The organism is Stutzerimonas stutzeri (assembly GCF_000935215.1).
Classification (GTDB): domain Bacteria; phylum Pseudomonadota; class Gammaproteobacteria; order Pseudomonadales; family Pseudomonadaceae; genus Stutzerimonas.
The window spans coordinates 1-55,980 of sequence record NZ_JXXD01000068.1 but is presented as its reverse complement, the minus strand read 5'-3'; the positions used below and the strand labels follow the sequence as shown (position 1 = coordinate 55,980).

At 60.9% G+C, this 55,980-nt stretch carries 49 protein-coding genes, 3 tRNA genes and 2 pseudogenes; 14 read left to right on the top strand and 40 right to left on the bottom strand.

Going from position 1 to position 55,980, the window contains the following annotated elements:
• Positions 1 to 42 precede the first annotated feature (42 nt).
• Positions 43 to 150 (bottom strand): annotated as a pseudogene (locus tag LO50_RS24640) (DNA-binding response regulator); the annotation flags it as partial.
• Between the two features lie 207 nt (positions 151 to 357).
• On the opposite strand from LO50_RS24640, the gene LO50_RS08870 reads away from it, so the two are divergent.
• The gene (locus LO50_RS08870; protein WP_014820262.1) at positions 358 to 1,074 is read left to right on the top strand and encodes a membrane protein; all 717 of its coding nucleotides are present in this window, start codon (positions 358 to 360) and stop codon (positions 1,072 to 1,074) included.
• 6 nt (positions 1,075 to 1,080) lie between these two features.
• Here LO50_RS08870 and LO50_RS08865 read toward each other — a convergent pair whose 3' ends face one another.
• From LO50_RS08865 to exaC, 14 genes are all read right to left on the bottom strand, one after another.
• A complete protein-coding gene (locus tag LO50_RS08865) occupies positions 1,081 to 4,218 on the bottom strand; it encodes an efflux RND transporter permease subunit (RefSeq protein ID WP_044314749.1) in 3,138 nt (1,045 codons plus the stop codon).
• On the bottom strand, positions 4,215 to 5,708 hold the full coding sequence (locus LO50_RS08860; protein ID WP_044314748.1) for an efflux RND transporter periplasmic adaptor subunit: 1,494 nt from the start codon (positions 5,706 to 5,708) through the stop codon (positions 4,215 to 4,217). Before LO50_RS08860 ends, LO50_RS08865 begins: the two co-directional genes overlap by 4 nt.
• On the bottom strand, positions 5,705 to 6,958 hold the full coding sequence (locus LO50_RS08855; protein WP_044314747.1) for a TolC family protein: 1,254 nt from the start codon (positions 6,956 to 6,958) through the stop codon (positions 5,705 to 5,707). The genes LO50_RS08860 and LO50_RS08855 overlap by 4 nt, the downstream gene beginning before the upstream one ends.
• 91 nt (positions 6,959 to 7,049) lie before the next feature.
• Positions 7,050 to 7,394, bottom strand: coding sequence for a hypothetical protein (locus LO50_RS08850; RefSeq protein ID WP_044314746.1), 345 nt, complete (start codon positions 7,392 to 7,394; stop codon positions 7,050 to 7,052).
• 51 nt (positions 7,395 to 7,445) lie between these two features.
• Positions 7,446 to 9,152: a PAS domain-containing hybrid sensor histidine kinase/response regulator gene (locus LO50_RS08845; RefSeq protein WP_044314745.1), complete on the bottom strand. Its 1,707-nt coding sequence runs from the start codon at positions 9,150 to 9,152 to the stop codon at positions 7,446 to 7,448.
• On the bottom strand, positions 9,136 to 10,299 hold the full coding sequence (gene ercA / locus LO50_RS08840; protein ID WP_023446617.1) for an alcohol dehydrogenase-like regulatory protein ErcA: 1,164 nt from the start codon (positions 10,297 to 10,299) through the stop codon (positions 9,136 to 9,138). Before ercA ends, LO50_RS08845 begins: the two co-directional genes overlap by 17 nt.
• A gap of 109 nt (positions 10,300 to 10,408) precedes the next feature.
• Positions 10,409 to 12,346 (bottom strand): alpha/beta hydrolase family protein, encoded by a 1,938-nt coding sequence (locus tag LO50_RS08835; protein WP_044314744.1) that lies wholly within the window; start codon positions 12,344 to 12,346, stop codon positions 10,409 to 10,411.
• Positions 12,343 to 13,497 (bottom strand): pyrroloquinoline quinone biosynthesis protein PqqE, encoded by a 1,155-nt coding sequence (gene pqqE / locus LO50_RS08830; RefSeq protein WP_044314743.1) that lies wholly within the window; start codon positions 13,495 to 13,497, stop codon positions 12,343 to 12,345. The genes LO50_RS08835 and pqqE (LO50_RS08830) overlap by 4 nt, the downstream gene beginning before the upstream one ends.
• A complete protein-coding gene (pqqD, locus tag LO50_RS08825) occupies positions 13,469 to 13,747 on the bottom strand; it encodes a pyrroloquinoline quinone biosynthesis peptide chaperone PqqD (RefSeq protein WP_031298274.1) in 279 nt (92 codons plus the stop codon). Before pqqD (LO50_RS08825) ends, pqqE (LO50_RS08830) begins: the two co-directional genes overlap by 29 nt.
• Before the next feature lie 121 nt (positions 13,748 to 13,868).
• Positions 13,869 to 14,621: a pyrroloquinoline-quinone synthase PqqC gene (gene pqqC / locus LO50_RS08820; RefSeq protein ID WP_044314742.1), complete on the bottom strand. Its 753-nt coding sequence runs from the start codon at positions 14,619 to 14,621 to the stop codon at positions 13,869 to 13,871.
• A gap of 76 nt (positions 14,622 to 14,697) precedes the next feature.
• On the bottom strand, positions 14,698 to 15,609 hold the full coding sequence (gene pqqB, locus LO50_RS08815) for a pyrroloquinoline quinone biosynthesis protein PqqB (RefSeq protein ID WP_044314741.1): 912 nt from the start codon (positions 15,607 to 15,609) through the stop codon (positions 14,698 to 14,700).
• A 47-nt stretch (positions 15,610 to 15,656) separates the two neighbouring features.
• Complete coding sequence (gene pqqA / locus LO50_RS24070) at positions 15,657 to 15,728, bottom strand: pyrroloquinoline quinone precursor peptide PqqA (protein ID WP_003284930.1); 72 nt, start codon at positions 15,726 to 15,728, stop codon at positions 15,657 to 15,659.
• Positions 15,729 to 15,908: 180 nt separating this feature from the next.
• On the bottom strand, positions 15,909 to 17,027 hold the full coding sequence (locus LO50_RS08810) for an oxidoreductase (protein ID WP_044314740.1): 1,119 nt from the start codon (positions 17,025 to 17,027) through the stop codon (positions 15,909 to 15,911).
• 241 nt (positions 17,028 to 17,268) lie between these two features.
• Positions 17,269 to 18,789 carry an acetaldehyde dehydrogenase ExaC gene (gene exaC, locus LO50_RS08805; RefSeq protein WP_044314739.1) on the bottom strand — a complete coding sequence of 507 codons (1,521 nt, stop codon included), beginning with the start codon at positions 18,787 to 18,789 and terminating at the stop codon, positions 17,269 to 17,271.
• Between the two features lie 396 nt (positions 18,790 to 19,185).
• On the opposite strand from exaC, the gene pqqA (LO50_RS24065) reads away from it, so the two are divergent.
• The 6 genes from pqqA (LO50_RS24065) (at position 19,186) to LO50_RS08780 (ending at position 23,232) form a co-directional block, all read left to right on the top strand.
• Positions 19,186 to 19,275, top strand: a complete 90-nt coding sequence (pqqA, locus tag LO50_RS24065; protein WP_194291615.1) for a pyrroloquinoline quinone precursor peptide PqqA — start codon at positions 19,186 to 19,188, stop codon at positions 19,273 to 19,275.
• A gap of 57 nt (positions 19,276 to 19,332) precedes the next feature.
• Entirely contained in the window at positions 19,333 to 19,626 is a 294-nt protein-coding gene (gene pqqD, locus LO50_RS08800) for a pyrroloquinoline quinone biosynthesis peptide chaperone PqqD (RefSeq protein WP_014820276.1), read from the top strand.
• A complete protein-coding gene (pqqE, locus tag LO50_RS08795) occupies positions 19,595 to 20,740 on the top strand; it encodes a pyrroloquinoline quinone biosynthesis protein PqqE (protein WP_044314738.1) in 1,146 nt (381 codons plus the stop codon). Before pqqD (LO50_RS08800) ends, pqqE (LO50_RS08795) begins: the two co-directional genes overlap by 32 nt.
• Positions 20,741 to 20,824: 84 nt before the next feature.
• A complete protein-coding gene (locus LO50_RS08790) occupies positions 20,825 to 21,328 on the top strand; it encodes a urate hydroxylase PuuD (RefSeq protein ID WP_044314737.1) in 504 nt (167 codons plus the stop codon).
• A complete protein-coding gene (serC, locus tag LO50_RS08785; protein ID WP_044314736.1) occupies positions 21,309 to 22,409 on the top strand; it encodes a 3-phosphoserine/phosphohydroxythreonine transaminase in 1,101 nt (366 codons plus the stop codon). Before LO50_RS08790 ends, serC begins: the two co-directional genes overlap by 20 nt.
• A gap of 4 nt (positions 22,410 to 22,413) precedes the next feature.
• Positions 22,414 to 23,232 (top strand): beta/alpha barrel domain-containing protein, encoded by an 819-nt coding sequence (locus LO50_RS08780; RefSeq protein WP_044314735.1) that lies wholly within the window; start codon positions 22,414 to 22,416, stop codon positions 23,230 to 23,232.
• A gap of 95 nt (positions 23,233 to 23,327) precedes the next feature.
• Here LO50_RS08780 and LO50_RS08775 read toward each other — a convergent pair whose 3' ends face one another.
• The 12 genes from LO50_RS08775 to nirK form a co-directional block, all read right to left on the bottom strand.
• Positions 23,328 to 25,187, bottom strand: coding sequence for a SurA N-terminal domain-containing protein (locus tag LO50_RS08775; protein ID WP_044314734.1), 1,860 nt, complete (start codon positions 25,185 to 25,187; stop codon positions 23,328 to 23,330).
• 205 nt (positions 25,188 to 25,392) lie between these two features.
• A complete protein-coding gene (gene hupB, locus LO50_RS08770; protein WP_003282502.1) occupies positions 25,393 to 25,665 on the bottom strand; it encodes a nucleoid-associated protein HU-beta in 273 nt (90 codons plus the stop codon).
• A gap of 130 nt (positions 25,666 to 25,795) precedes the next feature.
• Positions 25,796 to 28,192 carry an endopeptidase La gene (gene lon, locus LO50_RS08765; protein ID WP_014820282.1) on the bottom strand — a complete coding sequence of 799 codons (2,397 nt, stop codon included), beginning with the start codon at positions 28,190 to 28,192 and terminating at the stop codon, positions 25,796 to 25,798.
• Between the two features lie 131 nt (positions 28,193 to 28,323).
• The gene (gene clpX, locus LO50_RS08760) at positions 28,324 to 29,604 is read right to left on the bottom strand and encodes an ATP-dependent Clp protease ATP-binding subunit ClpX (RefSeq protein WP_014820283.1); all 1,281 of its coding nucleotides are present in this window, start codon (positions 29,602 to 29,604) and stop codon (positions 28,324 to 28,326) included.
• Between the two features lie 97 nt (positions 29,605 to 29,701).
• On the bottom strand, positions 29,702 to 30,340 hold the full coding sequence (clpP, locus tag LO50_RS08755; protein ID WP_014820284.1) for an ATP-dependent Clp endopeptidase proteolytic subunit ClpP: 639 nt from the start codon (positions 30,338 to 30,340) through the stop codon (positions 29,702 to 29,704).
• A gap of 89 nt (positions 30,341 to 30,429) precedes the next feature.
• On the bottom strand, positions 30,430 to 31,740 hold the full coding sequence (tig, locus tag LO50_RS08750) for a trigger factor (protein ID WP_014820285.1): 1,311 nt from the start codon (positions 31,738 to 31,740) through the stop codon (positions 30,430 to 30,432).
• A gap of 178 nt (positions 31,741 to 31,918) precedes the next feature.
• The gene (locus tag LO50_RS08745) at positions 31,919 to 33,937 is read right to left on the bottom strand and encodes a nitric oxide reductase activation protein NorD (protein WP_044314733.1); all 2,019 of its coding nucleotides are present in this window, start codon (positions 33,935 to 33,937) and stop codon (positions 31,919 to 31,921) included.
• Positions 33,938 to 33,940: 3 nt separating this feature from the next.
• Positions 33,941 to 34,756, bottom strand: coding sequence for a CbbQ/NirQ/NorQ/GpvN family protein (locus LO50_RS08740; RefSeq protein WP_044314732.1), 816 nt, complete (start codon positions 34,754 to 34,756; stop codon positions 33,941 to 33,943).
• Complete coding sequence (locus LO50_RS08735; protein ID WP_044314731.1) at positions 34,753 to 36,120, bottom strand: cbb3-type cytochrome c oxidase subunit I; 1,368 nt, start codon at positions 36,118 to 36,120, stop codon at positions 34,753 to 34,755. Before LO50_RS08735 ends, LO50_RS08740 begins: the two co-directional genes overlap by 4 nt.
• Positions 36,121 to 36,165: 45 nt before the next feature.
• On the bottom strand, positions 36,166 to 37,017 hold the full coding sequence (locus LO50_RS08730) for a c-type cytochrome (protein ID WP_044314730.1): 852 nt from the start codon (positions 37,015 to 37,017) through the stop codon (positions 36,166 to 36,168).
• 9 nt (positions 37,018 to 37,026) lie between these two features.
• On the bottom strand, positions 37,027 to 37,152 hold the full coding sequence (locus LO50_RS25575) for a hypothetical protein (protein WP_015277086.1): 126 nt from the start codon (positions 37,150 to 37,152) through the stop codon (positions 37,027 to 37,029).
• Between the two features lie 44 nt (positions 37,153 to 37,196).
• Complete coding sequence (nirK, locus tag LO50_RS08725; RefSeq protein ID WP_236690573.1) at positions 37,197 to 38,624, bottom strand: copper-containing nitrite reductase; 1,428 nt, start codon at positions 38,622 to 38,624, stop codon at positions 37,197 to 37,199.
• 560 nt (positions 38,625 to 39,184) lie between these two features.
• On the opposite strand from nirK, the gene LO50_RS08720 reads away from it, so the two are divergent.
• Together LO50_RS08720 and LO50_RS08715 are read left to right on the top strand one after the other, a co-directional pair.
• The gene (locus tag LO50_RS08720) at positions 39,185 to 39,661 is read left to right on the top strand and encodes a MarR family winged helix-turn-helix transcriptional regulator (protein ID WP_023445813.1); all 477 of its coding nucleotides are present in this window, start codon (positions 39,185 to 39,187) and stop codon (positions 39,659 to 39,661) included.
• 152 nt (positions 39,662 to 39,813) lie between these two features.
• Positions 39,814 to 40,239: an organic hydroperoxide resistance protein gene (locus LO50_RS08715; protein ID WP_044314728.1), complete on the top strand. Its 426-nt coding sequence runs from the start codon at positions 39,814 to 39,816 to the stop codon at positions 40,237 to 40,239.
• Positions 40,240 to 40,336: 97 nt separating this feature from the next.
• On the opposite strand, the gene LO50_RS08710 is transcribed toward LO50_RS08715, so the two are convergent.
• The 6 genes and pseudogenes from LO50_RS08710 to LO50_RS08690 all read right to left on the bottom strand — a co-directional run bounded on the left by LO50_RS08710 (position 40,337) and on the right by LO50_RS08690 (position 45,777).
• Positions 40,337 to 42,172, bottom strand: coding sequence for a TonB-dependent receptor domain-containing protein (locus LO50_RS08710; protein ID WP_425521997.1), 1,836 nt, complete (start codon positions 42,170 to 42,172; stop codon positions 40,337 to 40,339).
• Positions 42,173 to 42,374: 202 nt separating this feature from the next.
• Positions 42,375 to 42,863 (bottom strand): sensor histidine kinase, encoded by a 489-nt coding sequence (locus LO50_RS25345; protein WP_236690572.1) that lies wholly within the window; start codon positions 42,861 to 42,863, stop codon positions 42,375 to 42,377.
• Positions 42,864 to 42,906: 43 nt separating this feature from the next.
• Positions 42,907 to 43,380: pseudogene (locus LO50_RS25340) on the bottom strand (histidine kinase sensor domain-containing protein); the annotation flags it as partial.
• A gap of 98 nt (positions 43,381 to 43,478) precedes the next feature.
• Complete coding sequence (locus LO50_RS08700; RefSeq protein ID WP_044314726.1) at positions 43,479 to 44,174, bottom strand: response regulator transcription factor; 696 nt, start codon at positions 44,172 to 44,174, stop codon at positions 43,479 to 43,481.
• 117 nt (positions 44,175 to 44,291) lie between these two features.
• Entirely contained in the window at positions 44,292 to 45,053 is a 762-nt protein-coding gene (locus LO50_RS08695; RefSeq protein WP_044314725.1) for a sulfite exporter TauE/SafE family protein, read from the bottom strand.
• A 7-nt stretch (positions 45,054 to 45,060) separates the two neighbouring features.
• Positions 45,061 to 45,777, bottom strand: a complete 717-nt coding sequence (locus LO50_RS08690) for a FadR/GntR family transcriptional regulator (RefSeq protein WP_044314752.1) — start codon at positions 45,775 to 45,777, stop codon at positions 45,061 to 45,063.
• A gap of 349 nt (positions 45,778 to 46,126) precedes the next feature.
• Between LO50_RS08690 and LO50_RS08685 the strand changes: the two genes are divergently transcribed.
• Positions 46,127 to 47,554, top strand: coding sequence for a hypothetical protein (locus tag LO50_RS08685; protein WP_023445806.1), 1,428 nt, complete (start codon positions 46,127 to 46,129; stop codon positions 47,552 to 47,554).
• A gap of 141 nt (positions 47,555 to 47,695) precedes the next feature.
• Here LO50_RS08685 and LO50_RS08680 read toward each other — a convergent pair.
• The 3 genes from LO50_RS08680 to LO50_RS08670 all read right to left on the bottom strand — a co-directional run bounded on the left by LO50_RS08680 (position 47,696) and on the right by LO50_RS08670 (position 48,017).
• Positions 47,696 to 47,780, bottom strand: a tRNA-Leu gene (locus tag LO50_RS08680).
• Positions 47,781 to 47,832: 52 nt separating this feature from the next.
• A tRNA-His gene (locus LO50_RS08675) sits at positions 47,833 to 47,908 on the bottom strand.
• Positions 47,909 to 47,940: 32 nt separating this feature from the next.
• Positions 47,941 to 48,017 (bottom strand) — tRNA-Arg (locus LO50_RS08670).
• A gap of 273 nt (positions 48,018 to 48,290) precedes the next feature.
• On the opposite strand from LO50_RS08670, the gene folD reads away from it, so the two are divergent.
• Positions 48,291 to 49,145 (top strand): bifunctional methylenetetrahydrofolate dehydrogenase/methenyltetrahydrofolate cyclohydrolase FolD, encoded by an 855-nt coding sequence (folD, locus tag LO50_RS08665; protein WP_044314724.1) that lies wholly within the window; start codon positions 48,291 to 48,293, stop codon positions 49,143 to 49,145.
• 60 nt (positions 49,146 to 49,205) lie between these two features.
• Here the strand turns inward: folD and cysS are convergent, their stop codons facing one another.
• Both cysS and LO50_RS08655 read right to left on the bottom strand, forming a co-directional pair.
• Positions 49,206 to 50,591, bottom strand: coding sequence for a cysteine--tRNA ligase (gene cysS / locus LO50_RS08660; RefSeq protein WP_044314723.1), 1,386 nt, complete (start codon positions 50,589 to 50,591; stop codon positions 49,206 to 49,208).
• The gene (locus LO50_RS08655; RefSeq protein WP_044314751.1) at positions 50,591 to 52,258 is read right to left on the bottom strand and encodes a glutamine--tRNA ligase/YqeY domain fusion protein; all 1,668 of its coding nucleotides are present in this window, start codon (positions 52,256 to 52,258) and stop codon (positions 50,591 to 50,593) included. The genes cysS and LO50_RS08655 overlap by 1 nt, the downstream gene beginning before the upstream one ends.
• Before the next feature lie 202 nt (positions 52,259 to 52,460).
• Here LO50_RS08655 and LO50_RS08650 point away from each other — a divergent pair, with 202 nt between their 5' ends.
• Positions 52,461 to 52,955 (top strand): peptidylprolyl isomerase, encoded by a 495-nt coding sequence (locus LO50_RS08650; RefSeq protein WP_003300175.1) that lies wholly within the window; start codon positions 52,461 to 52,463, stop codon positions 52,953 to 52,955.
• 6 nt (positions 52,956 to 52,961) lie between these two features.
• Positions 52,962 to 53,684 (top strand): UDP-2,3-diacylglucosamine diphosphatase, encoded by a 723-nt coding sequence (gene lpxH / locus LO50_RS08645; RefSeq protein ID WP_044314722.1) that lies wholly within the window; start codon positions 52,962 to 52,964, stop codon positions 53,682 to 53,684.
• Here the strand turns inward: lpxH and LO50_RS08640 are convergent.
• Complete coding sequence (locus LO50_RS08640) at positions 53,681 to 54,286, bottom strand: MiaE family protein (protein ID WP_044314721.1); 606 nt, start codon at positions 54,284 to 54,286, stop codon at positions 53,681 to 53,683. The two genes, lpxH and LO50_RS08640, sit on opposite strands and share 4 nt — an antisense overlap.
• Positions 54,287 to 54,464: 178 nt before the next feature.
• On the opposite strand from LO50_RS08640, the gene LO50_RS08635 reads away from it, so the two are divergent.
• Positions 54,465 to 55,325 (top strand): universal stress protein, encoded by an 861-nt coding sequence (locus LO50_RS08635; RefSeq protein ID WP_044314750.1) that lies wholly within the window; start codon positions 54,465 to 54,467, stop codon positions 55,323 to 55,325.
• A gap of 41 nt (positions 55,326 to 55,366) precedes the next feature.
• On the opposite strand, the gene LO50_RS08630 is transcribed toward LO50_RS08635, so the two are convergent.
• Positions 55,367 to 55,843: a DUF1289 domain-containing protein gene (locus tag LO50_RS08630; RefSeq protein ID WP_031297307.1), complete on the bottom strand. Its 477-nt coding sequence runs from the start codon at positions 55,841 to 55,843 to the stop codon at positions 55,367 to 55,369.
• Positions 55,844 to 55,980: the final 137 nt, after the last annotated feature.

Below are 55,980 nucleotides of genomic sequence, written 5' to 3'. Positions count from 1 at the left end.
ATTCAGAGCTTACGTTGGTTTTTGGTTCCATTGCTCCCCAAACCCCGAATCCGCCTGGCCTATCACCTGAAGACCGGAGATGTCCGCCAGCATGCGACTGATGCCCGTGCGAACCAGATCGTGGTCATCGACCACCAGCACCCTAATCAAGCAGACACCTCATTGACCGTACTAAAAGCTGGCTGGCTGCTCGCTTTTTCAGGAGCGAACTCTATCAAAAAAATCATCGGCCTGGCCGATCACGACGCAGGTAACTGATCGAGATCATAAGTCCATCCCCTCTGCCGACGAATTGCATGCTGAACGCCGATGAACGGCCAAAGTCACAAACCAGATGGCCATTTCCCTGGATTTCCCATGCTTACCCTGATCGCCGCACTGGTGCTGACGGCCACTCATATGCTGGCCGGCAGACTGAGCAAACTCCACGAGTTACCGCGTAGCCGCTGGCTATCCGCAGCCGGCGGCGTCGCCGTTGCCTATGTCTTCGTCCACCTTCTCCCCGAGCTGGCCGATGGGCAGAGGGTGATGGAGGATAGCGGGTTCCACCCGCTGCGCTACCTGGAACACCATGCCTATCTGCTGGCACTGGTCGGCCTGGTCTGCTTCTACGGGCTCGAGCGGCTGATCAAGCAGCACCGCGACGAGCGGCCTGAAGGCGCACCTTCCCACGCGGGCGTGTTCTGGCTGCACATAGGTGCGTTTGCCGGCTACAACGCACTGATCGGCCATATCCTCGCCAACCGGGATTCCGGCCAGGCGCTGGAACTGGTCTGGTACACCGTGGCCATGTCGCTGCATTTCATGGTCAACGACGTGGCCCTTCAGCATGATCACCAAGACCTGTTTGCCCGACGCGGCCGCTGGATCCTGGCGGGGTCAACCCTGATCGGCTGGGCGTTCGGCTCGGTCATCGAGCTCTCGGAGCTGGGTGTGTCGGCCGTAACCGCCTTCATCGCCGGCGCGATCATCCTCAACGTCCTGAAGGAGGAGCTGCCGACGGAAAGGAACAGCCGATTCGGTGCATTCCTGCTCGGGTCGCTCGGCTACTCCTTCCTCCTATTGTTGATGTAGCCGAGCCTACCGCGCCTGTGTTCCTCTCCTGGGCCTGCGCATCAAACGATAGGCGGCCGGGATGACGAACAGCGACAGCAGCGGCGCACTCAGCATGCCGCCGACCATCGGCGCCGCAATGCGGCTCATCACTTCGCTGCCGGTGCCCGCCCCCAGCAGGATCGGCAAAAGACCGGCGACAATCACTGCAACGGTCATCGCCTTCGGGCGTACCCGCTGCACCGCACCTTCGCGGATTGCTTCGCACAGCGCGGCCTCGCCGTTCAGCCCGTCGCGCTGCTGATCTGCCCAGGCGTTCTTCAGATATAGCAGCATGATCACGCCGAACTCCGCAGCGACTCCCGCCAGTGCGATGAAGCCGACGCCGGTGGCCACCGACAGGTTGTAATCCATCAGGTAGAGAAACCAGACGCCGCCGGTCAGCGCGAACGGCAGGGTCAGCATGATCAGCACCGCCTCATCCAGCCGGCCGAAGGTCAGGTAGAGGAGGAAGAAGATGATCAGCAATGTCGCGGGCACGACCAGCTTGAGGCGCTCGTTGGCGCGCTCGAGAAACTCGAACTGGCCCGAGTAAGCCAGGCTCATGCCGGGCAGCAGGCTGACTTCGCTGCTCACCGCATCGCGCAGATCGGCGACGACCGACGCGATATCCTGGCCGCGCACATCGACGTAGACCCAACCCGCCAGCCGTGCATTCTCGCTGCGCAGCATCGGCGGACCGTCGCTGATGCGCACTCGCGCCACACTGCCCAGGGTGATCTGGCTGCCCTGCGGCGTGAGGATCGGTAGCTGCTCCAGCCGCTGGGGGGTATCGCGCCATTCACGAGGGTAGCGAACGCTGATCGGATATCGCGCAAGGCCCTCAATGGTCTCACCGACGGTTTCGCCACCGATGGCGCTGGAAACGATGGATTGCACATCGGCGATGTTCAGCCCATAGCGGGCGGCGTCCTGACGATCGATATCGATATCGACGTAACGCCCGCCGACCAGGCGCTCGGCCAGCGCCGAACTGACACCCGGCACCTTTCTGGCAACGGCCTCGACCTCCTGGCTGACACGGTCGATCTCCTCCAGATTGGCGCCGGCGATCTTCACACCGATCGGGCTCTTGATGCCGGTGGCAAGCATGTCGATGCGATTGCGGATCGGCGGAATCCAGATATTGGTCAGGCCTGGCACCTGCACAGCCCGGTCCAGCTCGTCGATCAGCTTTTCCGGCGTCATGCCGGCGCGCCACTGCTCCCGCGGTTTGAAACGGATGGTGGTCTCGAACATCTCCAGCGGCGCCGGATCGGTCGCCGACTCGGCGCGGCCGGCCTTGCCGAACACAGTTTCGACTTCCGGAACCGTGCGGATCATGCGATCAGTCTGTTGCAACAGCTGCGCGGCTTTCTGTGCTGACAGCCCCGGCAGCGCCGAAGGCATATAAAGCAGATCACCCTCGTCCATCGGTGGCAGGAACTCCCCGCCCAAGCGTGACATCGGCCACAGCGTGGTAGCCAGGATCAACACGGCTACGCCAATGGTCAATTTCGGGTAATCCAGCACCGCATCCAGCGCAGGGCGGTAGACCCGTATCAACCCGCGGTTGAGCGGATTGCGCGACTCGTCCGGCAGCTTGCCGCGAATCCAGTAGCCCATCAGCACCGGCACAAGGGTCACCGAAAGCCCCGCCGCTGCGGCCATGGCATAGGTCTTGGTAAAGGCTAGCGGGCCGAACAAACGGCCTTCCTGCGCTTCGAGGGTGAACACCGGAATGAACGACAGGGTGATGATCAGCAGACAGAAGAACAGCGCCGGGCCGACCTCCTGCGCTGCGCTGGTCATGACCTGCCAGTGCTCTTCACCCTCCAGCTCCTTGCCCGGATTGGCGTGGCGCCAGGCCTCGGCCTTCTTGTGCGCGTTCTCGATCATCACCACCGCCGCGTCAACCATCGCACCGATGGCGATGGCAATACCGCCCAGCGACATGATGTTGGCGTTGATGCCCTGGTAACGCATCACGGCGAAGGCGATCAATATGCCGATGGGCAGCGAGACGATCGCCACCAGCGAAGAGCGCAAGTGCCAGAGGAAGATGCCGCACACCAGTGCGACGACGACGAATTCCTCCAGCAGCTTGAAGCTGAGGTTCTCCACCGCGCGGTCGATCAGCTCGCTGCGGTCGTAGGTGGTGACGATTTCGACACCCTCGGGCAGGCTGCTTTTCAGCTCTTCGAGCTTGGCGTGTACGGCGGCCAGGGTTTCTCGCGCGTTCTTGCCGCTGCGCAGGATCACCACCCCGCCGACCGTTTCCCCTTCCCCGTCGAGCTCTGCGATGCCCCGACGCATTTCCGGGCCGAGCTGGATATGCGCCACATCGCCCAGCGTGACCGGCACGCCCCTGGCGCTCAGCTGCAGTGGAATCTGGCGAAAATCCTCGAGCGTCTGCAGGTAGCCGGAGGCGCGGACCATGTATTCGGTTTCGGCCAATTCGAGTACTGCGCCGCCAGTTTCCTGGTTGGCCATGCCGATGGCCTCGATGACCTGCGCCTGGGTGACGGCAAGGCTGGCCATCTTCAGTGGATCGAGCACGACCTGATACTGCTTGACCATGCCACCGATGGTCGCCACCTCGGCCACGTTGGGCAGCGTGATGAGTTCGTACTTGAGGAACCAGTCCTGCAGACTGCGTAGTTGCGCGAGATCGTGCGTGCCGCGGCGGTCGACCAACGCGTACTGATAGATCCAGCCGACGCCGGTAGCGTCCGGCCCGAGAGATGACTTGGCGCTGGCGGGCAGCCGGCTCTGCACCTGACTCAGGTACTCCAGCACCCGCGAACGCGCCCAGTAGAGATCGGTACCGTCCTCGAACAGCACATAGACGAAGCTGTCGCCGAAGAACGAATAGCCGCGCACCGTCTTTGCCCCAGGCACCGAAAGCATGGTGGTGGTCAGTGGATAGGTCACCTGGTTCTCGACGATCTGCGGCGCTTGCCCCGGATAGGGCGTGCGGATGATCACCTGCACGTCCGACAGGTCAGGCAGCGCGTCGATCGACGTGGTACGCACTGCCCAGATGCCCACGGCAGTCATCAGCAATGTCGCCATCAGCACCAGGAACCGATTGAGGACGGACCAGCGAATCAGCGCGGCGATCATGGCTGCTTCTCCAGCGGCTGAATTCGCTCGACCAGCAGGCCTGCATCGGTTTCCCGAACGGCGAAACGGACCCGGTCTTCGACCTCGATGTCCTGCAGCAATGCCGCATCGGCCACCGCGAACGCCATGGTCATGCCGGGCATGCCAAGCGTGTGGAACGGGCCGTGTGCAATCTTCACGCGGGCATCGGCGAGTGCCATGACGCGGCCTTCGGATTCATGCAGCGTCGGGGCCGGCTGAGCATGGCCATGGTCGTGGTCGTGCTGCACATCACTGGTCGCGGGCGTCGCGACGATGCCGCGCAGGCTGGCTTCGGAGTCCAGCAGGAACTGGCCGGACGCAACCACCTGCTGACCTTCCTCCAGGCCGCGGAGGATGACAGTCTGGCTGCCGCTCTCCCGCCCGGTCTCGACTTCCACCGGACGATAGCGGCCGCCGGGCTCGGCCAGCATCACCAGGCTGCGACGCCCGGTTCGAATGACCGCCTCGCCGGGAATCAGCAGAACCGACGCATCGTCGCCACCGGCCAGGCTGGCCTGAGCCGTCAGCCCGGGCCGCAGCAGTCCGTCCGGATTGGGCAGCTCTACCCGCACACGCAGGGTACGGCTTGCAGCATTGGCTTCTGGCAGCACCGCGGTGATCTCACCCTCGATGAGCTGGCCCGGCAGCGCCGGCAGCCGCGCAGTGGCGCGCTGGCCGACGCGGATACCCTGGCTCTGCGCCTCTGGCACCGCCACTTCCAGCCAGACGCTGTCCAGCCCATTGATCCGCGCGAGCGGCGCACCGGCCGCAAGCGTCATCCCTTCGCGAACATCCAGCTCCTGCAGTACGCCGCCGATCGGGGTGGAAATGGTAATGGACGCGTTGACCTTGCCACTGCGCTCGAGCTGGCTGATGGTCGATGCCGGCATGCCGGCCAGACGCAGGCGCTGCCGTGCGGCCGCCAGCAGCGCTGGTTCGCCGATTCGCCGCAGGGCCAGGTATTCCTCCTGAGCGGCCGACCACTCGGGAATCAGCAGGTCGGCCAGCGCTGCGCCCTTGTCCAGCACATCGCCTGGCGCATGCCGATAGACGCGCTCGACGAACCCGCCGGCTCGAGCCTGAACCAGCGCGACATCACGCGCGTTGTATTCGAGCAAGCCGACCGCTTCGATCACATTCACCAGCTGTCCGCGGCTGACGGTTGTCAGGCGAATACCAAGGTTCTGCGTGATGCCGGCATCGATACTGATGGTGGCGACATCGCCGTCCTCATTGGCGTAGCGCGGCACCAGGTCCATATCCATGAACGGTGACTTGCCGGGCTTTTCGAAACGGTGCTGCGGCACCATCGGGTCGTACCAGTACAGCACCTGGGCGTCACTCTCGACCGCGGATGCGACTGGTTCGGAAACCTGGTCATCAGAGCTGGCCAGCCAGTAGCCGGCACCCGCGCCGATCAGCGCCGTAACCCCGGCCAGGGTGACGCTTGCGAGAACATTCCGGCTCATCTGGCTTCTCCGTAAGCGAAGTGCAGGCGCGCAGCCGCGATGGCTACCAGCCCCTGCAGGTCGATGTGTTCAAGGCGCGTCTCGATCAGTTCGTTGCGCGCTGTCAGCACCGCTTCCAGTTCGCTGATCCCGGCGCGATAGCCGGCCATCGCCAGCTCCACCTTTTCCTCTCCCAGCGGCAGCAGCACCTCTGCGCTGCGTTCAAGTGCGCGCTGCAAGCGATCCAGCTCGGCCAGCTCGACGTCCAGCCGCTCCACGAATTCGCGCGTCATGGCTTCGCGTTCGGCTTCCAGTTGTTCAAGCTCGGCGTAACGGGCGGCGATCCGCGGGTTCTGCCGCGAGCGCTGAAACACCGGCAGGTCGAAACTGAACTGCAGGTTGACCATGTCGCCGTACTCGCGACCGCGCTTGAGGTAACTGACCTCCCAGCTCCAGTCGACCTGTTTCTCGGCGGTCGCCTCACGGATGCGTGCCTGCGCCACCTGGGTCATCGGCGCATAGGCGGTCAGTCGCGGGTGCTGGCCGACCCGCTGCGCCAGTTGTTCAGGGGCAATCGCCCAGCGCGGCGGTTCGCCGAACAGCGGTCGATTGCCATCGCTGCCAACCCAGCGCACCAGCGCCGCGCGTGCCTGGCGGCGCTGCTGCTCCAGTTCGTCCTGGCGATCAGCCAGTAACGCCGCCTGTTGCTTCGCCGCGACGCTGTCGGTCAGCTGCCCTCGCCCGCCGGCGATACGCGCCCGAATTGCTTCGGCGAGCAGGCGGTTCTCCTCGAACAACTGGTCGAACAGCTGGATCTTGCGTTCCACCGCGTGGGTGGCGATCCACGCCTGGGCAGTCGCCAGACGCACCCTGAGGGCTTCCACCTCGCGAGAGGCACCTGCGCGCTGGACAGACGCCTGTGCCGCATCGCTGCGTGCCTTGCGCTTGTCGCGGTTCGGAACTTCCTGCATGAGGCCAACCATGCGCATGGTCATGCCGTCCTCATCGAGGCTCCAGCGCTCGGCTCCCTCAATCGGCACGTTCTGCAGGCCCAGCAGCAGTTTCGGGTCGGGCAGCTCGCCCGCAGCGACGGCTTCGCTACGCGCGGCTTGCAGCCTCGATGCCTCGGCACGTAGCGACGGCGCCTGCTGTTGCGCGAGGCTCAGGGCATCGTCGAATGTCAGCCCGGTGGCTGCGCCGGGCAGGCCGAACGCGGCGACAAACACCACGCCCGCGAACGGCCGGTATTTCCCTATCAATCGGGAGATCATGGATTGGATTCCTCGGTTTCCTGCATACCGCAACGGCATGCCTACAGCGCCTCAACGCATGAGCGTGGGGCGAGTCAGGTCAGCGATGGAATCAGTAACGCGGAGGGCGCCAGACGTCGGCGTTGGAGCGGGCGGGAAAGAACTCGGGGTAATGAACTGCGAGTTGCGGCAGCGAGGCGGTCAGATGCGGCTGCGCTATGCCCGCTTGCAACATGCTGCCGGTCTTGCACTGGTGGCCGCTTTCACACAGTGGATTGCCCTCGTGCGAATGCGCATCCTCTTCCTGAGCTTCAGCCTGGTGTGCGAGATGCCCCGAGCTCTCCATGTCGCTTTGCATCTGGCACGGTTCTGCGCTCTGTTCGAGCGCAGCCATGCTGCTCACGGGGAGCACGAGGCTGATCAACAGGACGAGTAGCAGACGCAGATGGGCTTTCATGGAGAGGAGTCTAGCCGAGCCGGCGCCCGGTAGAACTTGATCCAGATCGTGTCAGCCCGAATCCTGTCCGCCGCCATTGCCATTGCCATTGCCGGCGAGCAGATGGCTGAGCACCGAACGCATCTTGCCGGGCTTGACCGGTTTGTTCAGCACCGGCACGCCGCAGCCGTGCAGCTGCTGGCGACACTGGTCGCTGCGATCGGCAGTGATCATCACCACCGGCAGCGCCTGGTTGAAGCGTCCGCGCACCGCGAGCACGACGTCCCAGCCGGTCAGCCCGTGATCCAGGTGGTAATCGGCGAGGATCGCGTCCGGCGCGACTCCATCCAGCGCCGTCAATGCGCTCTGCTCGTCGATGGCAGTCACCACCGTGCAGCCCCACTGTTCGAGCAAGGCAGCCATGCTCAGCAGGATGCTCTCCTCGTTGTCGATCACCAGCAGGCGCCGCCCGGGCAGCGGATCGCCCAGCTGCGGCACGACTGCCGGAGCCGCAACCCGCTCGCGGGGCATCGCTTCGGCCAGCGGCACGTCGATGCTGAACACCGAACCACGCCCCGGTTTCGAGCGCACCAGCACCTGGTACCCGAGCATGCTGGCGATACGGTCGACGATGGCCAGTCCCAGCCCTACTCCACTGCGTTTCGCGGATCGACCGATCCCGAGCTGGTTGAATTCGAGAAAGATCGACTGCAGCTCCTCCTCAGGGATGCCCCGGCCGGTGTCCCAGACCTCGATACGCAGCGCCCCGGCGCGCATGCGCGCCCCTACCAGCACGCAGCCCTGATCGGTATAACGGCAGGCATTGCTGAGGAAATTTCGCAGAATTCGCGTCAACAGGCGGAAATCGGTCTTGATAGCAACTCGCGGGATGTAGTGCTTCAACTGCAACCCTGCGGCAGCAGCGACCGACTGGAACTCCGACACCAGCGGCAGCAGGACATCGTCCAGCGAATAGATATCGATATCCGGTTTGATCGCGGCCTGATCGAGCTTGGAGATGTCGAGCAGATCGGTCAGCAGGTCTTCGGCGCCTTCCAGGGCCTGGTGGGCCCGCTCGACCAGGTGCAACTCGTTCTGCGGCAATTTGCGTTCGCGCAAGGTCGAGATCAGCAGGCGCGCGGCGTTGAGCGGCTGCAGCAGGTCGTGGCTGGCTGCGGCGAGGTACTTGTCCTTGCTCAGGTTGGCAGCTTCCGCCGCATCGCGGGCTTCACGCAGTTCACAGGTGCGCTCGGCGACGCGCTGCTCGAGCTCTTCGTTGAGCTGCAACAGGCGCAACTGCGCCAGTTTGCGCTCGGTCACGTCGGCGACAAAGCCCTCCACCAGACCATCTTCGTCCGGCTTGAGCAGCAGGTTCATGATCACGTAGATGGCGCTGCCGTCCTTGCGGCGCAGGCGCGTCTCGTAGCCGAACAGGCCATGTTGCTGGCTCAGGGTATGGCGGATCTGCCGAAGCTCCTCCTCACCGCCGATGAATAGATGATGGGACAGATCGGTCAGCGCCCACAGCGCCTCTTCTGGGGTGTCGTAATTGAGCATGCGCGCCAAGGCTGGGTTGGCGGCTCGAATGCCTTCATGGAGGCTGGCCTGGAAGATGCCATGCACGGCGTGCTCGAACAGCCATTTGTAGCGATTGCGCTCCCCTTCCAGCTCTTCCAGGCGCGCCACCAGTTCAGGGTAGTGACTCTTGCGTGCGGAATGGCTGCCGAAGCCGAGCAGTTGCGCCAGGGCCTGATGCTGGTCATCAGAGGGCTTCGGCATAGACGACCTCGACGTCCCGCTGCGTCGACGAGCGTGGATTGGTCAGGATGCAGGGGTCCTGCATCGCATGTTGCGACAGGAACGGAATATCGGAAAGGTTCACCCCGTGCAGGCTGAGCGTTTCGCGGAAGCCGATCTGCTGCTTGAGATCAATCAGATGCTGCACCAAGCGCTCGCGAACCTGACGGTGATTCAGCCCGCGCGAATCGATGCCCAACGTTTCAGCGACCTTGCGGTAGCGGTCCGGCGAGGCGTCGTAATTGAATGCGACGACATGTTCGACCAGCACGGCGTTGCAAACGCCATGGGGCAGATCGAGATAGCCGCCGAGGCTGTGGGACATGGCATGCACCGCACCGAGGATCGCGTTGGAAAACGCCAGCCCGGCCTGCATGCTGCCGAGCATGATCTGCTCGCGCAGCGCGATATCCGCCGGATTGGCGATCATCTGCGCAAGATTGCCGTTGATCAGTCGCATGGCTTCCAGCGCGTGCGGGTCGGTCAGCGGCCCATGACCAGTCGACACGAATGCCTCGATGGCATGCACCAGCGCGTCAATGCCGGTACAGGCGGAAAGGAACGGGTCCATGCTCAGCGTGGTTTCCGGGTCGATCAGCGAGACATCCGGCACGGCTGCCTTGCTGACGATGGAGAACTTCATCCGCTCTTCCTGGTTGGAAATGATCACGAACTGCGAGACATCCGCTGAGGTACCGGCAGTCGTTGGAATCAGGATCAGCGGTGGGCTGGGCACGCGCAGCGTATCCACCCCTTCGAATTCATAGATATGGCGCCCATGCGCCGCGACGATGCCGATGCCCTTCGCGCAGTCCATCGGGCTGCCACCGCCTACCGCGACGATCACGTTGCAGCCTTCGCTGCGATACAGCTCGGCGCCGAGCATCACCTCTTCGCAACGGGGATTGGGTGAAACGCCGGTGAACAAGCAGTGTTCGATGTTCTGCCGGTCGAGACTGGCCTGCACGTCAGCCACCCAGCCCGCCTTCACGACGCCGGGGTCGGATACCACCAGCACCTTTCGCGCGCCGAAGTTGGCAGCACAAGTACCGACACTGTGGCGACAGCCGGCACCGAAGATGATTTCTGGAGAGACGAACTTGCGCTGGAGGCTGATATTCGGGCTCATGACTACGGCCTTTTTTATTTTTTGTAACTAACGGGCGCAAGCCTACTGCATTGCTCAGGTAAAGCAATGCGTCAAATCGCTGGCCGCGCCACCCGTCCGGCGGAACGCGTCAGAGCAGCTGTTGGTAGAAGCGCAATTCCCCTTGCAGTGCATCCGCAAGGTTGGCTGCCTGTCGAAACCCGTGGCGCTCATCGGGGTACAGGCGGTACTCCACCTCGATGCCACGATCACGCAACGCCGCGACCATCGATTCAGTCTGCTCAGGTAGCACCACCGCGTCCTGCCCGCCCTGCAGGAAGATGACCGGCGCACCGATTCGGTCGGCATTGTGCAGAGGTGCGCGCTCCCGAAAGCGCTCCGGCACCTGCTGCGGATCGCCGATCAGCCAGTCGAGGTAATCGCCTTCGAACTTGTGCGTTACCCGCCGCAGCGCCAGCGGATCGCTAACGCCGTACAGACTGGCGCCGCCGCGAAACAGTGCTGTCGCAGCCAGCGCACTCAAGGCCGTGAAGCCACCGGCACTGGAGCCACGGATGAACAAGCGCTGCGGATCGACCGCGCCCTGCTCCACCAATGCCCGTGCGGCCTGGCAGGTGTCTTCCACGTCGACAATGCCCCACTGCTCGCGCAATCGTTGTCGATAGGCCCGCCCGAACCCGCTGCTGCCGCGATAGTTCACGTCGACCACGGCGAAGCCGCGCTGGGTCCAGTACTGAATGCGCGGATCGAATACCGGATAGCTCGCCGAAGTCGGCCCGCCATGGGCGAATACCACCAGCGGTGGCAAGGCCCCCGGCTCGCCGCGGCAGTTCGCATTGGCGGGTGGGTAAAAGAAAGCATATGCGACCTCGCCATAGCCGGTCGGAAAGCGCATGGGCTGCGGGCGCGACAGTTGATCGCCGGCCAGCGGCTGCGCTCCGCCGGCGAGAATCTGCACCGCTCCACTGGCCCTTTCGATGGCAAGTACCGCTGGCGCTCGTTCCGGAGCGCCAGCGATACAGAACACGTGGGTCTGGTTGGCGGCCAATTGGCGGCACCGGGTGAAGTCCTCGGCCAGTTGGCGCCGGCTGCCATCGGCAGCGTGCTCGAACAGCCAGCCATAACCATCGACCATATGCGTCAACAACAGGCCGCCACCAGCCAGTGGCAGGTAGCTGGTGGTGCCCAGTTGCCAGGGTGCCGGGGCACAATCGAAGTCCTGTGCCTCGTCCGCCTCGCCGGGCGCCGTCAGCGAATGCCGATGCAGCTGGCCGTCTGCCTCATAGCAAGGCTGCCAGAAACCCAAACGGTCGCTGAGGCAGAACAGCCGGCCGTCGGAGGCGAAGCGTGGCTGTTGCAAGGACTCGCCTCCATCCGTGCCTGCCAGGCATTGCCTGTTGCCCCAACGCTCGTTAGGCAGGCGTTCAGCTGCGCACAGGCGCGACGAGGTCCAGGGCTGTTCGGGACGATCCCATTCGATCCAAGCCAGCCGTGCACCGTCCGGACTGAGCACCGCAGCGGCATAGAAGTCGGCGCCCTCCACAACAACGCGACGCGCACCATCGACCATGGAGATACTCACCAGACGATGCACGACGCCAACGGCCTCATGGGATTCCTCCAGCGCCAGAATCGCATCACTGACGGGGTCATGTTGCAGATCGCCATAACGGCGCTCAGGCGCCGCGGTCAGCGCGATTGGCGGCGCGGTCTCGGCGTCATTGGTCAGCTGCAGGTAGATCTGCTGATCTGCCTCGTTGACGAAGGCGATGCCCCGAGCGGTCAGACAGAACGCACCGCCCCCGTATTCATAGACGCGACTGCGTACCGAGAAGCCGTCCGGAGTCAGGCAGCGTGCGCTGCCGGCCTGCCAGAACCACAGCGTGCAGCGCCCTTGAACGGGGTCGTACTCGACCCAGAACAGCCCCCCGTGACCGGCCCGCAGCTCGGCATAGTCCTGGCTGGCGGCCGCGGCGGCCTCGGCGCTCCAGGCGCTGGGCCAGAAGCCATAGGGCAGCACCTCTGCGGATGGATGAAGCATGGACGAATCGTTGCGGGGCGATTTCATACCTTGAGGATGAGCTTGGAAGCCTTCTCGTTACGATGCTGCAGCTGATCGAGCCCCAGCGCGCCGTGGTCTGCCTGATCGCGAGCCGCAAGTATCTTGCCGTGGTGCGCCGATTTGCTGCACACGGGATCGGCATTGGCGGCATCACCGGTGAGCATGAAGGCCTGGCAACGGCAGCCGCCGAAGTCGCGTTCCTTCTCGTCGCAACTGCGGCAGGGTTCGGGCATCCAGTCGTAGCCGCGGAACTTGTTGAAGCCGAAGGAGTGTCGCCAGATGTGCTCGATGCTGTGCTCGCGTACGTTGGGGAATTCAACAGGCAGTTGGCGCGCACTGTGACAAGGCAACGCCGTGCCGTCCGGCGTGATATCGAGAAACAGGTTGCCCCAGCCGTTCATGCAGGCCTTCGGGCGTTCTTCGTAATAATCGGGCGTCACGAAGATCAGCTTGCACGGATGGTTTTCGGCGGCGAGCTTGTCGCGCCACTCGTTGGTGATGCGCTCGGCACGTACCAGCTGTTCCTTGCTCGGCAGCAACCCTGCACGGTTCAGCTCCGCCCAGCCGTAGAACTGGCAGGTGGCGAGTTCGACAAAATCGGCTTCGAGCTCGATGCACAGCCGAATGATCTGGTCGATGTTGTCGATGTTGTGCCGGTGGGTGACGAAGTTCAGCACCATCGGGTAGCCGTGCTTCTTCACCGCTCTGGCCATTTCCAGTTTGTGAGCAAAGGCCTTCTTCGAGCCGGCGAGCAGGTTGTTCACTTCCTCGTCGGCAGCCTGGAAACTGATCTGGATATGGTCCAGGCCGGCCTCGGCGAAGCTGGCGATCTTCTCTTCGGTGAGGCCGATGCCGGAGGTGATCAGGTTCGTGTAATAGCCGAGTCCCCGTGCCGCCTCGATCAGCTCGGCCAGGTCCTGGCGCACCAATGGTTCGCCGCCGGAAAAACCCAGCTGGGCCGCGCCCATCTCGCGTGCCTGGCGGAACACCTCGATCCACTCGGCGGTGCTCAGTTCTTCATGAGTACGGGCGAAGTCCAGCGGATTGGAGCAGTACGGGCACTGCAACGGGCAACGATAGGTCAGCTCCGCCAGCAGCCAGAGCGGCGGGCCGGGCTCGTAGCCGGGTTTAGCGAAGCTCGATCCAGAACCGTTCAACGGCAACCTCCAGGAACGCAACGATATCTTCTTGAATCCCTTCGGCCTCGGGATAGCGAGCCTGCAGATCGGCAACGATCGCACCGACGCTACGCGTCCCGTCCACTTCGGTCAGCACCGCCGCAGCGCTCTCGTTGAGCTTGATCATGCCTTCCGGGTAGAGCAGCACATGGCAGTTCTGCGCGGGCTCCCACTGGAAGCGGAAACCACGGCGCAACGCTGGAATCTGGGTCAGTTGAATATCGCTCATCATCATTGTCTCGCCAGTGGGCAGGTTGCTGCCTGGCCACGTGGTCATGGTCGTCAGGCGGTCCACTCTACAGGGGCCGGATGCCTCATGGGTGGGCAGGATCTGCCCACGGAACGCGTGCCTACAGGCTGATGCCCTTGTGCCAGATACGCTCGCGGGTCACGGTGTGGTACGGCGGGCGCTCCAGTTCGTAGGCCATGCTCATGGCATCGAGCATGCTCCACAGCACGTCGAGTTTGAACTGCAGGATCTCCAGCATGCGCTCCTGTGCCTCGCGGGTGCGGTAGTGCTCCAGCGTGATCCGCAGGCCGTGTTCGACATCGCGGCGGGCTTCCTTCAGGCGCTTGCGGAAGTAGTCGTAACCGGAGGCATCGATCCACGGGTAGTGCTGCGGCCAGCTGTCCAGGCGCGACTGGTGGATGGTTGGGGCGAAGAGTTCGGTCAGCGAGCTGCTGGCGGCCTCCTGCCAACTGGCGCGGCGGGCAAAGTTGACGTAGGCATCCACAGCGAAACGCACACCCGGCAGCACCAGTTCCTGCGACAGCACCTGCTCGCGATCCAGTCCGACGGCTTCGGCCAGACGCAGCCAGGCCTCGATTCCACCCTCTTCGCCCGGCGCGCCGTCGTGATCGATGATGCGCTGAATCCACTCCCGGCGCGTATCGCGATCCGGGCAGTTGGCCATGATGGCCGCATCCTTCACCGGAATGCAGACCTGATAGTAGAAACGGTTGGCGACCCAGCCCTGAATCTGCTCGCGTGTCGCCTGTCCGGCATACATGGCCCGGTGGAACGGGTGATGGATATGGTAGTACTCGCCCTTGGCGCGCAGCGCCTGTTCGAATTCCGCGGGGCTCATGGCTGGCAGGATCATGGCAGTGTCTTTCCTTTTCTTATCGTTCCGATGTTCGTATCGCAGCACCAGGCGGCTGAAGGCCGCGATTCGGGTGCTATAGCTCGATGTTCATGCCATCGAAGGACACTTCGATTCCATGCTCGCCGAGGATTTCGCGTTCGACGGAATCTTCATCGAGGATCGGATTGGTGTTGTTGATGTGGATGAGGATCTTGCGAACCGCGGGCATGCCGTCGAGCACCTCGATCATGCCCCCCGGGCCGCTCTGCTGCAGGTGTCCCATCTCGCTGCCGAGCTTGGTGCCGACCTCGCGCACGAGCATTTCGTCATCACGCCACAGAGTGCCGTCGACCAGCAGGCAATCCGCCTGGCGCATGGTTTCCAGCAGTTCGTCGCTGACCTTGCCCAGCCCCGGCGCATAGAACAGCGTGCCACCGGTTTTGCGGTCCTTGATCAGCAGGCCGATGTTGTCACCGGGATGCGGGTCATTGCGGTGCGGCGAATATGGCGGCGCGGAGCTGCGCAACGGAATCGGCGTGATGTGCAGGTTCGGGCAACAGGGAATGGTGAAGCTGCCGGTCAGGGCGATGGGGTTCCATTTCAAGCCGCCGTTCCAGTGTTCGAGCATGTTGAACAGCGGGAACCCGGTGGTCAGATCCTGATGGACCATCTCGGTGCACCAGACCTCATGCGGGCAACCTTCACGCAGGGTCAGCAGGCCGGTGGTGTGATCGATCTGGCTGTCCAGCAGAACGATGGCACCGATAGCGGTATCGCGTGGCGCACGGGCCGGCTGCAGCGTCGGGAACGACTCCAGCTGAGCGCGGATGTCCGGCGAGGCATTACACAGAATCCAGTCGACACCGTTATCACTGATGGCGATCGACGACTGGGTACGCGCCTTCGCATTCAGCGTGCCGGCGCGCAGGCCGGCGCAGTTGGCGCAATTGCAGTTCCACTGCGGAAAACCACCGCCCGCAGCGGAACCAAGAATACGGATGAACATGGACAGCCCCCAAAAGCGAAGCCCCGGCCGGAGCCGGGGCTGATCGATCAACGATTTGCGAAGTACATGGTGACTTCGAAACCAATACGCATGTCGGTGAAGGCGGGTTTAGTCCACATAGGTCGGTCCTCTTTTTATGGTGCCGGAAGATTCCGACAGCCCAATTAAGCCCCCTGTTCTGCCTTTTGCAGAATGGTACTTTGGAAGGAGACAGCGCCGTGCCTTGGTAGTGCCCGACGGGCGGCATCCGTCTGTTACCAGGTTTTCACGATCCAGCTGACGCCTCGTTTCCAGGCATGTCAACTCGTACGCAGCGCTGGCCGATCGTTGGCGTTGCGCCAGGCCAGCTCGTTGGTGATGGTGGCCATCGGCACGAACATCGAGCCGTCGAATTCGTTCAGCGGCACTCCCTGTTCGATCCGCTGCGGCCAGTCGTTGTTCGCCAGCGCGGCCTTGCCGACAGCGACCAGGTCCATTTCTCCCTTGGACAGCAATTTTTCCGCCTGCTCGCCCGTGACGATGCCGCCGTTGCCAATCACCGGGATCGCAACGCTTTCCTTGGCGATCGCAGCAAAGCTCGGCCCGCTGCCGAAAGCCGGCGCAGCGGCATCCGGTTCGGTAACGTGCAGATAATCCAGGCCGGCGTCAGCCAGCGCACGGAAACGCTGCCGGGCTTCTTCCACTCCACCCTCCCATTTCAGCTGGCTGTCGCACACCATGCTCTGCGACAGACGCATGCCAACCACGAATTCATCGCCAACCGCGGCCCGTACCGCCGCAATGACTGCCAGCGGCAAGCGCAGGCGATCGAGGAAGTCTCCACCCCAGTGATCGTCGCGCTGATTGAACTCGGCGCTGATGAACTCGTGCAGCAGGTAACCGTTAGCACCGTGCAGTTCGACGCCGTCGAACCCGGCTTCACGCGCATGGCGTGCGGCCTGGGCAAACCCGGCGATGGCTTCCTGAATCTCGTCTTCGCTGATCTGTGCGGGCGTTGCATAGGGTCCTTCGCCGCCGTAGAAGGTCAGCTGCGAGCCATTGGGCTGCACCGCTGATGGCGCAACGTGCCGGGCATGATGGATGTTGCCCTGGGTCTGCGCACCGCCATGCATGAGCTGAGCAACGAAAGCGGCGCCAGCATCGTGTACGGCGTCCACTACCAGCCGCCAGCTGTCCCGGTGAGCTTCGGTCGCAAGCCCGGGCTGGTTGAAGTAACCCTGGCTGTAGGCCGTATCGGTATAGACGCCTTCACTGATGACCATACCGAAGCCACCTTTGGCGAACGAGGCGTAGTAGTCGCGCATCAACTCATTGGCGGCACCCTCGGCTTCGGCGCTGACGCGAGTCATGGGCGCAACGACCGCGCGATTGCGCAGCTTCTGGTGTTTCAGCGAACAGGGTTCGAGCAGTTGCGACATGGGGTTCTCCTCATCTTCAGCAGCGGGGCATGTTGATGGGAGGCGCATCAGCGGCGGGGAGTTCGATGTACGCGATGGCTGGTTCGCCATCGGGCAAAAAAAACGCGGCCGGGGCCGCGTTGCGATAGGAACCTTGCGCACGGTTCGAGGGGGGATTACAGCAGAAGCGGCGCAGGTCCCTGCACATGACGTGCGTAGCAAAATAAACCGGCGCGCTGGAGCTCACACGCCGGGGCCCTCATCAGAAGAATCCGAGTGGATTGATGTCGTAGCTGATCAGCAGGTTCTTGGTTTGCTGATAGTGGTCGAGCATCATCTTGTGGGTTTCGCGGCCGACGCCGGACTTCTTGTAGCCACCGAACGCTGCGTGAGCCGGGTACAGGTGATAGCAGTTGGTCCAGACGCGGCCGGCCTTGATGCCGCGACCCATGCGATAGGCGCGGTTGATGTCGCGGGTCCAGACGCCGGCACCCAGGCCGAACTCGGTGTCGTTGGCGATCGCCAGAGCTTCGGCTTCGTCCTTGAAAGTCGCCACACCGACCACAGGCCCGAAGATCTCCTCCTGGAACACGCGCATCTTGTTGTGACCCTTGATCAGGGTCGGCTGCACGTAGTAGCCGGAAGCCAGGCCACCGTCGAGCTTCTCGGCGGCACCGCCAGTGAGGATCTGTGCGCCTTCCTGCTGGGCGATCTCCATGTAGGAGAGGATCTTGTCGAACTGCTGCTCGGACGCCTGGGCACCAACCATGGTGTCGGTATCCAGCGGGTTGCCACGCTTGATCGCCTTGATCTTCTGCATCACCACTTCCATGAAGGGCTCGAAGATCGATTCCTGAATCAGTGCACGCGATGGGCAGGTGCAGACCTCACCCTGGTTGAAGAACGCCAGTACCAGACCTTCAGCGGCTTTCTCGATGAACGCAGGCTCTGCATTCATGATGTCTTCGAAGAAGATGTTCGGGCTCTTGCCACCCAGCTCCACGGTGCTCGGAATAATGTTCTCGGCGGCGCAGCGCATGATGTGCGAGCCGACCGGGGTCGAGCCGGTGAAGGCGATTTTGGCGATGCGGGTGCTGGTGGCCAGCGCCTGACCGGCTTCGCGACCGAAGCCCTGGACGATGTTCAGTACGCCCGGCGGCAGGAGGTCACCGACGACTTCGATGAATACCATGATCGACAGCGGGGTCTGCTCGGCCGGCTTGAGCACGATGCAGTTACCGGCAGCCAGCGCCGGAGCCAGTTTCCAGGCGGCCATCAGCAGCGGGAAGTTCCACGGGATGATCTGGCCGACAACACCCAGCGGCTCATGGAAGTGATAGGCCGCGGTGTGCTCGTTGATCTCGGCGGCGCTGCCTTCCTGGGCGCGGATGCAGCCAGCAAAGTAGCGGAAGTGGTCGGCAGCCAGCGGCACGTCGGCGTTCAGAGTTTCACGGACGGCCTTGCCGTTGTCCCAGGTTTCAGCGACAGCGAGCTTTTCCAGGTTGGCTTCGATGCGATCGGCGATCTTCAGCAGAATCAGCGCGCGGTCCTGCACCGAGGTCTTGCCCCAGGCATCGGCAGCAGCGTGAGCGGCGTCCAGCGCCTTCTCGATATCTTCGGCGCCCGAACGCGGGAACTCGGCAATGACTTCACCATTTACCGGCGAGGTGTTGACGAAGTACTCGCCTTTGACCGGCGGGACGAATTCACCACCAATGTAGTTGCCGTAGCGCGGCTTGAAGGATACGACGGCGCCTGCGGTACCGGGCTGGGCGTAAATCATGATGGGCCTCTCTTCTTCTGCTTGTCGGAGCCTGTGCCGGAAGGTGCACAGGACATGGACCGATCTTAGGCAGTGGGGTCTTCGCTCCGGTATGCACCCATGGCAGCGGAGGGCTCCTCATTTGGTAGTAGATGGCAAGGCGCAGAGGCAGCGTTGATGGCGGTTTGCGATTGGTTCGGGCAGGCCGAAGCGGGAGGAAAAAGCCGAGCAGAATAGGCCTTGAATAGCACCTTAAAAATGACGCCGAACAAGGACACCGACCGACAGCGCAAATTCTCCCGCAACGCAAGAAAAGCGCGACCAAAAGCCGGCACAACCAACCCCAAAGTCTTATTAGTCGCCGTGGCAAAGCGCCTTAGCTTCGGGGTGCGACATTGCTTTTCCTGACACCAACCAATGAGGAGATACGCCATGCAGTGGATCAATCCGGACTTCTGCGACCTGCGTCTGGGCTTCGAAGTCACTGCGTACGTCTACGTACGCTGAGCCCCTGACCGGCGTGATCGCACATGGCTTCACGCCGGTCGAGCGAGGATGGACATGATGACAACAACAAAAATTTTGCCCGCCAGCTGTTACGAGATCCGCCCGCCCTTCCTCTTTCGCTGGGAAGACTCACAGCATGCCCACGTGCTGCTGTACCCCGAAGGCATCGTCAAGCTGAACGCCACCGGCGGCGAGATCCTGCAGCGCTGCGACGGCAAGACCAGCGTCGCCGAGCTGATCGACCAGCTGGCCCTCAGCTACAACGCATCCGACGTCGACACGATTCGCAACGGCGTCCTGAACTTCCTGGAGGTGTCCCATGGCAAGGGCTGGATCCGAGTTAAGGCTTGACGGCAGCGGCAACCCGGTCTGGCTGCTACTGGAGCTGACCTACCAATGCCCGTTGCAGTGCGTGTTCTGCAGTAATCCACGCAACTTTGCCGATTACCGTCAGGATGAGTTGAGCACCGCCGAGTGGATCGACGTGATGGCCCAGGCCCGCGCCATGGGTGCGATGCAGATCGGCTTCTCCGGCGGCGAGCCCACGCTGCGCAAGGACCTCGAAACGCTGGTCGCCGAGGCTGACCGAATGGGTTACTACACCAACCTGATCACTTCCGGCATTGGACTGACCGAGGCGCGCCTACGCGCCCTGAAGGATGCCGGACTACGCCACATCCAGCTCGGTTTCCAGTCCACCGACCGTGACGTGGCAGGTCAGCTGGCCGGCGTCGATGTCTTGGAGCGCAAGCTCGGCATGGCACGCCTGATCAAGTCAATGGACTTTCCCATGGTGCTCAACGTACCGATCACCCGGCAGAACATCGCTCAGGTGCCGGACATCATCGAGTTCGCCGTCGAACTGGGAGTCGAGTACCTCGAGCTGGCGAACGTGCAGTACTACAACTGGGCGCTGCTCAACCGCGACGCGCTGATGCCGACCCATGCCGAACTGCAGAAAGCCGAAGATGAGGTGCGCAAGGCACGCGAGCGGTTCGGTGATCGCCTGACCATCTTCTTCGTCATCCCTGACTATTACGAAGGTCGTCCCAAGGCCTGCATGAACGGCTGGGGCGCCATTCACGTCACCATCGCGCCAAACGGCAACGTGCTGCCCTGCTCCCAGGCCAGCAACTTCAAAGACCTCACCTTCCCCAACGTGCGGCAGCAACGGCTGGAGCAGATCTGGCACGACTCGCCGGTATTCAACCTCTACCGTGGCGACACCTGGATGCCCGAACCCTGCCGCAGCTGTGACGATAAGGAAAAGGATTTCGGCGGCTGCCGCTGTCAGGCGCTGCTGCTGACCGGCAACGGTGCCAACACTGACCCGGCCTGCAGTAAATCCCCACATCACCAGCTGATTCGCCAGGCCGTTGAACTGGCGCAGGATGCCACGCGTCCGCAAGGCACGCTGATCGCCCGACAGGCCAGTCAGGGGGTGGAACTTGAAACTGCCCCATGACTCGTTCGGCGGCACCGTCAGCGCCGGACTCGCGCTGACGCTCGGCTGCTACCTGTTACTGCGTTACTGGCTGGTGACGTGAGCATGCAGTTGCCGATCCTCGATCTGCTGGCCCGCTATGCGCACCTACTGTTCGCACTGGTCTGGGTCGGGCACAACTACGCCAACTTCATCCAGAACCCGCGCTTCGTGCCACTGCAGAACGGCATCGACACCGCTACGCTGAACAGCGATCTGGAAGCGCGGATGAAACGTGAGCACGGCATCTTCCGCTACGCCTCCGTGGCGGTCTGGGTGTCCGGCATGTTCATGCTCTGGCAACGCGGCTGGCTGGTCGAGGCGCTGCTGCTGCAGGGACCGCTGGCGGTGATCGGTCTTGGTGCCTGGATTGGCACGCTGATGCTGCTCAACCTTTGGCTGGTGCTCTGGCCGCATCAGAAGAAGCTGCTCGGCTTCGTCCCAGCGACATTGGAGGAGCGTGTGCGCTGCTCGCGGATCACCTTCCTTTCGTCGCGCAGCAACACGATCCTGTCCTTTCCCCTGCTGTTCCTCATGGCGAGTGGTAGTCATGGCCTGCATCTATTCTGAGCAGTCCGGGCACTACAATTTCGCTGCCGGTCCGGCGATGCTGCCTACCGACGTGCTGGCGCAGATCCGCGAGGAAATGCAGGACTGGCGTGGCAGCGGACTCTCCATACTGGAGCACCCCTTCACCAGCAGCGCCTTCAAACAGCTGATGGCTGAAACCGATGCCGACCTGCGCGCACTACTGGAGATTCCGAGCAACTATCGCGTGCTTTTCATGCAAGGTGGCGCATCGGCGCAGTTCGGCCTGTTGCCGCTCAATCTGCTGCGCCCGGGACAAGGCGCGGACTACCTGGAAAGCGGTCACTGGGCACGCAAGGCAATTGCCGAGGGGCGCCGTCACGCGCCTGTGAACGTCATCGCCAGTGGGGCGGATCAGGACTTCACCGCCCTGCCCTCACCAGCGCACTGGCGGCTCGATCCACTGGCTGGCTACTGCCATATCACCAGCAACGAAACCGCCAATGGACTACAACTGCAGGAGTTTCCCGCGCAGCCGGTGCCCCTGGTTGTGGACATGACCTCGGATTTCCTCACCCGCCCCGTTCCAGTCGAGCGCTTCGGCGTGATCTACGCCAGCACACAGAAGAGCCTGGGTGCAGCCGGGCTGTGCGTCGTCATCGTGCGCGACGATCTTCTGCAAGCACCGCCAGCTGGTCTCCCAGCCGCGTTCAGCTATGCGGTCCAGGCCGAGCAACAGAGCCGTTTCAATACACCACCGACCTTCACCCTGTATGTCGCTGCATTGATGCTGCGCTGGATCAAGCAACGAGGCGGCGCTGAGGCGATGGCAACGGCTGCTCGACAACGGAGCGCGCTGCTGTACCGCTACATCGACGGCAGCGATCTCTACCACTGCCCGCAGAAGGTCCAGGATCGTTCGTCGATCAATGTCTGCTTTCAACTGGCCGACGCAGGGCTGACCGAGATCTTTCTTGACCAGGCCGAGCAATGCGGCCTGACCCATCTGCGCGGGCATGCTGCCTTTGGCGGCGTGCGGGCCAGCCTATACAACGCGATGCCAGTGTCGGGTGTGCAACAGCTGGTGGATTTCATGTCGGACTTCGAGCAACGCCATGGATAAGCCGATGGTTTGGCAAGCGCTGCGCAATCGTATCGCCCTCAATTTCACCAGCGTCGCGTGCCGCCTGAGCGCGGTGCCGCGCCACCCGGTCACGGTAATGGGGCTGGAATTCCCGACGCCGTTGGGTATTGCGGCGGGCTTCGACCGCCACGGTGCACTGGGACGGCGTGTCGCGTCGCTGGGATTCGGCTTCAACGAGATCGGCAGCCTGACAGCGGCTGCGCTCGCCCGGCTGCAGCCAATCCCGCCAGGCGATGCACGCCTAGGCGTGAATCTGACCCTGGACGCCAGATGCTCCACCGCCGAGACCTGCGCGTTGCTACGCGGTGCCTGGCGGCATGCTGACTATCTCGTGTTGAACCTGATCGGTCCGTCCAGCGCCCCGCTGCTTCATCAGGGCGCGCGGTTGCACAACCTGCTGACCGCGCTTCGTGAAGAACAGCATCAGCTTAATCAGAGAGGTGAGCGTTGGGTTCCGCTGATAGCCAAGCTGCGCTGCCTTCCTGAGCAGATTCCCTTCTCGCTTGCCGGGCTGCTACTTGAGCTTGGATTCGACGGACTGCTCGCTGCCCATGACCCTGGGCCACCGGCGACGCGCGAGCGCTATCTGGCCTGGCAAGACCCACAACGACAGGCGCAAGCCTGCGAACAGATCGAGCACCTGCGTCGGTTCTGCGGAAATGACATGGCTTTGCTTTCGGTTGGCGGCATCCAGACCGCAAGCCAGCTGCAGGCACGCATGCGTGCAGGCGCGGAACTGGTGCAGGTTCACGCGGCATTGCTACGCCAAGGGCCTTGGCTGGGGCGCAAACTGCTGCGCTGACACTCAACACCTTCAAACGAAAACGCCCCGAACCAGTCGGGGCGTCCTCTCTGTTTGACGGACGAAACCGAGTGGTTTCGTCCGTCAGTTGGCAGTCAGAATCTTTCGATTTCCGCCTCAGCCTGCAGCTTCTGCCGAAACGCTGCGAAGTCCTGCTGGCCGACGCGAGATGCAAGGAAGCGTCGATAATTCAGCTTCTCTTCATCGGTCAGCGCCGCTTCCGGCTCATTGACGCCGTTCAGGCGTACAACCGCGTAATCGCCGTTGCTCAGCGCCACGCCGGAATAGCTCGGCTTATCCTGCTGCTCTGGACGCGGCATGCGGAATACCGCCTGCAACAGGGCTGGCGCAACGCCTTCCTGACTGCGCGTGGCAGCCTCTACGGCTTGCCATTGGCCGTCATCAGGCTGCTGCCCTTTACGCAGGTCCGCCAACAACTGCTCACCCTTGGCGCGTGCCGCTTCGGCAGCCAGGCTGCGCTGAAGCTGCTGAACGATATCCTCACGCACATCCGCAAGCGGGATAGCCGCAGGCTTCAGGTGTTCCTTCACGCGCAGTGCAATGGAGGTATCGGGATCGAGTTCGATGACGCTGCTGTTGGCGCCATCCACCAGTACTTCGTCGCTGAAAGCAGCCTGGATCACCTGACGATTGGCCGTGATGCCTTCGCCACCGTCACGCCCGAAGGCTTCCGTGGTCTGCACCATCAAGCCGAGCTCCTGAGCGGGCTGGGCCAGGTCGGATGCTTCGAATGCCGAATCTTCCAGCTGCTTGCTGGTCTCGACGAAGCGCTGCTCGACCTGCTGCGCCTTGAGCTCGCGTACCAGCTGGGGCTTCAAGCTCTCGAAGGCAGGAACCTCCGGCGACTGAACACCCAGCAGCTTGATGATGTGCCAGCCGAATTCGGATTTGACCGGTGCCGAGACCTCGCCCTCATTCAAGGCATAGAGTGCATCTTCGAATGCCGGGTCATATACGCCCGGTCCGGCGAATCCAAGATCACCACCCTCGTTCGCAGAACCTGGATCCTGAGAGGCTTCCTTGGCGACCGCAGCGAAGTCGTCACCGTTCTTCACCCGGGTAGCAATTTCATCGATCTTGGCTTTGGCTTCGTCGTCGCTCAGCTCACCGCCGGTCTCGATGAGGATATGCGCAGCGCGACGCTGCTCGGCCAGATTGGCGATCTGCTTCTGATAAAGCTCCTGCAGCTCCTCGTCAGACACTTCGACCTGATCGAAGAATGACTCTTTCTTCAACTCGACATACTCGACGATGACCTGCTCAGGTGTACGGAAACGGTCAGCGTTTGCCTCGTAGTATTCCTTGATCTGTTCGTCACCGACCTCAATTGCCTCCTGCTGAGCAGGCAGGGTGAGCGTGGCGAAGTCGCGAGTCTGCATTTCGAGACGCGCGAAGTTATCAACCTGCTGATCGGTAACGAACCCGGTTCCGGAGATGCCGGCCCGCAGCTGTCCGATGAGCATTTCCTGCTCGAGCAGCTGGCGGAACTGGAGACGGGAATAGCCCATCTGCTGAATGACCTGATCGAAACGTGCAGCGCTGAAAGCGCCGTCAACCTGAAATTCGGGGGTTTGCAGAATCAGCTGGTCGAGCGCTTCGCTGGAGAAGGCGAAATTGGCGTTCTTGGCACTCTGCAACAGCAACATGCGATCAATCAGCGAACCGAGCGCGGAATCACGAAGCAGACGATCATCCAGCAACGAAGCATCGAAATCCTGGCCAAGCTGTTGCGCCAGCTGGCGCCGCTGCATGTTCATTGCCTGGTCAAGGTCGTAACGGGAAATCTCCTCGCCGTTGACCTCCGCGGCATTCTGGTTGTTGCTCGCGGCATTGAAGATAGCCTCGAAGCCAGTCAACGCCAGCAGCATTACGATGATGCCGATGATGGTTTTGGCTATCCAGCCTTGCGAATTGTCCCTGATGTTCTGAAGCATGCGACCCCCAGGAGTCTGCGGCGCGATCGGATGCGCAACGCGGGTGGAAACCGGATAAAAGAAAGGCGCATCCAGGGATGCGCCTTCTCGGAGCTTTTGGAGCGGTTGGGCTTATTCCCCCAAGCCAGATTGCAGCAGGCCAAGCCTGCTCGACAACCGCCCCGTGCCAGTGCAGCGCGAGCTGACTGGCCGGGTAGAAAGACGCTTAGTTGACAGCGTCTTTCAGAGCCTTGCCAGCTTTGAAGCCCGGGATCTTGGCAGCAGCGATGTTGATCGGCTTGCCAGTCTGCGGGTTGCGACCAGTGCGCGCAGCGCGCTCCTTGACAGCGAAAGTACCGAAACCAACCAGTACCACGGAGTCACCAGCCTTCAGGGCACCGGTGACGGATTCGATCACTGCATCCAGCGCGCGGCCAGCAACAGCTTTTGGGATATCAGCAGATGCAGCGATGGCATCGATCAGTTCCGACTTGTTCACTCTAAGTCCCCTTATTTCTGTTGAGTCGTATCTTTAATTTTCGGGTGTAAGCAAAGCGGTGCTAGATGGCTATGACACAAGAGGCCGATTAAACAAGGGCGCCTGAAGTGTGTCAACGTGGCCTTCCAGACTAATGCGTGCTGATTCGCTCCTTGGAATCAGGCTCGCGCTTGTCGTCCTTTGCAACAATCTCGGGAGCCGCATCGGGCAAGGGCTCCGGCGCGTATTGCAGCGCAATTTGCAGGACCTCGTCAATCCACTTCACCGGTTTAATCTGCAGGTCTTGCTTAATATTTTCAGGAATCTCTTTCAGATCACGCTGATTTTCTTCCGGAATGATCACGGTCTTGATCCCACCCCGATGAGCAGCCAGAAGTTTTTCCTTCAATCCGCCAATTGCAAGCACTTGCCCGCGCAATGTTATTTCGCCGGTCATTGCGACATCTGCGCGCACCGGAATTTGAGTCAGCGCGGAAACCAGTGCAGTGCACATGCCGATACCGGCGCTCGGGCCGTCTTTCGGAGTCGCACCTTCGGGCACGTGGATGTGAATGTCCTGCTTCTCGTGGAAATCAGCCGCCATGCCCAGGCTCGCGGCACGGCTACGAACCACTGTAAGAGCCGCGGTGATCGATTCGCCCATGACCTCGCCCAGCGAACCGGTCTTGGTCAGGCGGCCCTTTCCGGGCACCACAGCAGCCTCAATGGTAAGCAGTTCGCCGCCAACCTGGGTCCAGGCAAGGCCAGTGACCTGCCCTACCTGATCCTGTTGTTCGGCAAGCCCGTAACGGAACTTGCGAACGCCCAGGAAATGCTCAAGGGATTCGGCGTCCACGACCACGTGGAAACGCTTCTCCGCGGCATGCTCCTTCACGACCTTGCGGCATACCTTGGCCAGCTGGCGCTCCAGGCTGCGCACACCCGCCTCGCGGGTGTAGTAGCGGATGATGTCGCGAATTGCCGCCTCCTGAAACTCCAACTCGGTTTTCTTCAGGCCGTTGGCCTCGATCTGCTTGGGCGCCAGGTAACGAATGGCGATGTTGACCTTCTCGTCCTCGGTGTAGCCCGGCAGCCGGATGACCTCCATACGGTCGAGCAGCGGCGCAGGAATATTCATTGAGTTGGCGGTGCAGAGGAACATCACGTCCGAAAGATCGTAGTCCACCTCGAGGTAGTGATCGTTGAAATTGTGGTTCTGTTCGGGGTCGAGCACTTCCAGCAGAGCCGACGCCGGATCACCTCGCATGTCGCTGCCCATCTTGTCGATCTCGTCGAGCAGGAACAGGGGGTTGCGAACCCCTACCTTGGTCATCTTCTGAATCAAACGACCGGGCATGGAGCCGATGTATGTACGGCGGTGACCTCGAATTTCGGCCTCGTCCCGTACGCCGCCCAGTGCCATGCGTACAAACTTGCGATTGGTCGAGCGTGCAATCGACTCGGCCAGCGAGGTTTTACCCACGCCCGGCGGGCCTACCAAGCACAGCACCGGCCCCTTGAGCTTCTTCACGCGCTTCTGGACGGCAAGATACTCGAGGATACGATCCTTGACCTCTTCTAGGCCGTAATGATCGGCATCCAGCACCTCTTCAGCCTTCGCCAGATCCAGGCGCACCTTGCTGGCAGCCTTCCACGGCACATTTACCAGCCAATCGATATAGGTACGAACCACTGTCGCCTCGGCCGACATCGGCGACATCTGTTTGAGCTTGTTGAGTTCGGCGTTGGCCTTGGTGTAGGCGTCTTTGCTGAGGCCGGCGTTCTCGATGCGCTTCTTCAGCTCGTCGACTTCGTTATGGCCCTCGTCGATATCGCCGAGCTCCTTCTGAATGGCCTTCATCTGCTCATTCAAGTAGTACTCGCGCTGACTGCGTTCCATCTGCTTCTTCACGCGACCGCGAATGCGCTTTTCGACCTGCAGCAGGTCGATCTCGGCATCAAGCAGCGCAAGTACGTGTTCGACGCGCGCCGGGAGGTCGGTGATTTCGAGAATCTGCTGCTTCTGCTCGATCTTCAGCGCCATATGCGCAGCCATGGTATCGACCAGACGCGCGGGCTCATCGATGCTGCTCAGCGAGGAAAGAACCTCGGCGGGAACCTTCTTGCCCAGCTGCACGTACTGTTCGAACTGGCTGAGCAGGCTGCGCGTGAATACTTCGGATTCGCGCGCGTCGACCTCAGCTTCTTCGATCAAGGAAACTTCGGCGCGGCAGTGGTCATCCACCTCGACGAAGCGCTCGATCACACCACGTTGCTCGCCCTCGACCAGTACCTTGACGGTTCCGTCTGGCAGCTTGAGAAGCTGCAGCACGGTCGCCACCGTGCCAACACGGTACAGCGCATCTTCACCTGGATCGTCATCAGCGGGGTTCTTCTGCGCCAGCAAGAGAATCTGCTTATCGCCGGCCATGGCGGATTCGAGTGCTTCGATGGATTTTTCACGGCCAACGAAAAGCGGGATCACCATGTGCGGGTAAACCACCACATCGCGCAGCGGCAAAAGGGGCAATTCGATGGTTGTCTTCATAATTCAGCTCTACGGCGGCCATTCGGCGGTAAACGGATGGGCGATGCCCTTGCAACAAAGATGAGGGCACACACCGTAAAAAACAAGGCGGCGGACCAAATGCAAAGGGGCCCGCAGGCCCCTTTGTTCGATTACGCCTCAGGCGCCGCCTTGGCTGGCGGCTCGGTGTTCTCGTAAATCAGCAACGGCTGAGATGTGCCTTCGATCACGCTTTCATCGATGACAACCTTGCTGACCTCCTTCTGCGAAGGAATCTCGTACATCGTGTCGAGCAACACACCTTCAAGAATCGAACGCAGACCACGTGCGCCGGTCTTGCGCTCAAGAGCGCGCGAAGCGACTGCCTTGAGTGCATCCGGGCGGAACTCCAGATCCACGCCTTCGAGTTCGAAGAGCTTGGCGTACTGCTTGGTCAACGCATTCTTCGGCTCAGTCAGAATCTGGATCAGCGCAGCCTCATCGAGTTCATCGAGCGTCGCGATCACCGGCAGACGGCCAACGAACTCAGGAATCAGGCCGAACTTAACCAGATCATCAGGCTCCACGGCGCGCAACGCCTCGCCGATCTTCTTGCCCGGGTCCTTACTGCGAACCTCGGCATTGAAGCCGATACCACCCTGAGTTGAACGACCCTGGATGACCTTCTCCAAACCGGCAAACGCACCACCGCAGATGAACAGGATGTTGCGCGTATCCACTTGCAGGAATTCCTGCTGCGGATGCTTGCGACCACCCTGTGGCGGGACGGACGCAACGGTGCCCTCGATCAGCTTCAGCAGTGCCTGCTGCACGCCTTCACCGGATACGTCCCGAGTAATCGACGGGTTATCGGATTTGCGGGATATCTTGTCGATCTCGTCGATGTAGACGATGCCCATCTGGGCCTTCTCAACGTCGTAATCGCACTTCTGCAAAAGCTTCTGGATAATGTTCTCGACATCCTCGCCCACATAGCCCGCCTCGGTGAGGGTAGTGGCGTCGGCGATGGTGAAGGGCACATTGAGCAAGCGTGCCAGCGTTTCGGCCAGCAACGTCTTGCCCGAGCCGGTTGGACCGATCAGCAGAATGTTGCTCTTGCCCAACTCGACTTCTTCTTTCTTGTCGCGTTGGTTCAAGCGCTTGTAGTGGTTGTAAACGGCCACCGCCAGGATCTTCTTGGCGCGCTCCTGACCAATGACGTACTGGTCGAGAATGCCGCTGATCTCCTTCGGCGCAGGCAGTTTGTGCGCGTTGCTCTCGGTCTGCGCTTCCTGCACCTCCTCGCGGATGATGTCGTTGCACAGGTCGACGCACTCGTCGCAGATGAAAACGGAGGGCCCGGCGATCAACTTGCGTACTTCATGCTGGCTTTTGCCGCAAAAAGAGCAATAGAGCAGTTTGCCGGAGTCCTCGCCGTTGCGGGTGTCAGTCATTCGATCGATCCAATCGGGAAGGCTTGAAACACAAGATGAAGGCAATCGTGGGCTTTTTCAAGCCCACGGAGCAGCCACATATCGCAGGCTGCAGGGATCAGACCGCCAGTTGGCGCTGGGTCAGAACCTGGTCGATCAAGCCGTACTTGACGGCGTCTTCACCGCTCATGAAGTTATCGCGGTCGGTATCGCGGGCAATCACTTCCATCGGCTGACCGGTATGGTGAGCCAGTACTTTGTTCAGGCGCTCGCGGATGGTCAGAATCTCACGTGCGTGGATCTCGATATCCGAAGCCTGACCCTGGAAGCCGCCCAGCGGCTGGTGGATCATCATCCGCGAATGCGGCAGGCAGTAACGCTTGCCCGCGGTGCCACCGGTCAACAACAGAGCCCCCATGGAACAGGCCTGGCCGATGCAGATGGTCGACACATCCGGCTTGATGAACTGCATGGTGTCGTAAATCGACATGCCTGCAGTCACCGAGCCGCCCGGGGAGTTGATGTACAGGTGAATGTCTTTCTCGGGATTTTCGGCCTCGAGGAACAGCATCTGCGCGACGATCAGGTTGGCCATGTAGTCTTCGACCTGGCCGACCATGAAGATCACCCGCTCCTTGAGGAGTCGGGAATAAATGTCATAGGCGCGCTCGCCGCGAGCGGACTGCTCGATCACCATCGGGACCAGGCCACCAGCGGCCTGAATGTCCGGAGCTTGCATAAAAGGATTGCGGGACATGTTCCAACGATACTCCCTATGTCATGCCTCAAAAGACATAAGCCAGCACGAGGCTGGCTTATGTTTGTGCACTCGAATATATGAAGAAATCAGGCTGCTTGCGGGGCTTCCGCAGGCTTGACAGCTTCTTCGTAGGAGACCGACTTATCGGTCACTTTAGCCTGCTGCAGGACAGTATCTACAACTTGCTCTTCGAGCACAACCGAGCGAACTTCGTTCAACTGCTCAGCGTTCTTGTAGTACCAGGCGACGACCTGCTCCGGCTCCTGGTAGGCCGAGGCCATCTCCTCGATCAGCTCGCGAACGCGGGCCTCATCAGGCTTGAGCTCCTTCTGCTTGACCACTTCGGCCACGATCAGACCCAGAACAACGCGGCGCTTGGCCTGCTCCTGGAAAAGGTCGGCCGGCAGCTGCTCGGGCTTGATGTTGCCGCCAAACTGCTGAACGGCCTGCACGCGCAGACGGTTCACTTCATTGTCGATCAGCGCCTTGGGCACCTCGATCGGGTTGCCAGCGACCAGCCCTTCCATGACCTGATTCTTCACCTTGGTCTTGATGGCCTGACGCAGCTCGCGCTCCATGTTCTTTTTCACTTCAGCACGGAAGCCTTCGACGCCACCTTCCTGCACGCCGAACTGGGCGAAGAATTCGTCATTCAGCTCGGGCAGTTGCGGAGCGGCGACGGCATTCACGGTGACGGTGAACTCGGCAGTCTTGCCGGCCAGGTCGAGGTTCTGATAGTCCTCGGGGAAGGTCGGGTTGATCACGCGCTCTTCGCCGGCCTTGGCGCCAACGAGCGCGTCTTCGAAACCAGGAATCATGCGACCGGAGCCCAGCACCAGCTGAGTGCCCTTGGCCGAACCGCCAGCGAAGGTCTCACCGTCGATCTTGCCGACGAAATCGATGGTCAGCTGGTCGCCGCTCTCGGCAGCGCGCTCGACGTTCTCGAAACGGGTGTTTTGCTTGCGCAGGATTTCCAGCATGTTGTCGACGTCGGCATCGGCGACTTCGGCCTGCAGACGCTCGATCTCGATGGCCTCGAAACCGGCCACTTCGAACTCGGGGAACACTTCGAAGGTGGCGACGTATTCCAGATCCTTGCCCTTTTCGAACACTTTCGGCTCGACGGACGGCGCGCCGGCCGGGTTCAGCTTCTCGGCAACGACGGCTTCATAGAATGTCGACTGGATCAGATCGCCCAGCGCTTCCTGACGGGCGGCTTCTTCGTAACGCTGACGGATCACGCTCATCGGCACTTTGCCGGGACGGAAACCAGGGATCTTGGCACGGCTGGCGGTCTGTTGCAGACGCTTGTTGACTTCGGTCTCGATGCGCTCGACCGGCACGCCGATGGTCATGCGGCGCTCAAGAGCGGAGGTGCTTTCAACAGAAACTTGCATGGATTTTCCTCGTTGCACAGACATAAGCCGGGCGTTCCGGCCCCAGAATGGGCAAGCATTCTAGTGGCTCGATTGACATAAGTCACCCTGCCCGTCGCGCCGAGCAAAAGCCGAGCCGCGCCCGGCGAATCACTACTTACGTCAGCCCAGCCGAAAATCGAGGACATATGCTGGCCAACTATCCCTGCACCAGACGCTTCATCCAGTCGAGTAGAACGGTAGGCAGGAGCTCAGGGCGTGGTAACAGTGCATAACGGGTTGCGCCAAATATGCGCGGCAGGTAGGCGCTGGCCTGCCGGTCGATGGTCAGGCAGAACGGCGATATACCTTGCAGCACGGCTTCCAGAACCGCCTGGCGGGTGTCCTCGACTCCGTATCGCCCTTCGTAGTCATCGTTGTCGCTAGGTTTTCCATCGGACAACACCAGCAGCAGTCGACGGGCCGCCGGCTGGCACATGAGATTGGCGCTGGCGTGACGGATCGCCGCGCCGCAGCGGGTGTAATGCTCCGGCTCCAACGACGCTATGCGTAGCGCTACCTCCTGGCCATAAGCCTCCTCGAAGGTTTTGATATCGCGGACCACCACCGCCTCCCTGCCCTGCCCTGAGAATGCCTGAATCGCATAGGGCGCACCCAGGCTCTGCAGCGCGATGCTGACCAGCAACAAGGCTTCGCGCTCGACGTCTATCACGCGTCGCCCCTGGGATATCCAGCTGTCCGTCGATCCGCTGACATCGATGAGCAGCAGGATGGCCAGGTTCCGCTCCGCGCAACGCTGCGTGCGGTACAGACGATCGGTCAGCCCGCTGCCAGCCCGCAGATTCGCAACCGCATCCACATAGGCATCCAGGTCCAGCTCATCGCCATCGACCTGACCGCGCAACCAGGCCCGATGGGTGCGCAACAATTCGAAGCGGCGGCGAATCCCCTCGAGCAATCCCTGATGGGACTCGAGCGTTTCCGCTACCCAGACCGGATTACCCGGCGGGGCCGTGCGTACCTGCACGAGGGCGTTCTGCTCGCGGTAATGCTGCCTGCGGTAGTCCCATTCGGGATAGGCGATGCCTCGCTGCAGAACCGAAACGCCGGGCGCAAGCGCGATAGCAGAGGCATCCGGAGGATCATCAGCCAGCAACACCTCTTTGGGTCGCCCTGGTGACGCCACCAAACGCGCCTGAGGAAGATCGCCGAGCATTTCACCGAACAGCTCCGCATCCGCATCGTCCCGATCGATGGGCCGCTGCAAGCCCATCGGGTCCTCAGCGTGGGGATGTGGCTCGTCCAGCTGGATCATCAGCGGTCCGCTTTCCTCCGATTCATCCTCATCGGGGCTCGCCTGGCGAATGTCGGGGCGTCGTTCGAGGCGCACGCTCTGCGGCGCTGCCTGAGTGGGGTCGAACGGACTCTGAGCACCGGCGGAGTGTTGATGGTGCGTCGAAGGTGCCAACAGCATGCCGGTCCACCAGTCTGCGAAGAGCGGCTCCTGACCGATGCGTCCTCCAGAGGCAGGTTCCAGCCCCCATTCAGCCAACAATCGCACGGCCAGCTCGCACGACGCTTCAGGCGTAGGTGACTGCGGAACACCATCAGCTTCGCCAACCAGCAATGCACGCACGCGAGCCTCCAGGGGGCGTCGTGCCGAACCGAATGCACTCAGCGGTGGACGACGCGTGAATGCGCAGGCCCGCAATGCCCGCACCGATTCAGCAAACCCTGGCATTTCCTCCAGCAGTTCACGCTCGGCCGCTTGGACTTCAAGTAGGTGGTACAGCGCCCCGGCAAGTGGCGGGAGGCTGCGCCAGAGGCTCAGTGCACTACCGCGGCGGATGCGCATTGCCTGCTGCAAGGCCATCACCTTGTAGAGATTCGCCGCCAGTGCTCGATCAGGGATATCCAACGAGCGAGGAAGCCAGATGCTTGTGCCATCGGTTGCCGGTACTGCCGCCAATCGCTGCGGCCTGGGCGTGCGGCCGAACCAGTTGCCCAGCAAGGTCGGGCGCGCCGGCGGCTGGGCGATGCGCAGCCGATAGCTGTTGCCGAACACCGCCGACAGCAGCAGTTCCAGACGCTCCGCCACCTCGCTCAGCGATAGACTTGCCGGTGCGTCCGGCGCAGGACTGTAGCGACGCCAGAGGCGCTGGGCGAAGACCGTGGCATGCCGCGCAGCGTCGGTAAGAACCTCCTCGGCTTCGGCCATGGTCTAGATGAAGGTTCCGTCGACCAGATCGCGCATCGCTCCGACCAAGGATTCGTCGTCCGAAAGTGGCGAGACGATTGCCGCCAGGCACGCTTCCCGAACGGGTATGCCATCGACGCAGAGTGCACCCGCGGCGATCAGCAGACGAGTACTCGGCACCTCGGCCAGGCCGCGGTCCCGCAGCGCTCGCAGCCTGCGGGCCAGCGTGACCAGGGCACGCGAAGTCGGTGCGTCGACACCACTCTCGCGCTCGACGATCTTCGCCTCCGCATTTTCGCCCGGGAAATCCAGGTCCATGGCCACGAAGCGCTGGCGGGTGCTCGGTTTGAGATCCTTGAGCATGCGCTGGTAGCCCGGGTTGTAGGAGATCACCAACTGGAAGCCCGGCGCAGCCATCAGCAACTCACCGGTCTTGTCGATTGGCAGCAGGCGCCGGTGATCGGTCAAGGCATGCAAGACGACCACGGTGTCCTGGCGCGCCTCGACGACTTCATCCAGATAGCAGATGGCCCCCTCACGCACGGCGCGGGTGAGAGGGCCATCCTGCCAGACGGTACCGTCATGGCGAATAAGGAAACGCCCGATCAGGTCGCTGGCCGACAGATCATCGTGGCAAGCCACCGTGATCAGTGGCCGGTCCAGTTTCCAGGCCATATGTTCGACGAAGCGGGTCTTGCCACAGCCGGTCGGCCCTTTGAGCATGACTGCCAAGCCACGCGCATGGCAGCGCTCGAACATCGCGACTTCATTGCCGAACGGTACGTAGAACGGCTCCCCCTCACTTGCTTTCGCCAGTGGCGGGTATTCGGGCAACGTCACGTCGGGTGTACCTCCCTCTCTGCAAGCACCGGCTCCGTATCATCCAGGACGAAGCGTGGCGTGTAGCGGAAGAAGTCGTAGATGAACAGGGCAACGCCCACGGTGAACAGCGACGCGGTGGCAATGAGCATCACGAAATGGATCTGAATCTTCAGCTGTGCATCCAGATAGCCCATGCCCATGATTCGCTCCAGATAGACCTGCGCAATGCCTGCGGTGGCAAACGACAGCGTCATGCCGAACATGCCGGTGATTTGCAGCCAGAACGCCCAGTAGCCCAGCGCCGTGCCCCGCTCCCGTCGTCCGGCAGTCAGTGATGGCAAGGCATAGCTGATCATCGCCATGACGATCATTGCGTAGGCACCGTAGAACGCGGCATGGCCGTGCATCGCGGTGATTAGCGTGCCATGGGTCCATTTGTTGACGCTCGGCCAGGTATGAGCCAAGCCCAGTAGCCCGGCACCGAACAGGGAGAACAGTGCACTGCCGATCGTCCAGTGCAACGCCAGCGTATTCGGGTGCGCCAGCCCCGAGCGACGCATGGCGCCGTAGGCATAGGCGGCCATGCCAACGAGCGCGAGCGGCTCAAGCGCGCTGAAAAACCCGCCAATGGGCAGCCAGTAAGTGGGTACGCCGACCCAGTAATAGTGGTGCGCCGTGCCGAGGATGCCGGCGAGAAACACCAGGCCGACGATCACGTACAGCCATTTCTCCATGACTTCCCGATCCGCACCGGACAAGCGGATCAGCAGGTAGGCCAGGAACCCGCCCATGATCATCATCCAGACGCCTTCGACCCACAGATGAATCGTCCACCAGCGATAGAAAATGGAAACCGTGTAGTTCTCGTAATGCAGCAACGCCGGCAAGTACAGGAGTGCGGCACTGACAAAGCCGATCATCAACACAGCTTCGGTCGTGGTGAAACGCCCCGCTTTGCGGATCGTCATGCCGATGTTGTAGAGGAAGATCAGCATGCAGATGACGATGACGATCTTGTGCGGCAACGGCTGCTCGAGCAGCTTGTTGCCGGTGCCGTAGCGGAACAGGTAGCCGATGATCGCCGTGACGCCCATCAGCGTCCAAAGCACCAGCTGTACATAGGCCAGCTTGGTGCTATGCAGCTCGGCGCGCGACTCTTCCGGAATCATCCAGTAGGTCGCCCCCATGAAGCCGGTCAGTACCCAGACGATCAGCAGGTTGGTGTGAATCACCTTGGTCACGTCGAAAGGCAGGATATACAACAGCGGGTCCGGCCCGATGTACTTGGTTGCCGAGAGCAGGCCGAACACCAGCTGCAGGCCGAACAACACCATCGCGACCGCGAAGTACCAGTAGGCGACCGATTGGGACTGATAGCGCATCGTAGTTTCCCCTTGAAGCGAACGTGGGTCGGCTTGGCCGTCGTGTCACTTGAGCGTTTCGAGATAGGCCGTCAGCTGATCGATCTGCTCATCCGTCAGGCTGCCGTCGTAACCGGCCGGCATGAACGAGGTGCCGTCTGCCGAATACATCGCGCCGGGAACGATGTGCGCGCTGGGTGACACGATCGACTCGCGGATATAGCCGCGCGCATCCTGCGCCTGCCCTTGGTAGTCGGGCGCCGCGACGATAGCCGCCGCCCGAGTTGCAATACCGGCGAGCGTGGGGCCAGCCATATCAGCGCCGGGGGCGGTGGAGTGGCAGGCATTGCAGGCAGGCACTGCGCCTCGGAAAACCTGCTCACCCAGGGCACGCTCGTCATCCCCGGCATCCACCGGTCGGGCACCAGGCGGCAAATCACTGCGTTGCTCGCCGCCAGTCTTCAGTGTGTCTGCACCCGGCACGAAACTGCCGGTCACCAGGATCGGTCGCGGCGGCCAGCCCTGGTTGTCCACCTTGCTGACCCAGTCGAGAAAGGCGATCAGGTCACTGATTTCGTCTTCGGCCAGGTCCTGTTTCGGCATCAGACGCCGATGGATCTTCTCGTCGTAGAACTTCGAGGGATCACGCATATAAGCCTTCAGATACGGCTCGCCGCGATGCTGGGTGATCTTCGTCAGATCGGGCGCGTAGTACGCGCCCTCGCCGAACAGCGTGTGGCAGTTGATGCAGTTGTATTTGTGCCAGACATCCATCCCGTGCTTGACCTCCGCCGTGATGCTGTCGGCATTGGTCAGCTTGGGAAACTGCCGGTGGCTATCCACCGTCAGCCCGATGAACACGAGCGTCGCCACACCGGTTGCAGCAATCGCGAAGAGCCTCGCTTGACGGTTGTTCATGGCGTGCCCTCAGACATTGATGCCTGTCCAGTGAATGAGCGTCATCGTGAATGCATAGAGCATCGCGCCGAACATCAGCGCCAGCACGACCACACTCAGGATCTTCAACGGGCCGTAGAGCTTTCGAGCCTGCATGCTTTCTCCTTCGCAGCGTTAGCTGCCGTATAAGCAAACCGCGCTCAGTGCCCGGAATGCGGATCGATCGGTTCGGGGCTGGAGAAGATCGAGGAATCCGCGTCGCCCTTCACCGTCAGGACACCGCTCAGGCCTTTCTCGGCGCGCGACAGGGCGTGATCAACGAGGATGTATCTGCCCGGGTAATCCGCGACGAACTCAACCATGGTCGCTCCGCCGGCAGGTACGAGGGTCGTCTGCACATCCGTCAGCGGCGGACTGGTCAGCGAAGCCTGGTCGAAGACCTTGTCGAAGATTTCACCGATCACATGAAAGCTGGAGATCAGGTTGGGGCCACCGACTCCGAAGAAGATGCGCACGCTGTCGCCTGCGTTGACTTCCATCTTGTGGGTCTTGGTCAGCGCATCGGTCGCGCCGTTGAACATCATGTGTTGCGGCGTTTCACCCAGCAGCATGTCCAGCGAGAACTCATGCAGACCGCGCGCCCCCCTAGGGCTGGCGGTGTACAGCTCACCCTGCATTACATAGAACTCGTGATCGACCTTCGGCAGTCCACCCTCCGGCTCGACCAGAATCAGTCCGTACATGCCGTTACTGATGTGCTGAGCAACCATCGGCGTAGCGCAGTGATAGACGTATAGCCCCGGCTGCAATGCCTTGAAGGTGAAGGAGCGTGTTTGCCCCGGTGCCACCTGGGTAACCGCCGCACCACCACCCGGGCCGGTCACGGCGTGCAGATCAATGGAATGGATATGGGCGCTGTCAGGCTCGTTACTGAGATTAAGGGTGACGGTATCGCCCTCGCGTATCCGCACCATGGGGCCGGGCACCGTGCCGTCGAACGTCCAGAATTTGTAGGTACTCCCGTCGGCGAGGCGGCCCTCCTCCTCGGTCGTGCGAAGGTCAAGGGTGATGCTCTTCGGCTCACGGTCACCAACCGGCTCACCTACCTGCATCGGATCCTTGGACAAATCCTTGCCTTGTTCGACGACCGCCGCCGGTCCATCGCCCACAATCAGCTTGCCGACCATTCCCGCAGCCTTGTGGCCAGGCAGTGTGCAGTAGTACTCGAACGTCCCGCTTTTGGTCGCACGAAACACGATTCCGGTCGCCGCGCCTTTGCCGGAAATTTCGCTGGACGCAGCGTCGAATTCAGGTACGGCGATATCATGCACTGCGCCGTCGCCATTGATCAGATTAATCTGAACCACCGCACCTTCCGGCACCCGCAATTCGGGATTCACTTCGCCACGCGTCGGGCCGGACTCACTGACATAGACGAGTTTTCCATCTGCGATGTCGGTCCTAAGTGTAATCGTGACATCTGGGCGGTAACTTACATCGCTACTGGATTTCGCTTGCGCCCAAAGGACACTTGGTAAAACCAGCAACACTAGCAGCAGAACTCTAGAACAATGGCGCATGCCTGGCCCTCTTAACACCGAGTTGATCTCGACCATCAGTTTAGTCATGAGAAAACTATCCGTCGGAGTAAAAAGTTGCGGCGCACCCTATTAATTCAAAATAAGCTTATTAAAAGCGCAGAATAATTGATCTGGTATTAATCCCAGATAGGGAAAGAATTGATTCGAGTCAAGCTTGGCGCAGGCATGGCAGCCAGCGTATACGGCGCGGAATTAATACCAGCATTGGAATGCGCTTGAGTCTTGGCGACGAGACTGCCGACAGGCGGTCAGAGGTCGTCCTCTACCGTCGATAAAGAGAGCAGCCGGATAGATACCGGGCTACAATCGTCAGCTATTTTTAATGGGATAGCGCTAGTCCATATCCAACAAACGCCCGCTGAGATATCAAAACTTTTTCTGTAAGTGTTCAATTGCGCGACAAAAACAATACGCACGTAACCGCTAATCTAATTTTCATTGAAATGAGCCGCTATTTATAAGCTCCCGCTCCTCTCTCTTTAAGGCGAAATGAGCTCGTTTTGACAGGCGCTCCTACAGCTCCGCTATTACGGCTAACAGGCGTGATTTCGCTACATTTGCGCGCCAGAGGTTTGGGCTATAACGTTATGCCACCTTTCCCGACCATTCCGATCATGACCAAGCCCCGCTCCTGTCCGGCCCTGCAGCTGGACAACCAACTCTGCTTCGCTTTGCATTCGACCTCGTTGCTGATGACCAAGGTCTACAAGCCGATGCTTCGACGGATCGGCCTAACCTATCCGCAGTACCTGGCGATGTTGGTGTTATGGGAAGGCGATGGCATCACCGTAGGTGACATCAGCGCGCGCCTGCTGACCGATCCGGGCTCGCTCACACCGCTACTGAAACGGCTTGAGGCTGAAGGCTTCATCACTCGCACTCGCCGCAGCGATGACGAACGGGTAGTGGAACTGCGCCTGACCGAGCAGGGTCGAGCATTACAGGCTGAAGCCGAATGCTTTCCGGCCAGTATCCTCAGCGCCAGCGGGCAGACCGCGGAAACGGTGGCAGCGCTAAAGACGCAAATCATCGCCCTGCGCACCGCACTGCAAAAGCTCGCCTAATCCCTCCTAGCGGCCCGACGATGCTCGCTGCTGTGCCAGCGGCGGAATGGCCGAAGGGCGAAAAACCTTGCGCGCAAAGTAAATCCTGACTACTTTCCTCACGGCATTTAGTTAGCGCGCAAAATAACTTCCATTACGCTAAGGAGAAAATCATGCAACCCATTCAGCCTCTCTACATAGCAACCGTTGCGGCCACCGGAGGGCGCGATGGGCGAGCCGTTTCGTCGGACAGCAACCTTGACGTCAAGTTGAGCACTCCTCGCGAGCTGGGCGGTCAGGGAGGCGACGCAACGAACCCGGAACAGCTGTTTGCGGCCGGGTATTCGGCGTGCTTCATTGGCGCCCTGAAGTTCGTCGCTGGCCAGCAGAAGCAAACGTTGCCGGCCGACACCGCGGTTACCGCCAACGTCGGTATCGGCCAGATCCCTGGCGGGTTCGGCCTCGAGGTCGAGCTGCAGATCAGCCTGCCAGGCCTTGACCGGGAGCTGGCCCAAAGCCTTATCGACGCTGCACATCAGGTTTGCCCGTACTCCAATGCAACTCGCGGGAACATCGACGTCCGCCTGGTTCTGAGCTGACAGCCCTGAGTGCATCGATACGTCTGGTGGCCCGAAAGATGCTCTTCGGGTCATACAGTCAGGTGAGCGACCTCAGGCCCGCCCTGATCAGAGATCATCAGATTCGCAGAGCCACACCGAGGCGCAGCTCGCGGCCAGACTCGTAACTGCCACGCACACCTTCGTAGCCTGGGATACGCTCGAAATCTTCGTTACTGGCGTGATCCAGATACTGCTTGTCAAAGACGTTCTTCAGCGTCAGGTTCAGGACAAGACGTTCATCGGGCAAAGCCGCCCATTGCGCATAAAGGTCGTGCACGCCATACCCTGGTTTGTTCAGAGTGCCGACACCGGTGTGCAGTGAATCCACCGCCTGAACGAAACGGCCCTGCCAGCCCAAATTCAACCTGTCACCAACCCGGTAATCAGCGAAGCCAATCCACGTATCGCCTAGTGTGGTACCGAGACCGTTGTGTTCGTATACGTTCAGGTCATCGCCGTCCAGCTCGATATCGTTATGGTGGAAGCTCAGCCCAACGCTCAGCTGCTGCCAGTGATAAGCGCTTTGGAGCAGAACGCCGCGGCTTTTCAGCGTCCCGCCGTTCACATAGAGATTGGGCCGGCCGCTGGGATCGTAGATCGCATCGCGAATCCGCGTATCGTAGATCTTGCCGGACAGCTCCAAACCGCCCTCTCGGAATTCGAATCCCAGCTCGTTGGTGCGCGCTTTTTCGGCATCGAGATCCGCCTCGTTGGCAGCCGCGTCAAGCTTGAACGCATCGCGGACTTGCACGCCGCGAAGCGCTTGGGAGTGCCCAGCGATCAGCGCAAGTTGCGGAGTTACCTGGTAGCGAAGGCTCAGATTTGGGCTGAAGCCTGCGTCGGCGAAGTCCTGCCCGTCGCGATCATCAAGGCGGTATCGATCGTAACGAACACCCATGCCCAACAGCAGCCTCTCGGTCAGCCGATAACTATCCTGGACGTAGAAACCGAGCACACTGCCCTCCTCCTGATCCAGATCGCGATCGCCGGCAGGGCCTAGACTGGTTTTGTCGTCTCGGTAGTCAATCCCATACGTCAGACGATGAGCACCGAATTCGCTGGTATTGCGCACATCCAACCCTGCGCTAGCGGTATCGCCGATATACAGCCCCCAGCGGCCATCCTGCTGCAGTTCTGTGGACGTGTGGTAGGTAGTCACCTCAAGATCGACCAGTTCGCTTAGCGGGTTCCAGCCGTACTTCAACGTCCAGGTGTCACGCTCTGTTTCCAAAGGAAAGAGCGGATTGAAGCCGCTCGGGATCCATTGAGGTCGCTGGGTGCGTTCGCCTTCATCGGTGCGCTTCTCGTAGGACAGGCGCAGCGTCTGCTCATCGTTCAACCGGCCGACCAGCTTGGCGAAACCTAGTTGCTGACGCGCGCCCGTGCCCAGCACATCGCGCCCGTTTCCATCTTCGTAATCGTTTTGCTCTTGATAGGTCGCCACGGCCAATGCAGACCAGTTTTCGTTGAAGCGGCCGTAAAGACTCGAACTGGGTTTGTAACCTTCAGCACTGCTGAAATAGCCACCCTTGATAAGCGCGCCTACCTGTTCACCCTCCCGCAACAGGTCATCGGGGTCCTTGGTGACGAATCGAATCGAACCACCCAGCGCCCCTGGCCCGGAAGTCGCGTCACCCGTCCCCGCCTGCACCTCAGCACGCTTTAGCAGTTCCGGTTCGATACCAATACGACCGGTGTGGTGGAACGTCTGACCTGGCTGGCTGGCACCATCGATCGTGATATTGAGCAGCGTGTCCTCGAAGCCACGCAAATAGAGCTTCTGCGCGACTGCGGGACCGCCGCCAACCGAGACCTCGGGGCTGGACTCGAACACATCCTGAAGATCAGCCGCCTGAAAATGCTGAAGTTGTTCGGCCTCAACGCTGTCCTCTTGAACATGGCGCGCGGTCACTTCGACACCGTCGAGCTCAAGGGGATCGCTGGATTGAGCCTGGCAGGGCAAAGCGCTCAACAGCGCAGCGAACGATAAGGAGCCAAGTAAAGACCGCTGGCATGGACAGTGTTGCATTGGTGAACCTCGATCATTAATGCGAACGTTTCGTATTAATGATTGTCACCGGAAGGATCGGCCTTCTGTATCACTTTTACAACTGTTACGCGGCAGAGGCCTCGCGTGGCAACCGGATAGTCATGCAAAGCCCTCCTTGCTCATGATTGCGCGCAGTCAGGCAGCCGCCGATGGCGAAGACTTGGCGCTGCGCTAGAGCCAGCCCAAGACCGAATCCCGCTCGATCTGAACTCAAACGCTCAAATGGCTGGAAAATGCGCTCTAACCATTGCTCTGGCACCCCAGACCCTTCGTCGATGACCTCAAGAAGGTACGTCTGTGGATCGCAGTTCAGATGAATGCTCACCGTGCCACCGGGTGGCGTATGTTCAAGAGCGTTGCGTACGATGTTCTCGATCGCTTGGCCAAGCGCGCGGTGGCAACTGCCAGTTAGTTCAGCCTCTACGGGAAGTTGCGTATCGATGTGGCGGTCCGGAAATTCGAAACGTGCGTCGTCGATAATGCTGTCGAGCAGATCGGTGAGATCCAGCGTCTCGTCGCGCAGCCTCGGGCGCTCGGTCTCGAGCCAGCTCATCGCGTCGCGAGCCCAGCAACAATCCGGCCCGAGCTTCATAATCCCCTTCGCTGAAGCGACGGGTTGCTTGTTGGAGTCGATTCAGCGGTCGCATCAGATGGCGATACAGCAAGAGGCAGCCAATCACCAAGAGGATCAGCGGCAGAACCAGCTCGAGCAACAGCCGCGCGGGGTACCAGTAATGCCCGGGCCGCATTCGCTGCGGCAGCTGAATCAGAAAATGCCGCTGTCCATCGGCGAACGGCACGTCCATGATCGGGTTGTCCTGAAAGTAGAGGTGGATCTTCCAGGACGGGTCCCGCCCGAGACTAAACTCACTGAGGAAGCGCTTGGACAATTCACTGCCGGCCAAGGCTTGCAGCTGCGGCTGGACTACGGCTGCCCAGATTTGCTCCTGGCGCTGCACACTACGCAGCCAGTCCCGCAGCGCCCGCTCATCGCCAGTGCGATACAGCTCTTCGGCCTGCAGTGCGTACTGACGCAGGGTGCGCTGATGGTCGGCGTCAATGAAACTCATCTGTTCTTCGGCTTGACCACTAAGCCGTGCGATGACCCAGAACAACGCTACGCTACCCAGCGCCACGCCTAGGCAGAGTTTCCAGAACAGGCGCCGATTCATTGGAAACAGTAGCCACGACCGTGGAGCGTTTGCAGGCGGTCGGCTGCCACGCCTGCATCGCTCAAATGTCGCCGTATCCGGCTGACGTGCATGTCGAGGCTGCGGTCATAACCGCTGTACTCACGATCCAGAACCACACGGTAGAGATAAGGCTTGCTGAGCACCTCCCCACGCTGCAGCAAGAACTGCCAAAGCAGCCGGAACTGCAAGGGCGTCAGCGCGAGGTCATACGAGCCGGCGCGTGCATGTAGACTGCATCGTTCGAGCACAAGTGAATCGACCTGAAGCGTCGATGGCGACGGTACGCGATGTTCCATGCTGCGAGTTCGCCGCAAGATCGCATCGATGCGCAGCTGTAGTTCGGTCAGGTTGAATGGTTTGGACAGATAGTCATCCGCGCCGTGGCGCAGTCCGCGAATCCGTTCTTCCTCTGCTCCGCATGCGGTGAGCATGATCACCGGTGTCTGTTGTTGCTCGCGCAGCCGGCGCAGTACAGAAAGCCCATTGATGTCCGGCAGCATCACATCCAGCAGCACCAGGTCCGGTGCATTGGCCAACGCCATAGCCAGCCCGCTTTCGCCGAGCAAGCTGGAGCGCACTGCATATCCCTGCAGGCGTAACAGATCGCCGAGTTGAGCGCTGAGAACCTGATCGTCTTCTATAACCAGCACATCAGCCAGGTATCCGCCCATTGCCACTCCCTGTTGGGTGGATGCACCCATCGCTTAAAGATAACAATTCTCATCAAGCTTAAGCGAAAGCAGTGATTGGCGAGAAGGCGGAATCGGTCCCTATGGAGCAAGCCGGTATCAGGCGCGGAAAAAAAGCACCGTCATCACGGCACCTGTGATGATCACGACCGCCCGAACGAAGCTCGAAGGGAGCCGGCGACCGACGCGTGCCATGACATAGCCGCCGACAGTCGCCGCCAGCATCATCACCAGCGCTTCGCGCCATAGGATCGCACCGCCGAATGCATATACAGACACGGCGATCGCGGTCAGTACAGACGAAACCAGATTCTTGAGCCCCTGCATCGAGTTGATGTCTCGATAGCCGAGCAAGCTGAATGCAGCGAGTAGCACGATGCCCAGACCGCCATTGAAGTAGCCGCCGTATACGCTGACAACAGCCAGAGTGAAACCCTGCACCAGTGCATTCGCCTCATTTTCGGTCGAATCGCGCTTGAACCTGCGCAATAACCAGGGCCCGAAGGCGAACAGCAGCGTCGCGATAAGCAATAGCCAAGGCACGATCGCACGGAATACGTCATCGGGCGTGGTCAGCAGCAACCCCGCCCCTACTGCACCGCCGCCGAGGCTGATGGCAACGAGCGTCCCCATCGACAGCGTTGCTGGCGGGCGCAGGTCCTCTCGATAGCCCCAGGTGCTTGCAAAATAGCCAGGTAGAAGCGCGAGCGTGCCTGAGGCATTGGCCACCACAGCAGGCACGCCGGCATAAACCAATGCCGGGAACGTGAAAAAACTACCGCCACCGGCAATGGCGTTCAGCCCGCCGCCAAGAAAAGCGGCAACCAGCAGAATTGCCCACGTTGTGATCGAATGATCCATGAAAGTTCTACTCCCTTGTGTCCGCGTTTCGAGAATCGGTTTCCAGCGTACTGGCCAGCGTTTCGAGCGCCGGAGTCAATAGCTCGCTGGCCGCTATGGCAGCCTGCTCGGGACAACCGCGGGCTATGGCGTCATAGACAACTGCGTGTGCTGCATAGGTGGGTTCCGGGAGCTGCTGCTCGCCCTCCGTCTTGGCAATGGTGTTCTGCAGACCCGCCCAGAAGAACTGATACATTTCCAGCAGCGTGGTGTTGTGGCTGGCGCGGACGATGCTCAGATGAAAATCGGCATCCCGTTCGACGAACGCTTCAAGTGAGGCGTCATCGGTCCAGGTCCCTCGCGCTCCGAGAGCGTCACGTATCGTTTGCAGGTCCTCATCCGTGCGCCGCGACGCAGCCAGACGCGCAGCTTCGACCTCCAGCGCGCGTCGGACTTCGAGCTGGTCATGCAGCGCGGCGTGATCTAGGCGCTGGAGTAATCCAGACGGGTCTCGACTGGAGAGTACGAACGTCCCCGCACCCTGGCGGACCTCCAGCACCCCGGTATGAACCAGCGCTCGCACTGCCTCTCTGACGGTATTTCTGCCAACACCTAAAGAGTTGCTGAGCTGGCTTTCGGTAGGAATTCGCATACCCGGCGTCCACTCGCCAGCATTGATCTGCGACCGCATTTGCTCGATTACCCGTTCTACAAGTGACGAGCGCGAGGTGTACTGCAACGACATATGATCACCTTTCAATTCATCCCATGTTTTAATCATAGGATGAATTTCATCCGATACACAATTAGATGCTTCAATCGATCATTTCGTTGTCAGCCGCAGGTAGCTCGCCTGCGCTGTGATCCATGGCAGACGAGCGTGTTGCTCGGAGTGCAGCGAGCGCGCTGTGGTGGCTAGCAAACTTGCGAATACGGCGAGCAGTTACCCTCGCGTTGTTGCATAGCCTGGGACAGGCAAAAGGGGCTATGCGCAAGGCTTCCCGACAGAACCATCCTCAGGCAGAAGCCACTCTCGCGTACCTGCTAGCAAAGCTTGCTAAGCTGGCCACGTTTTACTGTCATTTGGGGGTTCCGTGTTTTCGCTCAAGCGCAAAGGTGATTTCCGCCTGCAGCTGACCCGCACGCTGAAGCAGCCTGGACGGCACAAGATCGAGCTGTATCTGTTCACCCCGCACGAGAGCAACCTGTCGGCCTGGACCCTGTCGGAAGAGCAGTTTTTCTTTACGACCCTAACGCACAGTTTCGGGCTGCTTGGCATGCCATCGAAGGACCGCATCAGCAAGGCTGACCAATCCTTCGTGCTGCTCTCACCGCACTACGAAATCATGTACGGCTCCTGGTTCTTCCAGTACCAGGCTTCAATGGAGCGCTTGCGCCAGCAGATGCTCACGTCCGAAGCTGTGGCAGAGCCCGTAGCGCGAGCCCTGCGGCTCAGCCAGAACTTCGCGCAACGCCTGCGCAAGTCCAGCCCGAAGCAGAGCAACCAACAGCGCTACTTCCGCCAGATGGACATCTATTTCTCGTGGCATGCCGAGCAATTCTTGCTGGAAAGCATGACCCTCGAGGGCTACGCGGCCCTCGACGAGGAACTCAAGCAATCAGTGGCGGAGTTCCTGCACCAGGAACACAGATACCGTAAGGAGCGCGAGTACCTGAGCGACTTCCACGGCACCCCGACACGCATATGGAACCGCATGGCTCTATATCACCGGCTGCTGGAGTACCCAGTACTGCTGCGTTCGAAGGTTACGCAGTTGGGCGCCGGCACTCACAAGCTGGTCAAGGCGGCGTCGACGATGCTGATCATGTCGCTCTTCACCTACTTCCTGTTCAATGCGCGCGACGCCAGCGAGAAACTCTCGCTCACTCTTCTGCTTGTGATAGCGCTGGTCTACGCCGTCCGTGATCTGCTGCGCGACGACATGATCACCGCCATCACCCGCAGACTACGCAAAGGCAAGCCGCGCTGGAAGATTCGCCTGTTCATGCCCTACACCCGCAAGTTGCTCGCGCAGCAACGGGTCTGGCTCGACTACCGCAAGCTGGCGGATCTACCGCCCCTGGTTCGGGAACACTCCGGCAAATGGGCCACCAACGAGGAGCGGCAGATCATCTGCTATCGCGTGCTGCTGAGTCTGGACAACGCAGCATTGGAACACGACGAGATTCGGGAGCGGCTCACGCTGGATTGCGAACAGCTTTGCGCGATGATCCAGGCGAGCCACAACAAATTGTTTGTCCCGGCCGACGAAGATGATTCCGCCAGCGATGGCAGCAAAGGTTCAGTTCAAGCCCACCCCATCGAGAAGCAGCACGACTACAACCTGCTGCTGTTGCACACCAATCCCGGTGAGCATTTTCCATCGGCCCAGCGCTGGCGCCTGAGGCTCGGTACCAACGGCATAGTGCAATGCGAAAGCAAGAAGGCCCACTGGCCTGAACCACCTGAGCTACAACGCCCCGCATGGCATCGATTGAGTCGTCTGTGGCGGCGAGGATAATCAGTACCATCAACCTCCGCCGTCTGCGCTGCAAGGCATCGTGCGTAGCCTCACGTGTTACAACAGCAGACACAAAAAAGCCCCTGTTACGGGGCTTTTAAAGATTTTCGATTCTTCTTGCAAAGCTTCGAAATCATGAGATGGTGCGGACGGAGAGACTCGAACTCTCACACCTTGCGGCGCCAGAACCTAAATCTGGTGTGTCTACCAATTTCACCACGTCCGCCAAGCAGGGCTTAAACGAAAACGCCAGGCAATGCCTGGCGCTTTCTGGAATATGGGGTGGACGAAGGGGATCGAACCCTCGACACCAGGAGCCACAATCCTGTGCTCTACCAACTGAGCTACGCCCACCATATTGCATTTGCTTGTGCCAGAGGCCGAAATGGCGCACCCGGCAGGACTCGAACCTGCGACCATCCGCTTAGAAGGCGGATGCTCTATCCAGCTGAGCTACGGGCGCTTTATCTGCATTCTGTTCGGAGCGCAGACTTGAAGCTCCGGCTATTGAAGAAGTAACCCTCTTCGAAAGCCATCTTACCCAGCAGCAGGCTGTGCTCGACAAGCGGGGCGAATGTTATAGAGGCTCCAAACACTCGTCAACAGCAAATTCAAAAAAATTTCAGTTAGATAAAGGAGTTACAGGTGCCGGTAGCTGCTTCGCCTTTGCCACATCGCTGCGACATGCGAGAATACGCGCCCTTTCCAAGTCCTCTCCAATGGTTAACCAAGCGTCATGACCGCAAAACTGATCGACGGTAAAACGATTGCTGCCAACATTCGCCAACAGATCTCCGGTCGTGTTGCCGAACGCCGCGCCCAAGGGCTTCGCGCTCCCGGCCTCGCCGTGATCCTGGTGGGCAGCGACCCAGCCTCCCAGGTTTACGTGGCGCACAAGCGCAAGGATTGCGCGGAGGTGGGCTTCAATTCCGTGGCCCATGACCTGCCGAGCGATACTCGCCAGGAAGATCTTCTTGCGCTAATCGATCAGCTCAACGACGACGCCTCCATCGACGGCATCCTTGTGCAACTGCCGCTGCCAAAACACCTCGATGCTTCGCAATTGCTCGAGCGCATCCGTCCGGACAAGGATGTGGACGGCTTCCACCCCTATAACGTCGGTCGTCTCGCGCAACGCATGCCGCTGCTACGCCCCTGCACGCCAAAGGGGATCATCACGCTGCTGGAGAGCACCGGTGTCGATCTGCACGGTCTGGATGCGGTCGTCGTGGGCGCATCCAACATTGTCGGTCGCCCAATGGCGCTGGAACTGCTCTTGGCTGGCTGTACCACCACCGTTACCCATCGCTTCACCCGCAACCTCGAAGAGCACGTTCGCCGAGCTGATCTGGTCGTGGTAGCGACCGGTATCACCGGTCTGGTGAAGGGTGAGTGGATCAAGCCTGGGGCGATCGTCATCGATGTGGGCATCAACCGCCAGGCCGACGGGCGCCTGCTGGGCGACGTTGAATTCGGACCAGCCAGCGAACGTGCCGCCTGGATCACTCCGGTTCCGGGTGGAGTAGGTCCGATGACCCGAGCCTGCCTGCTGGAAAACACACTGCACGCCGCCGAACATTTGCATCGATAACTACTGCGAGTAAAACAAGAACGGCACCTTTCGGTGCCGTTTTTGAGTACGCCGTCACTTTTATTCAGCAAGACGCCATGTCGTTCCGCCTTTGCCATCCTCCAGCACCACCCCCATCGCGGTGAGCTGTTCACGGATACGATCGGATTCGGCCCAGTTCTTTTCAGCTCGAGCCGTGAGGCGCGCAGCGATCAACGCCTCGACCTCGGTGGCATCGACCTTGCCCGCCGCACCAGCCTGCAGGAAGGCTTCAGGCTCAAGCTGCAGCACGCCCAATACACCAGCCAATTCCTTGAGGCGCGCAGCCAGCGCCGCAGCTGCGGCCAGATCAGACTCACGCAGACGGTTCACCTCACGGATCATCTCGAACAGCACCGCGCAGGCTTCCGGCGAATTGAAGTCGTCGTCCATCGCCACGCCGAAGCGCGCGACGAACTCGTCGCCGCCGCCCGGCGTCGCCTCAGGCAGGCCCTTGAGGCCGTTGTAGAAGCGTTCCAGGGCGCCCTTGGCCTCGCGCAGGCTGTCTTCGGAGTAGTTGATTGGGCTGCGATAGTGGCTGGAAACCAGCAGATAGCGCACCACCTCAGGATGGTACTTTTCCAGCACTTCCCGAATGGTGAAGAAGTTGCCTAGGCTCTTGGACATCTTCTCGCCATCGACACGCACCGCGCCGGCATGCATCCAGGCATTGGCGTACTGCTTGCCAGTGGCTGCTTCACTTTGGGCGATCTCGTTCTCGTGGTGCGGGAACACCAGATCCGGACCACCGCCATGAATGTCGAAGGTCTCGCCTAGGCAGCAGGTCGACATCACCGAGCATTCGATATGCCAGCCCGGACGACCGGCGCCCCAGGGCGAATCCCAGCTCGGTTCACCTGGCTTGGCGCCCTTCCACAGCACGAAATCCAGTGGATCATCCTTGGCCTCATCGACCTCGATGCGCGCGCCGATCTTCAGGTCCTCGATCTTGCGCCGCGACAGCTTGCCGTAACCGACGAACTTGCCGACCCGGTAATAGACATCACCATTGCCCGGCGCATAGGCGAAGCCCTTGTCGATGAGCGTCTGGATCATCGTATGCATGCCGGCGATATGGTCAGTCGCACGTGGCTCGATATCCGGACGCAGTACGTTGAGGCGGGTCTCGTCCTCGTGCATGGCGGCGATCATTCTCTCGACCAGCGCCTGGAACGGCTCGCCGTTCTCGCTGGCACGGCGGATGATCTTGTCGTCGATGTCGGTGATGTTACGCACGTAGGTCACGTCGTAGCCGCGGTGGCGCAGCCAACGGGTGACCACGTCGAACGCGACCATCACCCGTGCATGACCGATGTGGCAGAAGTCATAGACCGTCATGCCACAGACGTACATACGCACCTTGTTGCCTTCCAGCGGGCGGAACGCTTCCTTGGTCTTGGTCAGCGTGTTGTAGATCGACAGCGCCATCATTGACCCCAGGAGTCACGCAGCGTGACGGTGCGGTTGAACACGGGAGCGCCCGGCTTGCTGTCCTTCATGTCCGCGCAGAAATAGCCTTCGCGTTCAAACTGGAACCGCTCTTCAGGTTCGGCACTGGCCAGCGACGGCTCGGCACGGCACCCCTTGAGCACAACCAGCGACTCCAGATTGATGTTGTCGAGGAAGCTACCGCCCTCCTCGTCCTTTTCCGGATTGGCCGAGCGGAACAGGCGATCGTACAGACGCACCTCGCACTCGACGCTCTCGGCGGCCGGCACCCAGTGGATGACGCCCTTGACCTTGCGCCCCTCCGGATTCTTGCCGAGGGTGTTCTCGTCATAGGAACAGCGCAGCTCGACGATATTGCCCTGATCATCCTTCACGGCTTCATCGGCACGGATGACGTAGCTGCCGCGCAGGCGCACTTCGCCGCCCGGAATCAAGCGTTTGAACCCAGCCGGAGGGACTTCCTCGAAGTCGCCGGCGTCGATGTAGAGTTCCCGGCTGAATGGCAGCACCCGCACGCCCATATCCTGCTTGGGATGGCGCGGTAGCTCGAGGTTCTCGACCTGACCTTCCGGGTAGTTGGTAATCACCACCTTGAGCGGCTTGAGCACGCACATTGCACGGGCTGCATTGGCATCAAGATCTTCGCGGATGGCGAACTCCAGCATGCCGATGTCGACGACGCCACCGGCGCGATTCACACCGATCATGTCGCAGAAATTGCGGATCGACGCCGGGGTGTAACCGCGACGACGAAAGCCCGAAAGCGTCGACATCCTCGGATCGTCCCAGCCGTTCACGTGCTTCTCATCGACCAGCTGCTTGAGCTTGCGCTTGCTGGTGATGGTGTAGTTCAGGTTGAGGCGAGCGAATTCGTACTGACGCGGCTGCGCCGGCACCGGCAAGTTGGCCAGGAACCACTCATACAGCGGACGGTGATCCTCGAATTCCAATGTACAGATCGAATGCGTGATGCCTTCGATGGCATCCGACTGACCATGGGTGAAATCGTAGCTGGGGTAGATGCACCACTTGTCGCCGGTCTGGTGATGGTGCGCATGGCGAATGCGATAGAGGATCGGGTCGCGCAGGTTCATGTTGGGCGAAGCCATGTCGATCTTCGCCCGCAGCGCACGGGCGCCATCCGGGAATTCACCGGCTTTCATGCGCGCGAAGAGATCGAGGTTTTCCTCCACCGACCGCTCGCGGAACGGACTGTTCTTGCCGGGCTCGGTCAGGCTGCCGCGATACTCACGCGCTTGCTCAGGCGTCAGATCACAGACATAGGCCTTGCCCGCCTTGATCAGGTGAATTGCCCACTCGTGCAGCTGATCGAAATAATTGGAGGCATAGCGCTCCTCGCCCGCCCACTGAAAGCCCAGCCATTCGACATCACTCTTGATGGCGTCGATGTACTCCTGGTCTTCCTTGGCCGGGTTGGTGTCATCGAAGCGCAGGTTGCACTCGCCACCGAACTCCTTCGCCAGGCCGAAATTCAGGCAGATCGATTTGGCGTGGCCGATATGCAGATAGCCATTGGGCTCAGGCGGGAAGCGGGTGACGATCTTGGCGTGCTTGCCGGAGTCCAGGTCGGCCTGGACGATCGGACGGAGAAAGTTGCTAGCGGCGGGAGTCTCGGGCTTGCTCATGATGTCCTTAACGATCAGCGAGTGCGGCTCAGGGTAGGCCGACCAAATCAAAGCGCTTATCATAGCGGACCCGTCAACCCCCTGACAGAGCAATGCGCCCAAGGCGGCACTGCCATCAGCGCCTGACGGCATTCGGTACGACGACCCTTGCAGCGGCCTGTCCCGCACTTGGCCAGCCCCACGAAAACGGAATCTCTCCCCGATGATCAAACTGCACACCAACTACGGCGTCATCACCGTCAACCTGTTCGAAGACAAGGCACCGGAAACCACTGCCAACTTCAAGGAATACGTGAAGAGCGGTCACTACGACGGCACCATCTTCCACCGCGTGATCAGCAACTTCATGATCCAGGGCGGCGGTTTCGAGTCTGGCATGAAGCAGAAGCCGACTCGCGCCCCTATCAAGAACGAGGCCAACAACGGCCTGTCGAACAAGACCGGTACCCTGGCCATGGCGCGCACCATGGAGCCGCACTCTGCCTCCGCGCAGTTCTTCATCAACGTGAAGGACAACGACTTCCTCGATCACAGCGCGCCAACCGTTCAGGGCTGGGGTTACGCCGTATTCGGCGAGGTGACCGAAGGCATGGACGTGGTCGAGAAGATCAAGGCCGTGGCGACCACCATGAAATCCGGTCACCAGGACGTTCCAGTGGAAGACGTGGTGATCGAGAAAGCGGAAATCGTCGAGTAATCGCGAGTGATTCTGCTGATCTCCGATCTGCACCTGGAAGAGGAACGCCCGGACATTACCCGGGCGTTTCTGCATTTTCTCGCCACTCGCGCGTGCCAGGCCGAAGCGCTGTACATACTCGGCGACTTTTTTGAGGTCTGGATCGGCGACGATGCCATGACACCCTTCCAGCAATCGATCGCCGACGCGTTACGCGCCCTGAGCGAACGCGGTACGCGCATTTACCTGATGCACGGCAACCGTGACTTCATGCTGGGCAAGGGCTTCTGCCGCGCGGCGGGCTGTACGCTGCTGGGCGACCCGAGTGTGGTCCAGCTCGGCGGTGAGCGCGTCCTGCTGATGCATGGCGACAGCCTGTGCACCCGCGACGAAGGCTACATGCGGTTACGGCGTTTGCTGCGCAATCCGCTCAGCCTGTTCATCCTGCGTCATCTGCCGTTGTCCACTCGCCGAAAACTCGCGCGCAAGCTGCGCAATGAAAGTCGCGCCCAGACGCGCATGAAGGCTTCGGACATCATCGATGTCACCCCGGAGCTGGTTCCTCGAGTACTCGCCGAGCATGGCGTGCGGACCCTGATCCATGGCCACACCCATCGCCCCGCGACACACGAACTGGAAGTCGACGGCCGCCCGGCACGGCGCATCGTGCTCGGCGACTGGGACCAGCAAGGCTGGGCGTTACAGGTCGACGAGAGCGGCTTTCAACAGGCCCCGTTCGATCTGAACTAAGCCGCCAGCGGCACGCCGCTGTGAAAGCGAAACTCGGCGTCCGGGCTTTCGATGAGCTCGCGCTCGCGTTCACGTACCCGAATGATCGCCGTATCGACATCGGCCGCATCGCCATATTGGTACGCCAGCTTGAGATAGTCCTGAAAGTGCCGCGCTTCCGACTTGAGCAGCCCGTGATAGAACTTGCCCAGCTCCTCATCCAGATGCGGCACCAACATGGCGAAACGCTCACAGGAGCGTGCTTCGATAAAGGCACCGATCACCAGCGTATCAGTCAGCCGGTACGGCTCATGATTGCGTACGAGTTCGCGCAGGCCGGCTGCATAGCGTGACGACCCAACGTTCCGCAGCTGGATCTCTCGTCGGCGAACGATTGCCAGTACCTGCTCGAAATGACGCAGCTCCTCACGGGCGAGGCGCGACATCTTGTTCTGCAGGTCCGGTTTGTCAACGTAGCGAAACATCAACTGGAACGCCGCACCTGCCGCCTTCTTCTCGCAGTTTCCATGATCGATGAGCATCACATCCTGATTCTGCAACGCTGCATCCACCCATGCGGCGGGTGTGGCACAACCGAGGAATTCGTTGAGATCAGGAAGCATGTCTAGCCTTGCATATTCAGGAACTTAATAAGCCGACAGTTAAATGGCACCGCCGGACACCGGACGGGCATTATTGCGAATGCCGCGCGGAGCAGCCAGCCTTGCTTGATATACATCACGGCCGGCATCGCAGGCTTGTCTATAGTTGACCAACCTGAATCTGGAAATGGAGCCGATCATGCAAGCCATTCGCTGCATCCTCGTGGTAATTGACCCGAACCAGCCGCAAGAGCTGGCACTCAAACGTGCGCGACTGATCGCAAGTGTCAGCCAGTCCCGCCTGCACCTGCTGGTGTGCGATACCAAACACGACCACGGTGCCCACCTGACCTCACTGAGCGAACAGCTGGCTAGCGAGGGCCATCAGGTGTCCACCCAGCAGGCGTGGCACGAGAGCATCCATCAGACCATCATCAACGTGCAGCAGGCCGAAGGTTGCGGGTTGGTCGTCAAGCAGCACGTGCCGGACAACCCCCTCAAGCGCGCCCTGCTCACTCCCGAGGACTGGAAGCTGCTGCGTTATTGCCCCAGCCCGGTGCTGATGGTGAAAACTGACAAGCCATGGACAGGCGGAAACATTCTCGCCGCGGTGGACGTCGGCAACGCCGATCTGGAACACCGCACGCTGCACGCGACCATCATCAATCACGGCTACGAGATCGCCAGCCTCGCCGACGGCAAGCTGCACGTCATCAGTGCGCATCCTTCAGCGATGCTTTCCGCCGCCGACCCGGCGTTCCAACTCAAGGAAACCATCGAAGCTCGGTATAGAGATGCCTGCAAGCAGTTCCAGGAAGAGTTTCAGATTCCTGACGCTCAGCTACATGTCGAGGAAGGCCCTGCCGATGCGCTGATTCCGCGCGTTTGCCACCAGCTCAAGGCCGTCGTCACAGTGATCGGCACGGTGGCGAGGACCGGATTCTCTGGCGCGCTGATGGGTAACACTGCCGAGGTGGTGCTCGACACGCTGGAAAGCGATGTCCTGGTACTCAAGCCCAACGACATCATCGATCACCTCGAAGACCTGGTTCGCCACTGAGTCAGACCGCCCCGAACGAAAGCACTGGCCCGCGGGCTTCATCAGACCCTGAAGTCGATACCTTCCGCTAGAAAGCGTGGCGCGATGTAGCGCTCGTAATGAGCCTCGGAAAGCAGGAAGAACTCCTGATCGATCGCGTCGCGCAGTTCAGGCAGCGGTCGATCACGGAATTCGGGTAGCAAAGCAACGCCATAGGCTTCGAGCTGCTGAATCAGCCGCGCGCCGCGCGCGATCAACTGATAGGCCCAGCAGTAGGGAGACTGCTCCACTACAAAGCGGATCTGCCGAGCCTCCAGCTGCTGGCGCAACAGCTGAGCATCGAACACTTCGAGTTTGGCCGTCATGACCTGCGCCAGGAGGATTTCCAGACGCCGCCATACCGCCCGCTTTTCCTCTTCGCCATAGGCGTTCCAGTTAACCACCTCATGATGGAATCGCTTGCACCCACGGCAGACGATATCGCCGTACACCGTCGAGCACAGACCAATGCAAGGGGTTTTGATGCGCTGTGAGGACATGACCGAAGCAGGTTGATGGCGGGCCGAGCATCTTAGACTTTTGTCCTACCAGGGTCATCCTTGTTTAAAGCGTGGCCCCCTCTTGCGCCGCCACAAGCCCAGGCCCCGCGGGCCCGAGCGAAATCTTTTCACGCAAG

Coding starts and splice junctions, on each gene's coding strand:
- pqqD (WP_014820276.1), top strand. CDS start 19,333: ATGACAACAACAAAAATTTTGCCCGCCAGCTGTTACGAGATCCGCCCG.
- LO50_RS08735 (WP_044314731.1), bottom strand. CDS start 36,120: ATGCGCTATCAGTCCCAATCGGTCGCCTACTGGTACTTCGCGGTCGCG.
- cysS (WP_044314723.1), bottom strand. CDS start 50,591: ATGGCGCTGTCGATCTACAACACGCTGACCAAGACCAAGGAAGCGTTC.
- LO50_RS08855 (WP_044314747.1), bottom strand. CDS start 6,958: ATGATCTCCCGATTGATAGGGAAATACCGGCCGTTCGCGGGCGTGGTG.
- LO50_RS08700 (WP_044314726.1), bottom strand. CDS start 44,174: ATGGGCGGATACCTGGCTGATGTGCTGGTTATAGAAGACGATCAGGTT.
- LO50_RS08870 (WP_014820262.1), top strand. CDS start 358: ATGCTTACCCTGATCGCCGCACTGGTGCTGACGGCCACTCATATGCTG.
- LO50_RS08655 (WP_044314751.1), bottom strand. CDS start 52,258: ATGAGCAAGCCCGAGACTCCCGCCGCTAGCAACTTTCTCCGTCCGATC.
- ercA (WP_023446617.1), bottom strand. CDS start 10,299: ATGAGCCCGAATATCAGCCTCCAGCGCAAGTTCGTCTCTCCAGAAATC.
- pqqC (WP_044314742.1), bottom strand. CDS start 14,621: ATGATCCTGCCAGCCATGAGCCCCGCGGAATTCGAACAGGCGCTGCGC.
- LO50_RS08730 (WP_044314730.1), bottom strand. CDS start 37,017: ATGAACAACCGTCAAGCGAGGCTCTTCGCGATTGCTGCAACCGGTGTG.
- LO50_RS08720 (WP_023445813.1), top strand. CDS start 39,185: ATGCCACCTTTCCCGACCATTCCGATCATGACCAAGCCCCGCTCCTGT.
- clpP (WP_014820284.1), bottom strand. CDS start 30,340: ATGTCCCGCAATCCTTTTATGCAAGCTCCGGACATTCAGGCCGCTGGT.
- LO50_RS08865 (WP_044314749.1), bottom strand. CDS start 4,218: ATGATCGCCGCGCTGATTCGCTGGTCCGTCCTCAATCGGTTCCTGGTG.
- LO50_RS08695 (WP_044314725.1), bottom strand. CDS start 45,053: ATGGATCATTCGATCACAACGTGGGCAATTCTGCTGGTTGCCGCTTTT.
- LO50_RS08835 (WP_044314744.1), bottom strand. CDS start 12,346: ATGAAATCGCCCCGCAACGATTCGTCCATGCTTCATCCATCCGCAGAG.
- LO50_RS08790 (WP_044314737.1), top strand. CDS start 20,825: ATGCAGTTGCCGATCCTCGATCTGCTGGCCCGCTATGCGCACCTACTG.
- exaC (WP_044314739.1), bottom strand. CDS start 18,789: ATGATTTACGCCCAGCCCGGTACCGCAGGCGCCGTCGTATCCTTCAAG.
- LO50_RS08850 (WP_044314746.1), bottom strand. CDS start 7,394: ATGAAAGCCCATCTGCGTCTGCTACTCGTCCTGTTGATCAGCCTCGTG.
- LO50_RS08775 (WP_044314734.1), bottom strand. CDS start 25,187: ATGCTTCAGAACATCAGGGACAATTCGCAAGGCTGGATAGCCAAAACC.
- LO50_RS08860 (WP_044314748.1), bottom strand. CDS start 5,708: ATGAGCCGGAATGTTCTCGCAAGCGTCACCCTGGCCGGGGTTACGGCG.
- LO50_RS08745 (WP_044314733.1), bottom strand. CDS start 33,937: ATGGCCGAAGCCGAGGAGGTTCTTACCGACGCTGCGCGGCATGCCACG.
- tig (WP_014820285.1), bottom strand. CDS start 31,740: ATGCAAGTTTCTGTTGAAAGCACCTCCGCTCTTGAGCGCCGCATGACC.
- LO50_RS08845 (WP_044314745.1), bottom strand. CDS start 9,152: ATGCCGAAGCCCTCTGATGACCAGCATCAGGCCCTGGCGCAACTGCTC.
- LO50_RS08810 (WP_044314740.1), bottom strand. CDS start 17,027: ATGTCGCAACTGCTCGAACCCTGTTCGCTGAAACACCAGAAGCTGCGC.
- LO50_RS08650 (WP_003300175.1), top strand. CDS start 52,461: ATGATCAAACTGCACACCAACTACGGCGTCATCACCGTCAACCTGTTC.
- LO50_RS25345 (WP_236690572.1), bottom strand. CDS start 42,863: ATGAGCTGGCTCGAGACCGAGCGCCCGAGGCTGCGCGACGAGACGCTG.
- LO50_RS08780 (WP_044314735.1), top strand. CDS start 22,414: ATGGTTTGGCAAGCGCTGCGCAATCGTATCGCCCTCAATTTCACCAGC.
- LO50_RS08635 (WP_044314750.1), top strand. CDS start 54,465: ATGCAAGCCATTCGCTGCATCCTCGTGGTAATTGACCCGAACCAGCCG.
- folD (WP_044314724.1), top strand. CDS start 48,291: ATGACCGCAAAACTGATCGACGGTAAAACGATTGCTGCCAACATTCGC.
- nirK (WP_236690573.1), bottom strand. CDS start 38,624: ATGACTAAACTGATGGTCGAGATCAACTCGGTGTTAAGAGGGCCAGGC.
- pqqE (WP_044314738.1), top strand. CDS start 19,595: ATGGCAAGGGCTGGATCCGAGTTAAGGCTTGACGGCAGCGGCAACCCG.
- clpX (WP_014820283.1), bottom strand. CDS start 29,604: ATGACTGACACCCGCAACGGCGAGGACTCCGGCAAACTGCTCTATTGC.
- LO50_RS08630 (WP_031297307.1), bottom strand. CDS start 55,843: ATGTCCTCACAGCGCATCAAAACCCCTTGCATTGGTCTGTGCTCGACG.
- LO50_RS25575 (WP_015277086.1), bottom strand. CDS start 37,152: ATGCAGGCTCGAAAGCTCTACGGCCCGTTGAAGATCCTGAGTGTGGTC.
- lon (WP_014820282.1), bottom strand. CDS start 28,192: ATGAAGACAACCATCGAATTGCCCCTTTTGCCGCTGCGCGATGTGGTG.
- pqqA (WP_194291615.1), top strand. CDS start 19,186: ATGAGGAGATACGCCATGCAGTGGATCAATCCGGACTTCTGCGACCTG.
- LO50_RS08715 (WP_044314728.1), top strand. CDS start 39,814: ATGCAACCCATTCAGCCTCTCTACATAGCAACCGTTGCGGCCACCGGA.
- pqqD (WP_031298274.1), bottom strand. CDS start 13,747: ATGAGCGATATTCAACTGACCCAGATTCCAGCGTTGCGCCGTGGTTTC.
- LO50_RS08640 (WP_044314721.1), bottom strand. CDS start 54,286: ATGCTTCCTGATCTCAACGAATTCCTCGGTTGTGCCACACCCGCCGCA.
- LO50_RS08690 (WP_044314752.1), bottom strand. CDS start 45,777: ATGTCGTTGCAGTACACCTCGCGCTCGTCACTTGTAGAACGGGTAATC.
- pqqB (WP_044314741.1), bottom strand. CDS start 15,609: ATGTTCATCCGTATTCTTGGTTCCGCTGCGGGCGGTGGTTTTCCGCAG.
- serC (WP_044314736.1), top strand. CDS start 21,309: ATGGCCTGCATCTATTCTGAGCAGTCCGGGCACTACAATTTCGCTGCC.